The organism is Flammeovirga sp. SJP92, assembly GCF_001583495.1.
In the GTDB taxonomy this organism is placed as follows: domain Bacteria; phylum Bacteroidota; class Bacteroidia; order Cytophagales; family Flammeovirgaceae; genus Flammeovirga.
In genome coordinates this window covers 288,358-333,033 of the sequence record NZ_LQAQ01000111.1, presented here as the reverse complement: position 1 = coordinate 333,033, position 44,676 = coordinate 288,358, and the positions used below count along the sequence as shown (strand labels likewise).

The 44,676-nt window shown below is 35.0% G+C and carries 37 protein-coding genes (1 of these 37 only partly in view); 17 read left to right on the top strand and 20 right to left on the bottom strand.

Annotation, left to right across the window (positions count from 1 at the left end; genetic code table 11):
• The 3 genes from AVL50_RS29345 to AVL50_RS33580 all read left to right on the top strand — a co-directional run.
• A partial coding sequence (locus tag AVL50_RS29345; protein ID WP_172826948.1) for a FeoA family protein occupies positions 1-536 on the top strand: 536 nt, incomplete at its 5' end.
• Complete coding sequence (locus AVL50_RS33585) at positions 523-1,299, top strand: FeoB small GTPase domain-containing protein (protein WP_216639101.1); 777 nt, start codon at positions 523-525, stop codon at positions 1,297-1,299. The genes AVL50_RS29345 and AVL50_RS33585, both read left to right, overlap by 14 nt.
• A gap of 7 nt (positions 1,300-1,306) precedes the next feature.
• Positions 1,307-2,728, top strand: a complete 1,422-nt coding sequence (locus AVL50_RS33580; RefSeq protein WP_062621062.1) for a nucleoside recognition domain-containing protein — start codon at positions 1,307-1,309, stop codon at positions 2,726-2,728.
• A gap of 136 nt (positions 2,729-2,864) precedes the next feature.
• On the opposite strand, the gene floA is transcribed toward AVL50_RS33580, so the two are convergent.
• Positions 2,865-3,878, bottom strand: a complete 1,014-nt coding sequence (gene floA, locus AVL50_RS29330) for a flotillin-like protein FloA (RefSeq protein ID WP_062621060.1) — start codon at positions 3,876-3,878, stop codon at positions 2,865-2,867.
• 241 nt (positions 3,879-4,119) lie between these two features.
• Here floA and AVL50_RS29325 point away from each other — a divergent pair, with 241 nt between their 5' ends.
• Positions 4,120-5,634: a peptide MFS transporter gene (locus AVL50_RS29325; protein ID WP_062621058.1), complete on the top strand. Its 1,515-nt coding sequence runs from the start codon at positions 4,120-4,122 to the stop codon at positions 5,632-5,634.
• Between the two features lie 74 nt (positions 5,635-5,708).
• Here the strand turns inward: AVL50_RS29325 and AVL50_RS29320 are convergent, their stop codons facing one another.
• The 5 genes from AVL50_RS29320 to AVL50_RS33575 form a co-directional block, all read right to left on the bottom strand.
• Positions 5,709-6,452 carry a hypothetical protein gene (locus tag AVL50_RS29320; RefSeq protein WP_062621056.1) on the bottom strand — a complete coding sequence of 248 codons (744 nt, stop codon included), beginning with the start codon at positions 6,450-6,452 and terminating at the stop codon, positions 5,709-5,711.
• A gap of 201 nt (positions 6,453-6,653) precedes the next feature.
• The gene (locus AVL50_RS29315) at positions 6,654-7,403 is read right to left on the bottom strand and encodes a hypothetical protein (protein ID WP_062621055.1); all 750 of its coding nucleotides are present in this window, start codon (positions 7,401-7,403) and stop codon (positions 6,654-6,656) included.
• A 175-nt stretch (positions 7,404-7,578) separates the two neighbouring features.
• Positions 7,579-8,631 (bottom strand): o-succinylbenzoate synthase, encoded by a 1,053-nt coding sequence (locus AVL50_RS29310; RefSeq protein ID WP_062621053.1) that lies wholly within the window; start codon positions 8,629-8,631, stop codon positions 7,579-7,581.
• 2 nt (positions 8,632-8,633) lie between these two features.
• A complete protein-coding gene (locus tag AVL50_RS29305; RefSeq protein WP_157491666.1) occupies positions 8,634-10,049 on the bottom strand; it encodes an SPOR domain-containing protein in 1,416 nt (471 codons plus the stop codon).
• Positions 10,050-10,112: 63 nt separating this feature from the next.
• Positions 10,113-12,107, bottom strand: a complete 1,995-nt coding sequence (locus AVL50_RS33575; RefSeq protein WP_216639100.1) for a peptidylprolyl isomerase — start codon at positions 12,105-12,107, stop codon at positions 10,113-10,115.
• 68 nt (positions 12,108-12,175) lie between these two features.
• Between AVL50_RS33575 and AVL50_RS29295 the strand changes: the two genes are divergently transcribed.
• The 4 genes from AVL50_RS29295 to deoD all read left to right on the top strand — a co-directional run bounded on the left by AVL50_RS29295 (position 12,176) and on the right by deoD (position 16,196).
• The gene (locus AVL50_RS29295; RefSeq protein WP_062621049.1) at positions 12,176-13,480 is read left to right on the top strand and encodes a thymidine phosphorylase; all 1,305 of its coding nucleotides are present in this window, start codon (positions 12,176-12,178) and stop codon (positions 13,478-13,480) included.
• A gap of 156 nt (positions 13,481-13,636) precedes the next feature.
• Entirely contained in the window at positions 13,637-14,302 is a 666-nt protein-coding gene (gene deoC / locus AVL50_RS29290; RefSeq protein ID WP_062621046.1) for a deoxyribose-phosphate aldolase, read from the top strand.
• A gap of 18 nt (positions 14,303-14,320) precedes the next feature.
• The gene (locus AVL50_RS29285) at positions 14,321-15,466 is read left to right on the top strand and encodes a phosphopentomutase (protein WP_062621045.1); all 1,146 of its coding nucleotides are present in this window, start codon (positions 14,321-14,323) and stop codon (positions 15,464-15,466) included.
• A gap of 19 nt (positions 15,467-15,485) precedes the next feature.
• Positions 15,486-16,196 carry a purine-nucleoside phosphorylase gene (gene deoD / locus AVL50_RS29280; RefSeq protein ID WP_062621043.1) on the top strand — a complete coding sequence of 237 codons (711 nt, stop codon included), beginning with the start codon at positions 15,486-15,488 and terminating at the stop codon, positions 16,194-16,196.
• Between the two features lie 113 nt (positions 16,197-16,309).
• Here deoD and AVL50_RS29275 read toward each other — a convergent pair whose 3' ends face one another.
• Together AVL50_RS29275 and AVL50_RS29270 are read right to left on the bottom strand one after the other, a co-directional pair.
• Entirely contained in the window at positions 16,310-17,689 is a 1,380-nt protein-coding gene (locus tag AVL50_RS29275) for a leucine-rich repeat domain-containing protein (RefSeq protein ID WP_062621041.1), read from the bottom strand.
• Between the two features lie 144 nt (positions 17,690-17,833).
• On the bottom strand, positions 17,834-19,480 hold the full coding sequence (locus AVL50_RS29270) for a GMC oxidoreductase (protein ID WP_062621039.1): 1,647 nt from the start codon (positions 19,478-19,480) through the stop codon (positions 17,834-17,836).
• Positions 19,481-19,714: 234 nt separating this feature from the next.
• Between AVL50_RS29270 and AVL50_RS29265 the strand changes: the two genes are divergently transcribed.
• Positions 19,715-20,935, top strand: coding sequence for a DUF445 domain-containing protein (locus AVL50_RS29265; RefSeq protein ID WP_062621037.1), 1,221 nt, complete (start codon positions 19,715-19,717; stop codon positions 20,933-20,935).
• 93 nt (positions 20,936-21,028) lie between these two features.
• Positions 21,029-21,727 (top strand): MORN repeat-containing protein, encoded by a 699-nt coding sequence (locus AVL50_RS29260; protein WP_062621036.1) that lies wholly within the window; start codon positions 21,029-21,031, stop codon positions 21,725-21,727.
• 126 nt (positions 21,728-21,853) lie between these two features.
• On the opposite strand, the gene AVL50_RS29255 is transcribed toward AVL50_RS29260, so the two are convergent.
• The 4 genes from AVL50_RS29255 to AVL50_RS29240 form a co-directional block, all read right to left on the bottom strand.
• Complete coding sequence (locus AVL50_RS29255) at positions 21,854-22,381, bottom strand: hypothetical protein (RefSeq protein WP_062621035.1); 528 nt, start codon at positions 22,379-22,381, stop codon at positions 21,854-21,856.
• A gap of 59 nt (positions 22,382-22,440) precedes the next feature.
• Positions 22,441-23,520: a glycosyl hydrolase 53 family protein gene (locus AVL50_RS29250; RefSeq protein ID WP_062621097.1), complete on the bottom strand. Its 1,080-nt coding sequence runs from the start codon at positions 23,518-23,520 to the stop codon at positions 22,441-22,443.
• Between the two features lie 139 nt (positions 23,521-23,659).
• Positions 23,660-24,508, bottom strand: a complete 849-nt coding sequence (locus AVL50_RS29245) for a bifunctional methionine sulfoxide reductase B/A protein (protein WP_062621034.1) — start codon at positions 24,506-24,508, stop codon at positions 23,660-23,662.
• Positions 24,509-24,563: 55 nt separating this feature from the next.
• The gene (locus AVL50_RS29240; RefSeq protein WP_062621033.1) at positions 24,564-25,226 is read right to left on the bottom strand and encodes a hypothetical protein; all 663 of its coding nucleotides are present in this window, start codon (positions 25,224-25,226) and stop codon (positions 24,564-24,566) included.
• A 156-nt stretch (positions 25,227-25,382) separates the two neighbouring features.
• Between AVL50_RS29240 and dapA the strand changes: the two genes are divergently transcribed.
• Positions 25,383-26,306, top strand: a complete 924-nt coding sequence (gene dapA / locus AVL50_RS29235; RefSeq protein WP_063850982.1) for a 4-hydroxy-tetrahydrodipicolinate synthase — start codon at positions 25,383-25,385, stop codon at positions 26,304-26,306.
• Positions 26,307-26,469: 163 nt separating this feature from the next.
• On the opposite strand, the gene AVL50_RS29230 is transcribed toward dapA, so the two are convergent.
• The 3 genes from AVL50_RS29230 to rpe form a co-directional block, all read right to left on the bottom strand.
• Complete coding sequence (locus tag AVL50_RS29230; protein ID WP_062621032.1) at positions 26,470-26,889, bottom strand: hypothetical protein; 420 nt, start codon at positions 26,887-26,889, stop codon at positions 26,470-26,472.
• A 191-nt stretch (positions 26,890-27,080) separates the two neighbouring features.
• Positions 27,081-28,355 (bottom strand): aspartate kinase, encoded by a 1,275-nt coding sequence (locus AVL50_RS29225; protein ID WP_062621031.1) that lies wholly within the window; start codon positions 28,353-28,355, stop codon positions 27,081-27,083.
• A gap of 74 nt (positions 28,356-28,429) precedes the next feature.
• Entirely contained in the window at positions 28,430-29,077 is a 648-nt protein-coding gene (gene rpe, locus AVL50_RS29220; protein ID WP_062621030.1) for a ribulose-phosphate 3-epimerase, read from the bottom strand.
• Between the two features lie 245 nt (positions 29,078-29,322).
• On the opposite strand from rpe, the gene AVL50_RS29215 reads away from it, so the two are divergent.
• Positions 29,323-31,350, top strand: coding sequence for an alpha-amylase family glycosyl hydrolase (locus AVL50_RS29215; protein ID WP_062621028.1), 2,028 nt, complete (start codon positions 29,323-29,325; stop codon positions 31,348-31,350).
• Between the two features lie 179 nt (positions 31,351-31,529).
• Here AVL50_RS29215 and AVL50_RS29210 read toward each other — a convergent pair whose 3' ends face one another.
• From AVL50_RS29210 to AVL50_RS29190, 5 genes are all read right to left on the bottom strand, one after another.
• Positions 31,530-32,123, bottom strand: a complete 594-nt coding sequence (locus AVL50_RS29210; protein ID WP_062621026.1) for a hypothetical protein — start codon at positions 32,121-32,123, stop codon at positions 31,530-31,532.
• A 437-nt stretch (positions 32,124-32,560) separates the two neighbouring features.
• Positions 32,561-33,859 (bottom strand): phosphopyruvate hydratase, encoded by a 1,299-nt coding sequence (eno, locus tag AVL50_RS29205; protein WP_062621024.1) that lies wholly within the window; start codon positions 33,857-33,859, stop codon positions 32,561-32,563.
• A gap of 268 nt (positions 33,860-34,127) precedes the next feature.
• Positions 34,128-34,715 carry an HAD family phosphatase gene (locus AVL50_RS29200; protein ID WP_062621022.1) on the bottom strand — a complete coding sequence of 196 codons (588 nt, stop codon included), beginning with the start codon at positions 34,713-34,715 and terminating at the stop codon, positions 34,128-34,130.
• A gap of 201 nt (positions 34,716-34,916) precedes the next feature.
• Positions 34,917-35,849 carry a T9SS type A sorting domain-containing protein gene (locus AVL50_RS29195; protein ID WP_157491664.1) on the bottom strand — a complete coding sequence of 311 codons (933 nt, stop codon included), beginning with the start codon at positions 35,847-35,849 and terminating at the stop codon, positions 34,917-34,919.
• Between the two features lie 138 nt (positions 35,850-35,987).
• A complete protein-coding gene (locus AVL50_RS29190) occupies positions 35,988-37,547 on the bottom strand; it encodes a glycerol-3-phosphate dehydrogenase/oxidase (protein WP_062621018.1) in 1,560 nt (519 codons plus the stop codon).
• Positions 37,548-37,704: 157 nt separating this feature from the next.
• Here AVL50_RS29190 and AVL50_RS29185 point away from each other — a divergent pair, with 157 nt between their 5' ends.
• The 5 genes from AVL50_RS29185 to AVL50_RS29165 form a co-directional block, all read left to right on the top strand.
• Positions 37,705-40,095 carry a TonB-dependent receptor gene (locus AVL50_RS29185; protein ID WP_082796062.1) on the top strand — a complete coding sequence of 797 codons (2,391 nt, stop codon included), beginning with the start codon at positions 37,705-37,707 and terminating at the stop codon, positions 40,093-40,095.
• A 3-nt stretch (positions 40,096-40,098) separates the two neighbouring features.
• On the top strand, positions 40,099-41,088 hold the full coding sequence (locus AVL50_RS29180; RefSeq protein WP_062621016.1) for a DUF4249 family protein: 990 nt from the start codon (positions 40,099-40,101) through the stop codon (positions 41,086-41,088).
• A 36-nt stretch (positions 41,089-41,124) separates the two neighbouring features.
• A complete protein-coding gene (locus tag AVL50_RS29175; RefSeq protein WP_062621014.1) occupies positions 41,125-43,011 on the top strand; it encodes a GAF domain-containing protein in 1,887 nt (628 codons plus the stop codon).
• 15 nt (positions 43,012-43,026) lie between these two features.
• Positions 43,027-43,512: a flavin reductase family protein gene (locus AVL50_RS29170; RefSeq protein ID WP_062621012.1), complete on the top strand. Its 486-nt coding sequence runs from the start codon at positions 43,027-43,029 to the stop codon at positions 43,510-43,512.
• 427 nt (positions 43,513-43,939) lie between these two features.
• Positions 43,940-44,676, top strand: the 5' portion of a protein-coding gene (locus AVL50_RS29165) for an AraC family transcriptional regulator (RefSeq protein WP_062621094.1). Its footprint extends 184 nt past the window's final position; the window shows 737 of its 921 coding nt (coding positions 1-737); the start codon lies at positions 43,940-43,942; its stop codon lies beyond the right edge, outside the window.

The window sequence follows — 44,676 nt, the reverse complement described above, 5'->3', positions numbered from 1 at the left end:
GATCCCATCCCATCCCAACAAAAGACGGAAAACTACCTCGTTTAAAAGGAATAAGCCTTTCAAAAATAGAACATAATTGCACTGTAAAAGTTTTACATATAGAAGATGAACCAAAAGAAGTTTATAAATCTATATTAAAACAAGGTCTGCACATTGGATCAATCATGACCATCAATTTCACATCTTCTATGTACGCTACTGAAGGTCACGCATTGCATTTCAACAGAAAAGACCTTGAAAACATAACAGTGCAGGTGTTGGAGGAAGAAGAAGAAATACCAAAAGGAATTGTAAGGCTTTCTCACCTCAAAAAAGGAGAGCAAGCAATAATCACTGGATTATCTTCTGAGTGCAGAGGCATTAACAGAAGAAGGTTGCTGGATTTGGGTTTTGTAAAAGGCTCTAAAATCATGATCAATATGGTAAGCCCTTTGTCTGACCCTACCGCATTTTTGATCAGAGATACACTGATTGCTTTAAGAAAAGAACAAACGGACATGATATTAATTAAAAAGATTAATAATGATGCAGAATAATACACCAAGTGCCTGCGATTCATGTGCTCATAACCCCAATACAAGTTTAAAAAAATTGGGTGTTGATGTTGAAAATACAGATTTTGTAATTGCTCTCGCAGGAAATCCTAATACAGGAAAAAGTACTGTTTTTAATAATTTGACAGGGTTAAAACAGCACACAGGCAACTGGCCCGGTAAAACAGTAGGCAGAGCTGAAGGCGGTTTTATGTACAATGAAAATAGCTATAAGATCATTGACCTTCCAGGAACTTATTCTTTAATGTCTACTTCGGAAGATGAGGAGATAGCGAGAAATTTTATTTTATTCGGTAAGCCTGACGTGACCATTATTGTTGTTGATGCTGGGCGTTTAGAAAGAAACCTGAATCTCGTACTTCAAATTCTTGAAATCACAGACAAGGCCGTTTTATGTCTCAATTTAATTGATGAGGCAAAGCGTCATAACATCACTGTTGATGAGCGAACATTGTCAAAAGATCTTGGAATTCCAGTAGTGGCTACTTCCGCCATCAGAAACGTGGGGATTCAAGAGCTATTAAAAACAGTGGATGAAGTCGCTAAAGGAAAAATCAAATGTACTCCACACAGAATTAAAAATGTTCCTAAGGAGATTGATAAAAAAGTATCAAAGATTCAAGCTTCTATTGAAAGTGTGTACCCTGGACTTCCAAATGCTAGGTGGATTGCTTTCAGATTGCTGGATGGTGATGAAGATATTATTAAGGCAATTGAAGACGGAGAATTTATAAACGACAAATAAAGCTACAATGGACAAGCAAAATGCCATTAAAAATCTTTTAGAGCAAGCCGCCGATACAAGGTGGGAAATTGGGCAGGAATTCCATGACAAGCTCTCTGAAAGTATCTATCAAAATGCTGCGCAGATTGCAGATAGAACAGTAATTAAAGAAGGACAAAAAGGAAATTTTAATATAGATAGAGCCATTGACAGAGTGGTAACAAGTCCGATTTGGGGCTTTCCAATTATGTTTTGTGTGTTGGCCATTGTTTTATGGCTGACAATTATTGGTTCAAATTATCCCTCTCAGTTTTTAGCATTTTTACTTTTAGACAATGCTTATGAGTGGCTCAGAGCTTTTGCGATTGATATTGGAACACCTTCATGGTTAAGTGGTTTTTTTATTGATGGTGTTTTTCTATCTCTGGCTTGGGTAATTTCAGTAATGCTCCCTCCTATGGCTATCTTTTTTCCATTATTTACCATTTTGGAAGATCTAGGATACTTGCCAAGGATTGCATTTAACTTAGATGCTCTTTTTAGAAAGTCTGGCGCACATGGTAAACAAGCTTTAACCATGAGTATGGGCTTTGGCTGTAATGCTGCCGGAGTGATTGCAACAAGAATCATTGACAGTCCTAGAGAAAGATTAATTGCTATTATCACCAATAATTTTTCACTTTGTAATGGCCGTTGGCCAACGCAAATTCTTTTGGGGACAATTTTCGTAGGACAAATGGTACCAGAATCCTACAGAAGTTTAGTTTCTACAGCCAGTGTAATTGGAGTTGCACTTTTAGGGATTGGATTGACTTTCTTAACCTCTTGGGCACTTTCAAGAACTTTCTTAAAAGGTGAAGTATCTTCTTTTACATTAGAGTTACCTCCTTATAGAAAACCAAGAATTTTACAAACCATCTATACTTCACTAATCGATAGAACGCTGATTGTACTTTGGAGAGCCTGTTTATTTGCTGCTCCTGCAGGTGCTGTAATTTGGCTAGTGTGTAACATTAATATTGGAGGAGAATCAATTGCAAATCACCTAATCTATATCTTGGATAATTTTGGATTATTGATTGGATTGAACGGTGTCATTCTTTTAGCCTATGTTTTGGCCATTCCAGCCAATGAGATTGTTATTCCAACCATTTTAATGCTTACTGTAATGACTTCTTCTATCACAGGCTACGGTGCTGGTGATGGCGTAATGTTTGAATTAGATTCATTAGGCAATACTCATGATGTTTTAGTGGCTGGAGGATGGACACTACTGACTGCTATCAACGTGATGCTTTTCTCTCTAATTCACAATCCTTGCAGTACTACAATATACACCATTTACAAGGAGACGAACAGTATCCGATGGACTACTCTTGCTTCTATTGGGCCAGTCATTTTAGGTTTCATAGTTTGCTTTATAGTAGCACAGGTGTATTATTTGGTCTAACTGAAAACTTAATTATATATCATTCCAAAAAGCTCAGAACTGTGGTTCTGGGCTTTTTTTGTTTGACTATTGCTTATAAAAAAAGGACGTAAACCATTTAGCTTAGCGTCCTTTTTATCAATGATAATTTTAAAGATTAATATTCATCTTCATCTTCATCATCAGATCGTTTATCTTGTGTTTGATCGTCTCTGCTTGCTTCAGCAATAGAATCTCTCATTGTAGTGTCTGCTTGAAGGTTTTTCAACTTATAGTAATCCATGATACCAAGATTACCACTTCTGAATGCCTCTGCAATTGCCAATGGCACTTCTGCTTCTGCTTCAATTACCTTCGCTCTTGACTGTTGTGTTTTCGCTTTCATTTCTTGCTCAATCGCAACGGCCATTGCTCTTCTTTCCTCTGCCTTTGCTTCTGCTACTTTTAAATCTGCATCTGCTTGGTCAATCTGAAGTTTAGCACCAATATTGTCCCCAACATCAACATCAGCAATATCAATAGAAAGAATTTCGAAGGCAGTACCAGAATCCAATCCTTTTTCCAACACTAACCTTGAAATTTTGTCAGGGTTTTCTAATACCTCTTTGTGTGATAATGACGAGCCAATTGAAGTTACAATACCCTCACCAACTCTGGCTAAGATAGTTTCTTCACCGGCACCACCTACCAATTGAGCGATATTGGCTCTAACTGTTACTCTAGCTTTGGCAACCAATTGAATACCATCTTGTGCTACAGCTGACACATTTGGTGTATTGATCACTTGAGGGTTTACTGAAATTTGAACTGCTTCAAATACATCTCTACCTGCTAAATCTACAGCTGCTGCTTGTTTGAATGATAATGGAATATTGGCTTTGTCTGCTGAAATTAATGCTTTGATCACTGATGGTACATGACCACCTGCTAAGTAGTGCGTTTCTAAATCTGTGGTATTTAAATCTAAACCCGCTTTGGTTGCAGTAATTAATGAGTTGACGATAACTTTTGGAGGTACTTTTCTAATTCTCATTGTCACAAGGCTAATTAAGCTAATTCTAACACCTGAGAATATGGCTGTAATCCAAAGGTTTACAGGTACAAAATATAATAATGTAAAGAAACCTGCTATGCCCAAGACCAAAAATCCAGCGATAATAGTTATGTTCATTAAATTATTTAATGTTTATATAAATGAAAAAATTAATACTTATTGGAAAGATAATACAAAAAAATGAGTGTTTTAATGCTAAATATCAACTTTTTCTTTCTAGAATATTTTGCATATTTGTGGATTAAACATTTAAACGTAAAAATAAGAGACTTAATGATTAATATGTTTTTAAACTTCGACTTCCATTGAAGATTTTTTACGTCTAAAATAAATTTATTACTAACCAAAATTTAAAATTGTGAATAAGGCAACTTCAACAGGCCACCCTAAAGGGCTTTACACTTTGTTCGCCACAGAATTCTGGGAGCGTTTCAGCTACTACGGAATGCGTGGTTTCTTCGTCCTTTACCTAACTGCAACATTAATGGATGGCGGTTTCGGGCTTGAAAAAACTGGAGCTTACGAAATCTACGGTATTTTCACTGCCCTTGTATACGTAACTCCTATCTTAGGTGGTATTCTTGCAGACAAACTTATTGGTCAAAGAAAATCAATCTACATCGGTGCACTTCTCATGGCACTTGGTCAATTTACTATGGCCGCTTCAGTTCGCTACGGATTGGGTGAATTAGTAACTGCCAGACAACTTTCTCTTTACTTAGGCCTTGGTTTACTTATTATTGGTAATGGTTTCTTCAAACCAAACATTTCTACAATGGTTGGTGGTTTATATAGTTCAGATGACCCTAATAAAGATGGTGGTTTCACGATCTTCTATATGGGTATCAACTTAGGTGCATTCGTAACAAACTTTGTAGGTGGTTCATTAGCTGAAAAAGTAGGTTGGGAATATGGATTCATTGCTGCAGGTATCGGTATGGTTGCTTCAACAATCTGGTTCTTCTTTAGAGAAACTTCTGTTGTGAGTGGTGAAACAGGTCATGCTGTTGGTATGGCTCCAAAAGACGATGCGTCTACAAAATTCAAATTGAATCAAAAAGATTGGATGCAAATCCTTGCTTACGTTGTAGGTCTTGCTGCTATCACTTATGGTACAGTATGGTCATTAGTAAACATTGATGCTGATATTATCAATACAGTAGTTCAAATCATTGCTATTGGTGGTATTGGTTACCTTGCTTTCACTATCTTCCAAAATACTTCAGGTGGTACTGAATGGAGCCGTGTTGGAGTAATCTTAGCTCTTGCTGTTTTCAATGTCATTTTCTGGTCAGGTTTTGAACAAGCAGGTACTTCATTCAACACTTTCGCCAATGAATATACAAACCGTGATGTGTTTGGGTTTGAGGTTCCAGCCTCTTGGTTCCAATCTATCAACGCTGTATTTATCATTATCTTGGCTCCAATTTTCACAATCATGTGGACTAAGCTTTCTGAAGCTAAATTGAACCCAAGAACACCAGTTAAATTTGCGTTATCATTAGTATTCCTAGGTGTAGGTTTTGGTATTATGGCATTAGCAAATGACACTTACACTGAGTCAAACATGCTAATCTCTCCATTGTGGTTAGTGATGGTATACCTTTTCCACACTGTTGGTGAATTATTCATGTCTCCAATTGGATTATCAATGATTACAAAATTATCTCCAGCCAAAATCGTTTCAGTTATGATGGGTCTTTGGATGGGTTCTATTGCTTTGGGTAACTACTTAGCGGCACAAATGACTGCAATCTCACAAAGCTATGGTTTTGATACATTCTACTTCATTACGGTTTACGCTTTAATTGCTGCAGCTGTAGCATTTGCTGTATCACCAATCTTAAATAAGATGATGAAAGGTATTCACTAAGAGTGTACTACATAAATCAACCCCTTATGGTTCTTTAATAAAGTCCATAAGGGGTTTCTTTTTTCTAATGTATTTTACTTTTTAGCTACAATTTCCTGTACTTTTTCTGCTTCCTCCTCTATCATCACATTATAAGTATTAACAGGCATATGACGGTTGAATTGGATCTTATTTTGCACAGCAAGCATTTCATAATTTCCTGACTTTATATAAAAGTGCAGACCATTCTCTTCGTTACACTCTTTTACCTCACTGCATTTCTTGTTTAAATAACCCATGAAGTCATACATGTCTGTATTTTCATTTTTTACAAAAACGAAAAACCCCTGCTTTTCAACTTTCTTTGCCGCACTGAAAAAAGTCATTTCTCCTATATGTTTTTGATTCACAAAAGGAGAAGGAGATTCATGGTCTTCTTTCTTAAAAATAACCGTATGATTGTATGCTGTAAATACCTCCGTAAGGTTATTATTAATGTTTAGGAATACATTTTGATAAGAAGCTTTTCCATTTTTTATCGTACCTGAAGCATAAACCGTTTGAGCATATTTATAATCATGATACAAAACTTTAAGTACCTCTCCATTTTTCACTAAAACGCTAGCATCAACAACTTCCTCTTTTAAATCAGTAATATAGTCAGATTCCGAAGGCATAATAACCCAGACCTCATGCCAACCTTCTTGTGGACTAGGTAACTGCTTACTATTTTCTTTGTAATAATTTTTCAGATCTTTTTTTGAAGTGAAATCTTGAGCATTTAATTGAACAGCCCCAATAATAGAGGCAATGAGTAATAAAATTCGTGAGTAATACATATGAGTCAAATTAGGTTTTTACAAATATCATTATTTAAAGATTTGTAGAATAATGAATTAGAGAGACTATATTACCTTTGTAAGGTCTGTTCTGATTATGCAAAAAATCATTTTCAAAGCAAATGTATACATAGAATATAATAAGAAACCTCATGACAATATTATATTATCATGAGGTCTTCTGTTCTGCTAAAAGTTTCTTTAATTCTCTGTTCCAGTAAATAACTCGATGGGCCTTGATGCATCACCTTTCACCTCAATGGAGTATTTACGAGTAGGCATTTTCCTGTTGATTTGAATTTTATCTTTTACCGTATAAAATTCATATTTTCCATTCTTCAATACAACCTTTAAACTGTTGTCAGAAGTACATTTTTCTGCATCACTACATTTCTTATTGATAAACCCTACAAAGTCATAATCCTTTGATTTTGTATTTTGAATAAAGACATAAAAACCATGCTTCTCAAGTTTATTTTCATTAGAATAAAAAGTGACATTACCAATTTCATCGGCTGTATTTAATAGAGGTTCTGTTGGTGTTTTTTGAGGTTTGAAAATAACGGTATGGTCATATGCTACATACACTTCCGTCAATTCATTACTAATATCTAAGATTACTTTTTGAAATGCCCCCTTTCCCTTTTTTATCGTACCTAAAGGATAAACTTCTTGATGGTAACCATATCCTTTATAATGAATCCACTTCATCTCACCATTCTCAATATATATTTTAGCTTCTACAACTTCTTCCGTCAAGTCAATCATAAAATCAGCTTCTTCAGGTAAGATAATCCACGCTTCATTCCATCCCTCTTTCGGATTCTGAAACTGGTTACAATTTTCTTTGTAATATTTTTTCAGTTCTTTTCCTGTAGAAAAATTTTGTGCAGTAAGTTGATTTGACCCAAGAACAATAGCTATGATCAGAATCAGTTTCGAGTAATACATCTAAATTCAAGGTTAATTGGTCTACTACTTCCAAATAGAAAATGAAAGAAGCAGGGCGAAAGCAAATTAAATTATAGATGCAAGGTAAAGATTCAGTGCTAAAATCAGGTTCGCAGTTTCTTATGTGTAATAAAATGTCATTCAGGAATTACAAAATCTAAAAAACATGCAACATTTATTCAATTTCCCACCCTCTGTTTTTATCGTAAAAAATTGTCCCGTCATTTACTGTAAGCGGTGAAGGGTAGTTATTGTGATAGAGCTGTCCTGTTCCTAAGCCATGTGGCTTGTCTATTGTATAGTTGGCTGTAAACTGAGCAATAGCATTCAAACCAATATTAGATTCTAATGCAGAAGTCATCCACCATGGAATGTTCAATTGTTCCGCATAAGTAATCCATTGCTTTGATGCTTCCAAACCACCCACCAAAGCAGGTTTTAAAATGATATATTGAGGCTGTATCGTTTCTAGAAGCTTCAACTGATCTTCACTTTTAACACCAATCAACTCTTCGTCCAGTGCTATTGGTATTGGCGTCTTTTCACAAAGTGATGCCATTTCATCAATTTGCCCCGCCCATATTGGTTGTTCAATAGAATGCAAATCAAAGGCCGACAATTGATTTAATTTCTCTAATGCTTCCTCCACTTTAAAAGCTCCATTAGCATCTACTCTTAAAGTGATTTTATCTGCGGTAAACTCTTTTCTTATGTATTTCAGCAGGTCTAATTCATCTTGGAAGTTAAGCGCCCCTACTTTTATCTTTATACAGTCAAAACCTAATTGTAATTTCTTATCAATCTGTTCCTTCATGAAAGCCTTATCTCCCATCCAAACCAATCCATTAATTGGAATAGGTGTACCTTCAATAAAACTATTTTGATAGATTATCTTTTGTCCTCCATGCTGAAGATCAAGCAAGGCTGTTTCCAATCCGAAATAAATACTGGGGTATTTTTCCTTGTCAACAAATTCATTCAAGTTTTCTAAGGTTACCAAGGAAGTATTGCATAAATTTAAAATCGATTGCAAACGACCTTCATAATCAGAAAACGCATCGACACTCAATCCTTTTAGAATGTTACACTCCCCCCATCCAGTTACTTCAGGTGACTCTTTGTGATACACTTTAATCAAGAAGCAATCTTTAGTAGAAATAGAACCTCTTGAGGTTTTAGCGGGAAAATTAAATCTCAACTCCCTTTTTACATATTCGAATTTCAACATTCTTAAAGAACATTATTAGGTTCACTCAATTGAAAATTTTCACCCAAACGTAATGACGAAAGTTTATGGATCAATTCTGCATCTGAATACAAACCATCTCTATAATTAGACACTTTTCCAATCAATCTATCATTTTGGAAAATAATTGACTCAGCCATATAGGCGATTCTTCTTGTTTCAGGATTACGTCTTCTGATTTTATAAATAAAAGCATCACGACTTCCAACAAGTAGCTTTTCTACCTTACTATCATTGATGTAAGTAGAATATCTTTTCTTGAAAATTCGATCAGTTATTGCTTGATCATTGATATTTTCAAACTGATAGACAATTGTACCTTTTGCTGAATCATTAAATAGAAAATCAGCATTTGTTTCTTTTACCTCCAAAAGTGCCGTTTTTCCTCTTAAACTTTTCTTCGTCTCAAAATTAAAAGCCACCAAACGTTCTGTAGATCCTACATTATCAGGCAAAGCTCCAAGTATTCTTCCTAAACTATGGTAATCTTCAATGGACTTATCTTCTCCAATTTTTGATGCAAATCCCTTCAAAAGGTTAATGTCATTATTGGTGGACTGAAACAAGGCAATCAGCAATCCTGAGGCACTTTCCTGTACTAAATAAGACTTCAGTTCCCTTGGGTTGATCGTAACGGTATATCCTTTCATTCCCCAATTATTATTACTGTCATGAAAGTCCATTTTCTTGACGTTGTATTTCTTGGAATTCAAAATCTTCTCCGCTATCATTTTAGATACCTCTTCACCAAGTTCATGTTTTTCATGAAGCTTGATAACATGTACAACTACTTCATCTTTATAAATTGGATCAAAATAACGAGCTTCTGCTATTTCCTCTACGTTTTTATCAAACATTCGACTAGATAAACCACGAGGCCAATCAAAGTCAATGTTCTTGCTGATTTTATTACTTCTATGGCTAATATCTTTGTAATAGTGAAGCGATTTTACATCAGTAAGAACATGATTGGTTGAAAAAGGCAACTGTGCGATTAAATCAAGGCTAGGCCATGTCACAGGATAATTTTCAATATCGTCATCATCATCGACTGGATATAACTCCTTTGCTATTTTATTATAATTCTGGATTTCAAGACCTGTCAATCTTAAGTCGTCCTCAATATTCATTTTCAATGATAATATATCCTCTAACGACTTTTCAGTACCCGCCATGATATGGAACCATTTCCCATTTTCTGATGAAGTCTGTGAAATCATATAAGGTTTAACCCCAAGATCCTTGATTCTATCAAAAGCCCTCTCTGCATCATCATATTCTCTAAAAGAGGATATTTTGATTGAAAAAGGTTTCTCTTCATCAAATTGCTCTACACTGCAACTGAAAAACACAAAACTGTAGGCAAGCAGAATAAAAAAATAGTTAAACCTAAATATCATTTGTCTGTAAATTATCTCCTGGAATTATATACACATTGGTAAATTTATCATTTTTCGCGGATATTATTGTACCTCTGCGATATTATCTTTTTGTAAATTGACCTTAATAATCTGATCACCATACTCTAAAGATTTCATTACTGCAACGCCATTTACAATTTCTGCAAAAATGGTATATCGTCCATCTAAATGATGCGTAGCCACTTCTGTCATAAAGAACTGACATGATTCTGTATCCTTACCGGCTGATGCAATACCCAATGATCCAACCTTATATTTCAGGTAAGAAAATTCAGAAGGAATTGTTGTTTCTAAACCTCCAAACCCATCTCCTCTAGGATCTCCTCCTTGGACCACAAAGTTTGGAACGACTCTGTGGAAATAAAGGCTGTCGTAAAATTTCTTTTCAATTAAATCAACAAACATTGCAACAGTTGCAGGTGCTTCTTCCACTTTTAATTGGATTGTGATATCCCCTTTTGAAGTTGAAATTACTACTTCTTGGTCTTGTTTAATGTTTTGGATGCTCTCCCAATTTATGCTCACATTCTTTTTTGGAATACTTGAAGGTTGGTAATCATAGCCTTGAATTTTTGCGATTGTTTTCTCTAATTCAATATAACCTTCTACTTGCAAAGGAAGAGATAAACTATTTTTCACACTATCAATTAATGCCACCGGAGGAAATGCATCACCAAACTTCTCGTTATTTTTCTGCATAAATGCACCTATAGTATAAAGTTGTCCAACATCCTTAGTTCTTAAAGCATCCGATAAAATTCCTTTCAATTGAGCTTCGTCAGATTTCTTCAAATGTTTTTTACCATCATAATTATTCATCACTAGCTCAATCGCTTTTGTCTGCAAGACTTTTTCATTTGAATTTATCCAAACATCAAGTACAAAAGATTTTCCTAGAGACGATTCGTTCATGGCCTCTAACAAAAGCGACTGTTCATACACAGAACTGCTATTTTCATAAAGCTCTTTCGTGTATTCATAAATATTCTTCTGCTTGTTTCTCTCATTCATTACTGCTTTCAAAGTCAGAGCTCTAGTGTTTTTATTTTGGATAGTTTGAGCTACTTTATAAACATCATTTGAAGTTTTCCAACCCAATTTACCATATAATACCTTTGCTGCACTTATAGAAACTCTAGCATTTTCATGATTTAAAAATGGAACAGTTTCTTCTACAACACCATTGTATTTAACTTTCTTTGTAGCCAAAATTGCATTGACTAGTACTGATGGATCTTTTTCATCCTGAAGGATTTTTTTAAGAGCAGTTGAACTTCCATTACTTTTTGAAAAAACACCAATGGCTTGTGTAAAGTTAGCTCTTACTAAAGCTGACGTATCTCTTCTTGCTTGGTTGAAGATGTTAGAATTAAAAGTCTCCACCATTTGCTTGGAGTCCATTCTTGTAAAATAAGCACTGCACCATTCCCTAGTTTCTGTGTCTTTTGTGGAAGTGAAAATTCTCATCACTTGTTCTGCCGCATCATAAGACTGAATTCCTTTTCTGGTTAATGCTCTATAAAGACCTTTCACAATACCTCTTTTCACTAATTCATCTTTGGTATTGAAATGTGACATTACAATCACCGCTCTTTCATCGGCACATTCTCCTAAAGTTTCAAAGAGAACTTCCAAGCCTTTACTTTTGTCTTGATAGTTGATGATTAGATCAATCAACAAATCATTTAACCTAGGATCTCCAATTTGTCCAATTGCAAAATCAGCCGCTAGTTTTACATCCAACGGATACTCTCCCATCAAGATTTCTTTGCAAGACGCTAATGCTAATGTATCTTGAACAGACCCTAAAGCGGTTAGAATTTCAATTTTATATGAATTATCTAATTGAGGAAGTAATTTTACCAATTCGGAGGCATTTCTTTGATCTCTCAAATCATAAATCGCCCGAATTTGCTTATCTTCAAACTTATTATCAAAGTGAATTATTTTTTCTTCCTGAAGGTTCTCATTTTGTGTACAACTTAAAATTGTAAGATTAATTACAATTAAGTGAAAAAGTAATATTTGCTTTGTCATATACGCTGAATCAATTTATTACTGATAAAAATAACCAAAATAAAGTTTGATATCAAAATAAGATTTACATGAGAGCAGTAGATATCATCACAAAGAAGAGAGATGGAATTCTCTTATCTGATCAAGAGCTACAAGAGTTTCTATCTAACTATCTGGAAGGAAAAGTAACTGACTATCAAATGTCCGCTTTTTTAATGGCAGTCTATCTGAATGGCCTTTCTGAAGGGGAATTAAAAACCCTGACAAAAACTATGAGAGATTCAGGTCAACTGATAGAATTAGAAGGAGTTACACGATTCCTAATTGATAAACACAGTACTGGCGGTGTTGGAGATAAAACTTCTATAGCCTTGGCTCCTCTTTTAGCTACTTTCGGAATTGGAACTGCAAAAATGTCTGGTAAAGGTTTAGGACATACAGGTGGTACATTGGACAAATTTGACGCCATCCCTGGATTCACATTTCCTGACTCTGAACAAGCTATGGTCAAAACCATTGAACACACAGGTGTTGGAATTATGGGACAGACGGATAACATTGTGCCTTTAGATAAAAAACTGTATGCATTGCGTGATGTTACAGGTACAGTGAGTAGTTATCCTCTAATTGCATCAAGTATTATGAGTAAAAAACTTGCAGTACGTAGTGATGGAATTATCCTTGATGTAAAAGTAGGTGACGGTGCCTTTATGAAAACACTTGAAGATGCTCAAAAATTAGCGAATATTATGAAAAATATTGGCGAAATGTTTGGTAGAACAGTAAAAGTGGTACTCAGTGGCATGGAACAACCTTTAGGGAATGCTGTTGGAAACGGATTGGAAGTTTATGAAGCCATTCAATCACTGAAAGGTGAAGGGCCAAAAGATTTTGAAGAACTGATCACTACGATTACTGGAATTGCCTTGGTACAGAAAGGTGATGTTAAAACAGTTGAAGAAGGTATTGCTCTAGCAACTGCTAAATTAAAAACTGGAGAAGCCGTAAATGTTTTAAGAGATTTTGTGGCTGACTGCGGTGGCGATGCATCCTACATCGAAAACCCTGAGAAATTCCTTTCAGCTCCTCATCAAGTTGAATTAAAAGCAAAAGAATCTGGATGTATTTCAGCTCTAATGGCCGAAAAAGTAGGAATTGCAGCTATGATGCTTGGTGCTGGAAGAGAAACGAAAGAGGATAAAATTGACCACGCTGTAGGTATAGTGCTCAACAAAAAAATTGGCGATCAAATCAGCAAAGGAGATACGCTTGCTACACTTTACTATAGAGAGGAAAATCAAAAATTGTCGGAAGCAAAAGAATTATTAGAAAGTGCTTATGAATTCTCTACAGAATCCATTGGAACTCCTAATATCATTCTTGATATTCAATAATTTTTGACTTTTGTATACATCGAATTGTATTATATTAATTAAGATTCTTAATAAGTATAAAACAATAACAATTAATAAGTACTACAGCCATAAATAATAAAACCGTATTATTAATTTGCGAAGCTTAATTTGCATATAAACACTAAAAATTTCCTTATGAGTATTGCAAAATATATTGACCACACATTATTAGCAGCTAATGCTACAAATGCCCAAATTGTTCAACTTTGTAAAGAAGCAAAGGAACATCACTTTTTCTCTGTTTGTGTTAATTCGGGTTATGTACCGTTAGCTAAGAAAGAAACTGAGGGTTCTGATGTGGCGGTATGTTCTGTTGTTGGTTTTCCATTAGGTCAAATGGATACTGCATCTAAAATTTTTGAAACAAAAACAGCCATCGAAAACGGTGCTGACGAAATAGATATGGTCATCAACGTTGGTAGAATGTTGGACGGTGATCATGCGTATGTTCAAAATGAAATTAGCGAATTAAAGAAAGTGGTTGGTGATAGAGTTCTTAAAGTAATCATTGAGACTTGTTACTTATCAAAAGAGCAAATTGCTGAAGCTTCTAAGCTTTCTATCAATGCTAACGCTGACTTCGTGAAAACTTCTACTGGCTTTGGAACAGGTGGAGCAACTTACGAAGACATTCAAATCATGAAAGACGCTGTAGCTGGTAAAGCTCAATTGAAAGCTTCTGGTGGTGTTCGTGATTATGAAACTGCTCAAAAATACATCGACATGGGTGTAACTCGTTTGGGTACATCTAGCGGAATTAAAATTATCTCAGGTGGTACTGCCGACGAAGGCAGCTACTAGAAAATAACTACTATTACTATGGTAAAAAGAGTTGCCTTAATCGTTTTAGATAGTGTAGGTATTGGTTTCAGTGCCGATGCCGACGAATACGGTGATAGAGGTGCAAACACGTTAGGTCACATTGCTGACAGTGCTGGTTTGGATATTCCAAATATGCATGAAATGGGACTTGGTAACATTGCTCCTTTGTATGGTCTTCCTCCAATGGGTACAACTTCTGCTGCTTATGGAAAAGCCAAGGAAGTTTCTCATGGAAAAGACACTACTACAGGTCACTGGGAAATTGCAGGACAGATTTTAACAGAGCCTTTCCCTACTTATCCCAATGGTTTCCCTGCTGATATCATGGAAGCATTTGAAAAAGCAACGGGTAAAGGGACTATCGGAAATAAAGTGGCTTCAGGAACTGCCATCATCAATGAATTAGGTGATGAGCATGTAGCTACAGGAAAACTGATTATTTATACATCAGCAGATTCTGTATTCCAAATTGCCGCACATGAAGAGGTTGTTCCTTTGGAAGACCTTTATAAATATTGTGAGATTGCTCGTGAGCAATTGGGCGTAGGGCGTGTCATTGCTAGACCTTTTGTGGGAAGCAACGGAGATTACCAACGTACTTCTAACCGTCACGATTATTCTTTGGAGCCTGCTGATAACATGCTTACAAGAATTAAAGCAGCCGGAAAAGATAGTATTGGTGTGGGTAAAATCTTTGATATCTATGCAGGTAAAGGTTTTACAGAACACACTTACACAAAAAGTAATGCAGAAGGAATTGATAAAACAATCGAATTCCTTAAGCAAGACAATGAAGGTTTAATCTTCACTAACCTTGTAGATTTCGATATGCTTTTCGGCCATAGAAGAGATCTGATTGGCTATAGAGACGCCTTGGAATACTTTGATCAGCGATTACCTGAAATCACTGCAGCAATGAATGATGACGACTTATTGATCATCACTGCAGATCATGGTAACGATCCTATTTTCAAAGGAACAGATCATACGAGAGAACATATTCCAATTCTTATCTATGGTAAAAAAGTAAAACCTGTCAATATTGGTTTCCGCTCTACTTTCGCAGATATCGGAACTACAATTGAGGATGTTTTACTAGGAGAAACTACAGCTAACGGTAGTTTCGCTTCAATGATTTTATAATCGAAAAAATTAGAAAAAAATGAGTATTCATATTGGTGCAAAACCTGGAGATATAGCAGAAGTAGTTTTAATGCCTGGCGATCCGCTTCGTGCAAAATTCATCGCTGAAAACTACTTAGAAAACCCTGTACAATACAACAACGTTCGTGGAATGTTGGGTTACACTGGTACTTACAAAGGTCATAAAATTTCAGTTCAAGGTTCAGGTATGGGTATCCCTTCTATCGGTATCTACGCTCACGAATTGGTGACTGAATTTGGTGTTAGAAAATTAATCCGTGTAGGTAGCTGTGGTTCTATGCAACCGCACATCAAGCCAAGAGATTTAGTTTTTGCGATGTCTGCTTCTACTGATTCTTCTTTCAACCAAAACCGTTTCGGTGGTAAAGACTACTCTCCTGCCGCTGACTTCGAAATGATTGCAAAAGCCAATCAAATCGCGAAAGAAAAAGGTATCAAGCCTTTCAACGGTAACGTTTTATCATCAGACACTTTCTATGGTGATGATGCTGACGAGTGGAAAAAATGGGCTAAATACGGTGTTTTAGCCGTTGAAATGGAAACAACTGCACTTTACACTATCGCTGCTCAATTCAACGCTCACGCTTTAACTATCCTTACTGTAAGTGATAGTTTAGTGACAGGTGAAGAATTAAGTTCTGAAGATCGCCAAAATACGTTCACAGATATGATGGAGATCGCTTTAGAAACTGCAATTGATGGTTTATAAGAAGCATTTTTATAAAACTAAAAAGAGGTAAAAGTTGAATGACTTTTACCTCTTTTTTTTATTGATATTGATTCAAAAAGAGAATGAACACAACTCTATTGCTTCTATATTAATCACAAACTGGTGGTAAAATTCATTTTATTACCGTCTCTAAAATCTTTAACAGTATCGCATATTTCAGAGGGGAGGCTTTCCCATGGATTTCCCATCCAGTAAATATTTAAATCATGAAGATTACCAATAGATTTTGGTAGAGTTTTTAGGCGGTTATATTCTACTTTCAATATCCGTAGCTTGGAACATTTCCCTATATCTTTGGGTAAAGTAGGGATCACATTATCGGAGAGATCCAAATAGTCTAAATGTTTCCATGTTTCAATATTTTCAGGACCTCGAAACTCTGTGATTCTATTTTTAGAAATATCTAACCTCTTCATTTTTTTAAAATTATTAATAAATTCAGGAGTTTTTGTAAGATGTAAATTATTTAAATACAAATACTCTATTGGTAATGAAGACAGTTCAATAGGAAAATCTATTTCCTGTGCTGAATTGGTTATTGCAAATGTTCTCAGTTTTGTTTTTGACAATTCTTTTGAAATACTTTTTAAACTATCCGCCTCTAAAGATAAATATCGTAAATTAGTCAGCTCTCCTATAAAATCAGGTACTGATGTAATGGTAGGTATTTTATTATTTTTGATAATTAACCCGCTTAAACTTTCCATACCTGCTATACATTCAGGAAGTTCTGGTAGTGAACAAAATAGCTTAAACTCTTCTAGCTTCTTTAATTGACTTAATGAACTAGGTAACGATTTTAATTTAGGACTCCCAATATGTAATTTTTCTAATTTACTGAGTTGAGCTACTTCTGGACAAATATACTCCAGACTGTCAGAACGAATTTCTAGCTTCTTTAAATTCTTAAGGGATACTATTTCGGGTGGTACTTCCCTTAGAGACTTTTGACTGATATCAATAATCTCAAGATTTTCCAATGTGTAAACATAAGTAGGAAAATTAACTGTTGCTTCTGGACGAATAACTAAAAGATCTTTCAAACCTTTCAGCTCTTCTAAACCTGTGTAAGAAACTAAACTATCTTCCTTATTATAAAGAACCAGACTTTCTACTTCTATTGTTTTAAAAATATCAGGGATATAAGAAAAGTTTCTTAGTTTTAATTTATTTAATGTTTTGATTTTTCTTAATCTTGACAAAGATTCATCTAATTGATCTACTCTCTCCGCATCTGAGAAATAAAAAAGACTTAAATAAACTATTTTTGAATTTTCTATTTTAGTATACATATTTATATACTTATCCAAAGTATATTTTTTTAATAGTCTATCTGGAGTAAGTTTATAAAAAACATCTCTTAAAATTTCTTGATCTTCATTTGAAAGATCTGATAAGTCTTGCTCTTCATATTTATTAGATTTACACCCTACTAATAAAGAAAGGAGTATCAGTAAAAAAAGTTGTTTCATTAAAAAGTTTGCTCTGATATTTATTCTTTTTTTTCAATTGACATTTAAATATAACATTTTTATTAACAAAAAGAGAGAAAGGTTTTAGCGATGGTTTACTACTTTTCTCAACCAATAACCTCTCTTCTAGTATTTCATAAAGTATCACTTCAAAATTTGTGACTTTTCACTACTCTCAGATTTACCAATCACTCTCATCTGCTCCTCCAAAGAAACATTTCTATTCCCCTCTTTCTCCGGAATATGCGACATCGCATACTCGCTTAAAGATGTAATGGTCAAACTTGGGTTCACTCCCAAATTACAAGGAATAATAGAGCCATCAAGAACATAAAGGTTAGGATAATTGTGTACCTCAAACTTTTCATTGACTACTCCTTCTTCTGCATCTTTTCCCATATTACAACCACCTAATATATGAGCAGTCATGGGTGTGTTCAATAAAATTTCAGAACCTGCATTTAATGGTATACCACTTACCTTTTCCGCATAACGGTGCATCACTTTTTGTCCAACATCAATATAGGCAGGAACGGCAAAACTGTTTTTGGGGTCAAATTTTAGTTTTCCTCCAAACAGCCCTTTCGACCATTTCAAGGTCATACTTTCTTCCAAAGACTGCATCACAAGTAAAATCAAAGAGCTTCGCCCCCATTTTCTGATCTTAAAAGTACTTTTCAAAAACTGAATGGGTTTTGTAGCAATATTCCCGATCAGCTTCGCAAACCTTACACCTGTTCTGGCAGGGCCTGTTGCTAAAGCGGACATACGGCCCATTGCACCTGAATCCGTATTGTATTTCACTACTTCGATATGTGTGTTCTCATCAGGATTAAAGTAAGAACTAATGGCGATACTGTTATTGAGTTTTCTATCCGCATTAGAAATACCACAAAGCATCTCTGAGTTTGTTCTTATATTAAAACCTAATCGATTGGAGATATTTTTGAGCTTGCCGGTTTCGTACTTTTCTTTTAAAAGTAATTTCATGGTACCAATAACCCCCGCACTTACCACTACTCCTTTTGCTTTGAGTGTCCTTTTATTTTTTGTGAAAATGGATGTACTGTTCTCAACGCTTACTAAATACTCTTCATTGATCTTCTCAATACCTGTTACTTTTGTTTCTGGAAGTATTTCAGCACCAAATTTCTCTGCAAAGAATAAATAATTTTTCTCTAATGTGTTTTTAGAATTGAATTGACAGCCCAGCATACAACCGGCACATTTCTGACAAGCATCACGCTTTGGTCCCAACCCTTTAAAATAGGGATCTACTCCATTTTCTCCTTCATAATATACCCCAACATTCACGCCTCCAAATGAAGCTTCTTGCCCCATATCTTGGGCGATTTCCTTCAAAATAAAATCTTCTTCATGCAGGTCTTTAAAAGGAATAGTCCCCAACATAAATTTTGCTTTATCATAATAGGGTTTCAATGTCGCTTTCCAATCCTTATCTAGATGACTCCACGCTTTATTTTGAAAAAAGTGATCTTGAGGGTACATATGGGTATTACCATAAACATTGCTTCCGCCGCCAACACCAACTCCTCCAAGGATAAAAACTTCTTTAAAGAAAGTAAGGCTTTGAGGTCCAAAACACTTAATAATGGGTGCCCACAAAAAACGTCTGATATTCCAATCGGTTTTGGGTAACTTCTTTACTTCAAGCCTCTTCCCTTTTTCAATCACTAATACACTATATCCCTTCTCTGCCAAACGCATGGCTGAGACACTTCCCCCGAAGCCGGAACCTATTACTATATAATCATATATTTTATTTTCCATAGTGTTTTATTGGTACTTTTATGTGTTTGGTCTCTTAGAATAATTCAAAGTAACTATCTGATAAACTGTCTGTTTTCTACTTTGTTTATTCAATTTCACAGTCAGAATTGGATTTTAATCATTAATGACTGAATAATTCTTCATTTGAATTATTGAATATATTTAATTTTGTTCACTTATAGAAATCCGACTTTATAAAAATCTATCTTTCAAAGATTTTTTTATTTTTGTGGTATGGATCTAACACTAAACGACTTTTTTCTATATATCTCCATCCCTTTTATTAGTGGCTTTGTAGGTTGGTTTACAAACTGGGCGGCAATCAAAATGATGTTCTACCCCATTAAGTTTATGGGGGTCAAACCTTTTGGCTGGCAAGGTATTATCCCTGCCAAATCCACCAAAATTGCTTCTAAATCAGTGGATCTATTGACCGCAAAATTGATTAAAATTGAGGAACAATTTGCAATGCTGGATCCTGATATAGTTAATATTGAAATGAAAGATTCAATTAATGCTGTATCAAAGAAAACGGTTGATTTGGTGATGCAGTCAGAGATTCCTTATATATGGGAAAAAGTACCTGATGTGATCAAAGGAAAAATCTATGAAAATATTGAACAAAGAATTCCTAAAGCTACTGAAAATGTGCTTATTGATATGGGAGCCAACATCAGAGAGATGCTTGACCTCAAAAAACTAACATTGGACACGGTTGCTTCTCGCCCTGCTTTGTTGAACACCATTTTTATGAAGTGTGGTAAAGATGAATTCAAGTTTATTGAAAGGTCAGGCCTTTACTTCGGGTTTCTGTTTGGCTTGGTACAGATGGTTGTCGCTTACTTTTATAATCCTTGGTGGCTACTCCCTTGTTTTGGACTTCTAGTTGGTTATGCTACAAACTGGCTTGCTCTTAAATTAATATTTGAACCAAAAGAGCCTATTTATTTTCTAGGCATGCGATTTCAAGGACTTTTTCTTAAAAGACAAGTCACCGTGGCTGAAGAATATGCTACATTGATCACTTCTGAAATCTTAACCACCGAAAGACTCTTCAGGTATACACTTCAAAATACAGGTAAGAAAATTCTTTCTGACATTTTCAAAAACAGAATCGGACAAGTGGTAGATGAAGCTTATGAAGAAGTCCATGAGTTTGTTTCCAAATTTGCTGATAGAGAGATCACTGACAAACACCTTAACATCATTAAAAACATAGCTCATTTTACTTTTATGGCAGAATTTCATATTTGCCTGAGAGATGCATTCCCCTATGCCGATCGTGTTTTTGACCTTAAAAACAATATTCAGAAAAAAATTGAAGAACTTCCTTATGATGATTTTGAAGGACTTTTACGCCCTGCCTTCCAGGAAGATGAATGGATTCTGATTGTTGTTGGTGCCATTTTGGGTGGTTGTGCTGGAATTTCTCAATATATCCTTCTTTTTCAGTAATTCTTTGAAAATCATTACATTATATTCATTAATTACAATTATTATATTGAGATATTGTAAAATATGGCTATAATTGTGCATTATAAATAGGATATGAAGAGATATTTACGAACATTATTCGTTTTAAATGCACTGCTTTCCATCTCATTAAATCTAAATGCCCAATGTATCACAGGTAACTGTGAAAACGGAGATGGAAAAATGATTTACAAAAATCAAGATACGTATGAAGGCCACTGGACCAATGGCTACCCAAATGGAAAAGGCACTTTTGCTTTTGGCCAAAGTGTATACGTCGGTGAATTTCTAAACGGAAACTTTGACGGAAAAGGAAAACTAACTTGGGCTGACGGAACAATTTATTTTGGCGACTTCCAATCCAATGCTTTACATGGTGAAGGCGTAATGCTGTGGGCCAATGGCAACCGCTATGAAGGACGCTTTCATCAAGATGCTATTCTAGGTAAAGGACAATTTGACTTTGCCAACGGCGATCACTACCAAGGTGAGTTTAACGATGGCAAAGCAGAAGGAAACGGTGTTTATACCTATAAAAATGGTGATATCTACACTGGAGAATTCAAAAAAGGCAAGAAGAGAGGATTAGGTACTATACATTACGTCAATGGTGATGTATTTAATGGCTCCTTCAAAAAAGACCTTCGAAATGGCAAGGGTACACTGACTACTGCTGATACGGTGGTTGTTGGGTATTGGGTCAATGGAGAATTGAATAAAGTTTTTGAAAAGAAGAAAATCAAAACCTCACAAAGTACAGGTGAGGCATTGTAATTCACATGAAATGTTATTAATGAAAAAGACTGATGATTAAGCCATCAGTCTTATTCTTTTATCTACCCTCATAACATTGATTATCAACAAGTCACTATATAGCTTTATATTATAACCTGGATTATTTTAGTCATCACTCATATAATTTAAGGTCATTTCTTTAAAACACTCCGACCTATGAAAAGTATCATGATAGAATTTAGTATTAACATTCCTAATATTGATACTATAGACACCAGAAGGTTCATTAGTATGTTTATCAATTACATCATAGCATTGTATATAAATAGGGCTATGATTCTTAAAATAAACTGTTACATAAATCACCCATTTAGATGATAATTCATATGCTCTACCTGTATAACCTATTGGTTCTATCACATTCTCTAAACAAGATATAAATTTCGAATAATCATCAATTTTTAATTTATGGTTTATGTTATTCTTCAATATAGGTGAATGTAAATTTTCCACTTCAAAAACGACACTATCTATATTGTACTGATTATTTATTATTTCCAGTTTAGAATAATTTCTACTTCCATCTCCAAAAAGTAATTCAGCAATAATTAATAAAGCTGTTGGAAGAACAACCAAGGGTATAATTAATATAAATTCCTTTAATGGATTGTTGTTTATTATTTTCTTAATCATAGTTCTCAAAAACACATCAAAATAATCTGTCTGTAATATCCTTAAACAAAACTCTCTTCTTATTGTGTATCAAAAACATCCAAAGCAGGCAATGCCTTATTCCCAAAATCAAACAACGCCTGATTTTCCCATGAGGAAGCATCTCTAGCTTCAGGACCTTTCCAAGCGATCAGTTCTCCTCCCCAATAGCAGAATCCTTTAGTGATTCCCTTTTGTTCTGAAATTGATTTGATTTGAGATAAGAATTCCTTTTGACCTTCTTCTGTAGCTGGATAGTCTGATGGAATAATTTGTTCATCCGAACTAATTATATTATTCGTCCAATCATTCCAACCTAATGTAAAAGGATAAGCCGTTTCGGCAATTAATACTTCTTTATTGTATTTATTTGACAAACTTTTAATAGACACATCTAAATCAGATAATGATTTGCCATGCCAATTTGTATAGTAAGACAAACCAATATAATCAAAGTCCAAAGCTTTCATTTTATCAAAAAAACAATCAGCACCTTCATATCCTGCAAAGTGCAACATAATCTTTGCATCACTTTTAATTTCTCTTGTTGCCTTTATTCCTGACTGCAACAACGTAAGACATTGTGCTTCATTAGAATGTAAATTTCCTTCAGGATGAAGCAGTCCATTATTGATTTCATTACCAATTTGAATATAGTCTGGCTGGATTTTCTGAACGATATCTTTCGTGTATTGGTATACAGTAGTATTTAATTCCTCAAAAGACAAATTCGACCAAGCTTGAGGTTTTTTTTGTTGCCCTGGATCAGCCCAAGTATCAGAATAATGCACCGTTAACCAAATTTTTAAACCAACGCTTTTTAACTCATTTGAAAAAGTCGTCACTTCCTCCAAGCCAGAATGTTCATTTTCAGGATCAACCCATAACCTCAAACGAATTGTATTTACACCTTTCTCTTTCAAGTGCTGTACAAAGTCAACCTCTGCCCCTTCTTGACTATAAAATTGATGATTGTAAGTTTTAATTTCAGGATACCTTGAGATATCAACACCTTTGATAAAAGTATCTTTATCATCTATGGGAGTTTGTTCTTCACTAGAGGATTTACAGGAAAAAATACTAACTAATAATAGCAGGGTAATAATAGAATTTTTAATCATAAACATGGATTAATGAGCACCTTCTTAACTCTTAACTCTTAACTCTTAACTCTTAACTCAATTTCATCATACTTCGGGAAAAAATAAACCCAAGTAGTTCTTTATCTCGAATACTTGGGTCTAAAATTACAGATTTAATTTAAAACTTTTTCTTGTAAATATGACAATACGGTAAGCCTGCTGTTTTCTCGTAATAATCTTGATGATAATCTTCGGCTTTCCAGAAAGTTAAATCTTCTGCTGGTGTAAGTTTTGTCACAACTTCATAACCTTTTGCTTTTAACTGAGCAATCAACAGTATGGCTTCTTCCCTTTGTTTCTCGTCCATATAAAAAATTTCTGAGCGGTATTGTGTTCCAATATCCGGTCCTTGTCGGTCTACTTGAGAAGGATCATGCGTTTCAAAGAAGAGTTTGGTCAGTGACTCAAAACTAACTCTATCTGAATCATACACTACTTTTACAGCTTCTGCATGTCCTGTCTGCCCTGTACAAACTTCTTTGTAAGTAGGATTATCAACGGTTCCCCCTATGTAGCCCACATCACATGAAATCACTCCTTTCCATCTTAAGAAATAAAATTGAGTACCCCAGAAACAACCTGAAGCAAAAATGGCTGTTTTGGGATTCTTGACTTCATTTCCTTCAAAGTTCATAGACACTGAATTCACACAATGTCTAACATTTTTGGGCGTTAGCTGTTCCCCTTCAAAAACATGCCCTAAATGACCTCCACAATTGGAACAAAGAATTTCTACTCTCTGCCCATCAGCATCAGGAACTCTTTCTACTGCACCGGGTATCTCATCATCAAAGCTTGGCCATCCACAAGAAGACTCAAACTTATGATCTGATTTGTACAAAGGAGCATCGCATCTTTTACAAGTATAAGTTCCCGGTTCTGAATGTAAATTATATTTTCCTGTATTGGGTCTTTCTGTCCCTTTATTGACAATAACCCATTCTTCAAAGGGTGTTAATTTTTTCATAGCTTGATGCTCTAGTTTTGGTGTAAAATCGTATTAATTGATAGTTATATAACAATTAATCATTCACAAGGTTATGAAGAAGACTAAAAGTTCTATTCACATCACGTTTTGCAAGAATCAATGTAAACTCATTGGTCGTAGAAATTACCTCTACAATGTTGATTCCTTCCCAAGCAATTTTTTTCAATAAATAATAATAGATACCCGGAACGGAAGTATTGTCCTGTGGCAATCTCATCGTTAAAGATGCTAGATTTTCTTTTCTACTGATGATCTCCTCTCCTTCAAAAATTGATAATAATTGATCCAGCATTTTTTTACTGGTTACAATGTTGGTTTCATACACCCCTTTTGAAGATGCCTGAAAAACATCTTTTTCGCCTTGGATGGATCTCAATAATTCCTGTTGCTTTCCGATCAAGCTTGGTGAATTTTTAAAAGTGTAATCGACTAAATCAGATCTGACAATAATTTCACCCATTTTCTTTAGGTAATTGAGCACTTCATGTTCAATATCTAACTTTGATAATTTGGGTCTCAAACGCTGAATCGCCATCACTACACCACCGATTTGAACATCTTTCATCAACTTGTCTTCCACCTCTGGCATAATCTGTCTTGCCAATCCTGTGTAGTTAACAATACCGTCTACGATCGCCTCTTCTAGGAACGGAGATTTACGTACAATCTCTTCTACAGCCTCTGCAATTGTTATCATTTTCTAATATTTAAATTCTTGAAGTTATAAATATAACAACTTGTTACGAAAAGGTTTTCTTTTTATTGTAAATTTGAGCAATTAATAGATCTATTTATTTTTGTTCTCGTAAAATATAAAGAGAAACACCATCAAAATTCATATAAATTTATAATCATGGAAACGTTTATTGGACAAGGTATTGCATTAGTGACACCATTCACATCAGAAAACACGATAGATTTTCCTGCTTTAAAGAAACTTTTAGAGCACACAAAGGATGCTGACTATTGGGTAGTAAATGGAACAACAGCTGAAAGTGCAAATTTATCCAAATCCGAAAAACGTGCGGTTTTAAATTTTGTAAAGTCAAACAATCCTACTGAAAAGCCAATCATGTTTGGTATTGGCAGTAACAACACTGCTGAAGTAGTTGAACAACTAACTACTTGGGATCTTTCTGGGGTAGATGCTATCCTTTCTGTTTGTCCTTACTATGTGAAGCCTACACAAGCGGGTATTGTAGCACACTACACTGCCATAGCTGACGCTTCTCCTCTGCCTGTTTTATTATATAATGTTCCTGGTAGAACGGGTGTAAACATGAGCGTTGAAACGATTGTTACACTTTCTCAGCACAAAAACATCTTTGGTGTTAAAGATGCTGGTGGAGACCTTGCTCAAGCAATGCGTGTGATCAGCAGTACTCCTGATGATTTCCTTTACATTTCTGGAGACGATGCACTAACAGTGCCTATTCTTGGTGTTGGCGGTAATGGTGTTATTACTGTATTGGGTAATGTTTTACCTCAAGAATTTGGTTCAACTGTGAAAAACGCTTTAAACGGTGATGTTAAATTAGCAACAAAGCAAATGTCTGAGATGCTAGATTTCACTGATGCTTTATTTGAAGAAGGTAACCCTGTCGGAATCAAATTAGCATTAGATATTGCAGGTATCTGTGGCAAGAGAGTTAGACTTCCATTGGTGGAAGGTTCTGAGGAATTGGAACAAAAACTTTCTTCTATGTATGAAGCAATTAAAATTTCAAGTAGAAAATCAATTTTTGTATCGAACTTCGATGCAAAATACGCGATATAAAAGACTCACAATCACATCTATAAGCACCTCTAACGTTATGTTGAGGTGTTTTTTTATGCTCAAATTTTCAGGCACAAAAAAATCCCATAAGTAAAAACCTATGGGACTTATAAGCACTAGCTAAAATATTATTTTTAACAGTACTAAATATCTTGAAATAAGTTTAGCTGTTTTGCCAAACGATCTTTCTATTCTTGCTATCCACGTTAAGAATAATTCTCAATGGATTAGGAATAATCACCAATTTTGTTGGTTTTCTCTCCAAGTCATCCACCTCTACAGGAACTCCTTGACCGTGATCACAGTCAAACTGAGCACCTACTTCATTGTCTCCTGTCTTCGTATAACTTTGAGCGATATAACTTAACGGAGATAATACGTCTGTATCTACAGAAAAATCTTCATGGACGTCACCAATAATGTCTTCTAATGTCTCTCCATGTTCATCAATAAAGTCATCCTCTAAATCATGAAGTTCATCCTCGATATCATCATAAGACTCATCTTCATAAGATAATGCGTTTAATTGATTACGCTTCTCAATAATTTCAATTAGTGCTTTATCAATTGCAGTTGTATCCATGTATCTGATTAAATATAAATATGTAAAAGTATTTTTTATTCGGGGTTAAAGATAAAAGAATAATTTCTTCTATGAATTAAAAATAGGTAATTGTTTTTGTTAATACAAAGTAATATTTATGATAAAAAACTCTTTTTCAAAGACTTTAAAAAGGGATCGATTACAGGATATATTTAAAACCCAAAATGTTATTAAAGATCTAAATCCTCTTTCTTCAGTACGATTTGTAGTGTATCAAAAGAAATTTGTCTCATATATACTTTTGATAGATCAATTCCAAGTTGTTGAATGATGTCCTCCTTGTAGTTTTTAACCGTCACCAACTCCATTTGATTCACAATCTCAATATTGAATTTATCTTGGAACAATTCTTCTAGTTTCTGAAGTTTCTTTGGCTCATTGTTCGTACAAATAGAAAGTGAAAGTGCACTATTTTTTATCAAATTCACTTTCATATTCATCTTTGAAAATTCACTGAATACTAAGCCTAAATCACCTTTACTTACATTCAAAAAGTCTTTCTCTTCAAATCTGATAATTGTCTGATCGGTTTTGAAGATAATTGAAGGCAAGGTAGGTGAAGTCTCAAAATCACCAATCACTGTCCCATTTTCCTCTGGATTTAAGAAACTATTGACATGCAATGGTATGTTCTTTAATGCCAAAGGTCTAATAGTCTTAGGATGAATCACAGAAGCCCCATAATACGTTAATTCAGCCGCATATTTATAAGGCAACTCATGAAAAAGCGTAACATCTTCTACCCTTCGAGGATCACTGCTCATAATGCCCGGAACATCTTTCCAAATACAAACGCTTTCCGCATTTAAACAATAGGCAAAAATGGCAGCAGTAAAGTCAGATCCTTCCCTCCCGAGTGTGGTGGTTTTATTGTTGATCGTCCCACCAATAAAACCTTGTGTAACTACTACATTTTCTTCAATTAATTTCGGTACATCCGCATTCATCATACGTTCTGTCCAAGTCCAATCTACATTACCTTCTCTCCAATTATCATCGGTTTGAATGTAGATTCTCGCATCCAGAAAGTGAGTCGGTATTTGTTCTTGATTTAGATAAGCTGAAACGATATGAGTGGACAATAATTCACCGTAGCAAACCGTTTGATCATACAGTTCTTCCTCCGAAAAATAACGGAGATTCAACTTCCCCTCTAAATCAATAATTAATTTTTCTATTTGCTGAAAGATACTAGCTTTAGGATTTTGAAATAGTTCTTTCGCAATGGTGAGGTGAAAAGATTTCAGTTCGTCGATATGATGTTCAAAAGGTTCTCCTTTAATGACATCCAACACAACCCTTTCGATCAAGTTGGTTGTTTTACCCATAGCAGAAACTACCACAACTAAATCTTTCTGTTCAGAATATTGTCCAATAATCTTTTGAACATTTCTTACAGCTTCGGCACTTTTTACGGATGCTCCTCCAAATTTGAATACACGCATGGGTTATTTATTGGTAATAGTGATAAAACAAGAGTAATGAATGTTACATTCATTACTCTTGCCTCCTTTCTGTTTTACAGTTTTATTTTTTCAATAGCTGCTTTTGGATCTTCCGCTCCAAAAACATAGCTACCTGCCACTAAAACAGAAGCACCTGCTTCTTTCAATTTAGCAGCATTTGATGCATCAACTCCTCCATCAATCTGGATCAAAACTTCTGCACCCGCTTCATCGATCATATCTTTTAAATCTCTTACTTTTTGATAAGTAGTCGGAATAAATTTTTGACCTCCAAAACCAGGGTTTACAGACATGATACATACGTAATCAATCTCATGCAATAAGTATCTCAAGCAATCAATTGAAGTATGTGGATTCAAAGCTACACCAGCTCTTAAGCCTAATTCCTTGATTTTTTGAATTGTACGGTGTAAATGAGGACAAGCTTCAGCATGTACTGAAATCATATCTGCACCTGCTTTCTTAAAATCTTCAAGATAACGGTCAGGTTGTTCAATCATCAAGTGAACATCCATAGGTTTCTTAGCGTGCTTGCTAATGGCTGCACATACTGGCAATCCAAAAGAAATGTTAGGAACAAACATCCCGTCCATAATGTCAATGTGAAACCAATCTGCTTGGCTTTCATTAAGCATTTCAGCATCTCTCTGCAAATTTGCAAAGTCTGCTGCCAATACTGAAGGTGCAATTAGTGTTTTCATAAGCGCAAAAAAAATAAACTTCCTCCGTGTAACAAAAAAAGATTTGGTATTTCTTTATTGTAAAATAAAATATTTTTCGTTTTCTGAATTGTTAACCCACAGAGAAAAACAAAGAAATGCATTGATTAACAATATTTTATAACTTATTATTAGTATGTAATTTATACACTTAAATTGAGAAGTCCGAAACATTGACTATGTTAGTACTTTCGTTCGTGTTATTTGTTTATCACATCTAAAAAATAATGAGTACAAAATTACCAAAACTAGTTAAGGACGACCCATGGTTGGAACCACAAACTGAAGAGATTAATGCTAGAATAAACAGCTTCGAGCAACTTAAAAATGACCTGAATGATAAATATGGTAGTATATATGAATTCGCCGGTGCTCATAAGTTTCTAGGCTTTAACTACGACGCAACAAACAACGGTTGGTGGTATAGAGAGTGGGCTCCTGCTGCACATGCTTTATATCTGACTGGAGACTTTAACAACTGGAATAGAGATAGTCATCCTTTGAGAAAAATTGAAGGATCACTGCATTGGGATGGTGTTTGGGAGATTTTCCTTCCAAAAGATGAATACAAAGACACGTTTGTGCACGGAAGTTTTGTAAAAGTAAGAGTGTTATCACAGATAGGTGATCATGATAGAATTCCTGCTTACATTACTAGAGTAGTGCAAGAACCTAATTCTCCTAACTTCAAAGGACAGTTATGGTTCACAGAAGAGACTAACTTTGATTGGTCGGGGGATAACTTCGAAACTGCATCAATCAAGAATCCAATCATATACGAGGCTCACGTTGGAATGTCCCAGGAAGAAGAAAAAATGGGTACTTATGTTGAGTTCACAGAAAATGTTCTTCCAAGAGTCAGAGATTTAGGGTACAATTGTATTCAATTAATGGCTGTTCAGGAGCATCCTTATTATGGATCATTCGGATATCACGTTAGTAATTTCTATGCAGCAACTTCCAAATTTGGTACACCTGAGGAATTAAAACAATTGATCAAAACAGCACACTCTATGGGTATTGCTGTGATCATGGATATCGTTCACTCACATGCTGTAAAAAACCACAACGAAGGTATCAATGAGTTTGACGGTACGGTATACCAATACTTCCATACTGGTGGAAAAGGAGATCATCCGGATTGGGATTCTAAGTTATTTGATTATGCTAAATGGGAAGTAATTCAATTCCTTGCTTCTAATGTTAGATACTGGTTAGAGGAGTATCACTTCGACGGTTTCCGTTTTGATGGGGTTACTTCTATGATGTATCACCATCATGGTCACGCTGGCTTTGGTAGTTATGATGACTACTTCAATATGGGCGTTGATGTAGATGCTGTACGTTACCTACAATTAGCTAACGACGTAGCCCATCAGATCAAGCCTGACGTTATTTCTATCGCTGAGGATGTATCAGGTATGCCAGGTCTAAGTAGAGCGTCTGAGGAAGGCGGAGTAGGCTTTGATTATCGTTTGAGCATGGGTATTCCAGATTTCTGGGTAAAGATTCTTGAAGAGCAACAAGATGAAAACTGGAATGTATGGGATCTTTGGAGCGTAATGCTGAACAGAAGAGCAAATGAGAAAGCCATTGCATATGCTGAGTCTCATGACCAAGCACTTGTAGGTGATAAAACAATTGCCATGTGGTTAATGGATGCAGAAATGTATACAGGCATGGACAATGAAAGTGGAAGTCTTGTTGTAGACAGAGGTATTGCACTTCACAAAATTATCCGTTTCTTAACTTGTGTTCTTGGTGGTGAAGGTTACCTTAACTTTATGGGTAATGAATTTGGCCATCCTGAGTGGATTGATTTCCCAAGAGAAGGAAATGGCTGGAGCTACCAATACGCTAGACGTCAATGGTCATTAGTTGAAAATGGTTTTCTACGCTATGAAAAGTTAAATAACTTTGATGGTGCAATGGTTCACTTGGTAAGAGACCACAACCTGCTTCAAGAACACACTGCTGTCAACTTATTGAATATGGATACTGAAAATAAAACCATCTGCTTCAAGAAAGGCGACCTTGTTTTTGTTTTCAACTTCTCTCCTACAAATTCACTACCTGATTACAAATTCTATGTTGGTGATGAAGGAACGTATGAGATTGTATTGTGTTCAGATGACAAACAATATGGCGGACATAACCGTGTAGATACTTCAAGTAAGTTCTTCACTGATGAAGACAAAAATATATCAATATACAATGTCAATAGAACAGCAGTTGTATTAAAGAAAGTAGATTAATAAATTCTACCTGTAATATGAAAATATATAAGGCTGATTTGTACTGTAATGGTGCAAATCAGCTTTTTTTGTACATTATTCGGTAAGTTGTTCACTGTGAAGGTATCTCTTAACGGTACTAACTATGAGAAATACATGAGTATTAAGTGAAATACTATTTATTGTAGAAAATTTTTGATTTAATCGTTAAAATTATGAAACAACCTTTTATAATCTGGAAATGAAGACGGGTATTCATCTTCTTCGAAAAAATCACAAAAAATTCTAATGAGGTTAATACTAATTATCGTTTTTAAATTTTCATTATATTGTTTATTATCCTTTTTTGATAAATCTTCATATAAATAAAACAAGCCTTCAATATGTCCTGGAAAATCACCCACACTTTCTATGTATTCAAAATATTCACTTACTGTGCTATTTTGTTTTCCTAACTCTTCAATTAACTTTAAATATGTTCCATTAAAATTTGGAATTAACACATAAAGGCTATCTTTTGTTACAGTATTATATCCTCTACCAATATTCCAAACCGATTTAAAAGATTTTATATTTATGTCGTTTAGTATTTTATAACCGTTTGTCTTATAAATAGCGAGAACATCATTACCATTATTAATTGACACTAATAATGTTTTGTAATCATTTAGATTTTTTAAATTAAAATTCTTTTCAAAAACTTTTACAATTTTCTTCTGTTCTTCAAAATTAACCTGTGAATATATCTTTGTACTACACAGTGTAATAAATAAAATTATTGGAATTAATCTCATACTATTGTTTGATATGATTCTGAATTCACCTTTTTAGCCTAAATCGTCTTTCAATTTATCGATATTACCAGTTTACTTGATTTATCCCTAACTTAATTGGTTTTATCTTCAATCACATATTAATCGAGACTTAAAGTTATCTTTTTTACTTCTAAATACAAGAGTGTTGAAATGGTAATGTTGTTATTATTATTTGTAGTACTACTTTTGGTGATAATGAATAAATTGCTTTGATAAAACACTATTTAATCTTGCATCATAGTATGGTCAAATGCCATACACACATAACGGGGATACACTACTACAGACGAAAATTGATTAGTATTGAAATTTAAGAACAGTCATATTGCATAGATAAAAAAAAGAGGCTACCCAAAAGGATAGCCTCCAACTCGACTGCAACCTAGTTACAGTACGAAAATATGATTAACTTCTAATTAGAAGTTGAAGTCTTGCTTGAATGCTTTCAAACCTAAGTATTTAGCAGTAGAACCTAATTTTTCTTCGATACGAAGTAATTGGTTGTACTTAGCCATACGGTCTGAACGAGAAGCAGAACCAGTCTTGATTTGACCACAGTTCAATGCTACTGCTAAGTCAGCAATAGTGTTGTCCTCAGTCTCACCAGAACGGTGTGACATTACTGAAGTGTAACCAGCTCTGTGAGCCATCTCAACTGCAGCAATTGTTTCAGTTAATGAACCGATTTGGTTTACTTTGATAAGGATAGAGTTAGCAATACCTTCGTTGATACCACGCTCTAATTTCTCAACGTTAGTCACAAATAAATCGTCACCTACTAATTGTACTTTATCACCGCAAAGATCAGTTAATACTTTGAAACCTTCCCAGTCATTTTCGTCCATACCATCCTCGATAGAAGTGATACAGTATTTCTCAGCTAATGCTGCTAAGTATTCAGCTTGCTCTTGAGAAGTTTTGATACCACCTTTCATGTCACCAAATTTCTCATAGTTGTACTTACCGTCTACGAAGAACTCAGAAGCAGCACAGTCTAAAGCGATAGTGATGTCTTTACCGAACTCGTAACCAGCGTTTGCAACTGCAATTTTCACTGAATCTAAAGCATCCTCAGTTGAATCAAAAGCTGGAGCGAAACCACCTTCGTCACCTACTGCAGTAGAAAGACCACGATCATGGATAACTTTCTTTAATGCGTGGAATACTTCACAACCGATACGGATAGCATCAGTAAAGTTTGTTGCAGATACAGGTTGGATCATGAACTCTTGGAATGCGATAGGAGCATCAGAGTGAGAACCACCATTGATGATGTTCATCATTGGAACAGGCATTGTGTTTGCTGAAACACCACCTACATATCTATATAAAGGAAGACCTAACTCAGCTGCTGCTGCGTGAGCTACTGCAAGTGAAACACCTAAGATAGCGTTAGCACCTAATTTTGCTTTATTTGGAGTACCGTCTAAAGCGATCATTGCTTGGTCGATAGCGTTTTGCTCAAATACAGAAGCACCGATTAATTCCTCAGCAATAATTTCATTAACGTTTTCAACAGCTTTTAAAACTCCTTTTCCAAGATAATCTTTACCACCGTCACGTAATTCAACTGCTTCGTACTCACCAGTTGAAGCTCCTGAAGGAACAGCAGCACGGCCAATAGTACCAGTCTCAGTTGTTACGTCAACTTCTACAGTAGGATTACCTCTTGAATCAAGAATTTGTCTTGCGTGAACGTCTACGATTAAACTCATGTCTTCGTAATTTTTTTATTATTGATTTTTAAAACGATACAATACTAGGGAATGGAAACGGTTTAAAACATGACTATTGTCAGTCTAGCTTAAAGACATCAATATGTTTCAATTAGATCATTAAATAATCCTTTGTTTTTGACCCATTTACAAACTTTACACAAGATTGATAAAGATTAAACAAATACAATTATTTAACATTTATTTAATATAAAAATCAATTAAGTGTAACTTTAACCTATTTAAAATCAATGAAATAGAAAGTCTTTTACAGATACTCTCTCACATCTATCACTTTCATCCCTGCCGCTCTTGCCGCCTGAATACCAGGATCACCATCTTCAAATACTAAACAAAAACGAGGCTCCACTCCCATACGGATGGCACATTGTAAAAACGTTTCAGGATCCGGCTTAGGGTTTTCCACCTGATCTGCCCCTACTTTTACATCAAACCAATGATAAACGCCCAAACTTGTGAGTGTATGTTCTATTAACTCATCAATATTTCCTGTCCCAATAGCCATTGGCATTTTACCATAATTCGCTTCCGCTATTTTAAATACAGGTTCAATAGGTTTAACATCATCAATCAACTGTAAGTATTCCTTTTCTTTGAGGTCGGCAAGTTTAGGCACATCCATTTCAATATTATGTTCCTTTCCGATTTTCTCAAGGATTCTTTCTGTTGACATACCTGCCAAGCTGTAAAACTCCTCTTCTGTAAAATCATATCCAACGGATGCCAATGTCTTTTTCCATGCTAAATAGTGCGTTGGCATTGTATCTGCCAATGTTCCATCCATATCAAAGATCAGGCCTTGAATACCTTGTGGGATTTTGATTGTTTTGCTCATTGCTGTCAAATTTAATTTTCAACAAAACTAAAGAAAAAAGAGAAGATCTTTTATGAAAAATGCAGATGTAGCAACGTTAATTATTACTTTGTATACTATCAGTAGAAATTTCTGTTAGCTTTCTATACACTCCTTCCAAATCTCTTGGTTTTGCATCTTTTCATTGCTAAAAAACGAAGCATTATTTTAGTTTGTAATGATTTACCGAACAATCACTTTTTCTGTCTTTAAATTTCCAGAAAATGATTTCACCTCAACAATGAAAAGTCCCGTTCCATACACCATTGGTACTTCCATATAATTTCCTTCTGTAGAAAATTGACCATACCATTTTCCCACTGAATCATATATGTTGACATTAAAACCATCGGAATTTGATAATATGTTGAGCTTTTCATTATAGTCTATTGGGTTAGGGTAAATGTTCAATTCTGGAGCAGTTGATGAATTTGATACCGCATTGGGTCCATAAATAGATGCGGCCCCATCAAAGTCTATCTGTTTTAGCCTGTAATATATAATGCTTGAATTGGGAACCTCTGTATCTAGGTACTCATATTTTAATGGGACATTAGAGTTTCCAGCTCCTTGAATTGTGGTGATTTCATACCAGGCTTTCTTATCTATACTTCTTTCTACAATAAATTTCTCATTATTGATTTCTGAAGCAGTAGACCATTCCACCAGAACGCCCTCTTCTTTTTTAGTTGTATTAAAATAAAGCAATTCAACAGGCAAGTCATCTCCTGAATCAAAACAACCTCCTTCCTCAGGCATAATATACTCTAGGCCATCAATATCAATTCTCACTCCTTCTTTACCACAAATAGAATATTTATTTTCAGATTCAAATGTAATATCTGTAAGATGTGCGCTTCCGTGAATCATGATTTCAGCCCCCTCTTTCATAAAAAGACCTGAAGAAGTCAATTGCACTGTCACCACATCTACCCTAACGTTTTCATGAATTGTCACATTTGACCATATAAGATTGACGGCATTAATAGTAGTGTCATTTTTAATGTGAATTTCAGTGGTTTCAAAACTAGGTTTAATTCCCACCGGTACTTCCTCAAGATTAGAACATGAAAAGAGCACCATTAAAGACAGTTGTAATATGTAAAATCGTTTCATAATAAAACAAGTTAGCTGATCAATATACTTTGATGTTTTAGTTCATTCAATTGTATATTATCTAACTAACTTGCTCATGCTTCGTTTACCTCAAAAGGCTCACTCAATTCCTTAATAAGACCATCTTTATTGTCTTTGCTATGTCAAAAGATATCCTTTGGCTAGTTTCTTGTATTTTTTGATTTGATCGATCTCCCATTCCTCATCATACTCCAAAATACCTGACATCAATTTAGCCACCTTGGGAGCAACCTTTATACTTGCTTTTGCATTTAAAAGTAAACAGCGTGTTCTCCTTGCCAATACATCTTCTAAAGTCATGGCCATTTCAAACTGAGTTCCCCAATAAATATCAGCAAAAGTATAAGGTAAATCCTTGTGCAATCTTTTCTTGAGGGAAGGGACATTTTCTGTCAATTGATCTATTTTATCAAGATCATTACCATAAACACTTCTTACATCAGATTTATCCAATCCTTTTTTGTAACCATGAAGCAAAACCTCCTTTGTAATGCATTTTACTGGAGGCCACTTTCCTACTCTTTCTATGGTATTTACAGCATCTTCAGCCATTTGTCTGTAAGTGGTCCATTTTCCTCCAACAATTGTAATCAAGCTGGAATCACTTACTACAATTTTATGCGACCTTGAAATATTTTTCGTTTCTGCTTTCTGTTTTTTCACCAAGGGGCGAAGACCTGCATAGACACTTTTCACATCTTCCCTTTGAGGCGTTTTATTTAGGTATTTCGCTGCCGTTTTTAATATAAAATCAATTTCTTCCTCCAATGCTCTTGGCTCATGTGATACTTTTTTTAATGGTGTATCAGTGGTCCCGACCACAATCTTATCATACCACGGCACGGCAAACAGTACTCTCCCGTCACTTGTTCGAGGCACCATAATTGATGAAGCACCCTGAAGAAATTCTTTATCTAAAATAACATGTACTCCTTGGCTAGGGCTTACCATTCTTTTATGATCATCCTTATCCATTTTAAGGATTTTATCTACAAAAACACCTGTTGCGTTTACGATGACTTTGGCTTGAACTTCAAAAACCTCCTCATTAATTGTATCCTTCACTTGCACACCACAGACCTTTTCATTTTCATCTTTGATAAGACCCGTTACTTTGGTGTGATTTAGAATAGTTCCGCCATAATCATTGATGGTCAAGGCCAAAGTCATAGCATACCTTGCATCATCAAATTGTCCATCATAATACCTAACTCCGCCTAAAAGGCCTTCTTGGTTGAGATTAGGAATGTGATTTAATGTCGTTTCTTTTGAAATCATCTCGGATGGACCAAGCCCTAAATTACCGGACATAACATCATAAACTTTCAAACCTGTGGTATACAAAGGAGCATCCCACCAATCATATACAGGAACAATAAACTTTTGATCATGAACCAGATGAGGTGCATTTTCTTTCATCAAACCACGTTCTCTCAAGGCTTCACGTACCATCGCCACATCACCTTGCTTCAAGTAGCGCACACCTCCATGTGCCAATTTTGTACTTCTGCTAGATGTTCCTTTGGCAAAATCATGCTGTTCTAATAGCAATGTTTTATACCCTCTTAAACAACTATCCAATGCTGTACCTAAACCTGAAGCTCCACCTCCAATAACAATTACGTCATATCTCTCAGATGCTTTAGTATCTTCCAGCATCTTATTCCTGTTCATCATATCTTAGTATTAAAGTGTCTATTTTATGGTAATTTGTAAAAGTAATTTAATAAGATTCTCTTCTTTTTGATTTATTTTTCTAATTTTAATAAACAAATTAACTCTTAATTAGTAATTGTAATATTACATTAACTTAATCACCCTTTTAGTAAACTACATGTCAAAAGTTAGACGAGTTGCTCTCATTATCTATAGTTTGTTTTTCTCCTCTTTTCTCTATGGCCAAACAAAAAATTTCACATTAAGTGGCTATATAAAAGATAAAACTACAGGCGAAACACTCATTGGCGCTACTGTTTATGCCAATGAAATCAAAGCAGGTGTTGTCACGAATGCTTATGGTTTTTATTCGTTGACACTACCAGAAGGAGAATATACCATTATCTCTACTTTCGTTGGTTTTCAAAGTTTCTCCAAAAAAGTAAAACTCAACGACAATAAAAAATTAAGCATTGAACTTTCAGGCACAGACACAGAACTTGATGAAGTATTAATCACTGGTGAACGGGAAGATGCTAATGTTTCTGATATTCAAATGAGTACTCAGAAAATGGACATCGAAACCATGCTGAAAATACCTGCTCTTTTGGGTGAAGTTGATATCATCAAATCAATACAACTGCTTCCTGGTGTAAGTTCTGTTGGAGAAGGTGCCACAGGGTTTAATGTAAGAGGTGGCGGAATTGGGCAAAACCTAGTATTGCTTGATGAAGCTCCAGTATTTAATTCTTCCCATCTTTTTGGCTTTTTCTCTGTCTTCAATCCAGACGCTGTAAAAGAAGTGAAACTGATTAAAGGTGGTATTCCTGCACAGTACGGTGGACGAATTTCTTCAATTCTAGATGTCCGTATGAAAGAGGGAAATGCAAAAGAACTTACTGTTCAAGGTGGAATTGGCGTCATATTCAGTAGACTTACCGTTGAGGCACCTATTATTAAGGATAAAATGTCATTCCTTGTAGCTGCCAGGAGATCCTATATTGATATTCTTGCGAAGCCATTTCTAGAAGAGGATCTTAGAGATTCAAAATTCAACTTCTGGGATTTGACTGCAAAAGTAAATTATGACATTAATGACAATAATAAAATATACCTTTCAGCTTATTGGGGACGTGATAATTTTGGTGCTGCAGGAACTTTTAATTCCGGATGGGGAAATGTAACAGGGACATTCAGATGGAACCATTTATTTAATGACAAATTATTCCTTAATACTACGGCTTACATTTCTGACTATGACTATGATTTAAGTTTTAGTCAAGATGGCACAGACGCTTTCAATTGGAAGTCGAGAGTTAAAACCTATTCAGTCAAACCAGAATTCACTTGGTACTTGGGCAGCCATAGTACGGTCACATTCGGTGCTCAATCTATTTATTATGATTTTGCCCCAGGAACAACAACGGCTAAAAGTGGAGGACAAGAATTACCTCCTTTTGCTTTGCAAAATCAATATGCTTTAGAAAATGCTATTTATATTGGTAACGATCATAAAATTTCCAATTCCATTTCTCTTCAATATGGTATTCGAGGGAGTTCATTTACTTATTTAGGACCGGTTACAACTTACGAATACGAAGAAGCTGTTCTTCCAAACACAAGAAGAGATCCGATAGAAGAATCTGAAACAGTGTATGGTGATTGGGATCCAGTAGAAACGTACTTCAGCTTAGAGCCAAGGCTTGCTATTAAGTATCAATTCAATGAGAAAAGCTCTATCAAGGCAAGTTATACGCATATGGCCCAGTATATACACTTGATCTCAAATACTTCAGCCGCTTCACCACTCGACGTTTGGTCTCCTAGTACCAATAATATTGTTCCGCAACGTGGTGATCAGTATGCATTGGGTTATTTTAGAAATATAAAAAATAATACTTTTGAATTCTCAACAGAGGTTTACTACAAACCAATGAGGAATTTGATTGATTATATCAATGGAGCCGATTTATTACTCAACCCTTATCTTGAAGGAGATTTACTAAACTCAACCGGCAGAGCATACGGTATAGAGTTTTATTTAAGAAAGAAAAAAGGGAAATATACAGGGTGGCTAAGCTATACTTTAGCTAGATCTGAACAACAAACGGAGGGAATTAATCAAAGCCAGTATTACCCAAGAAGGTTTGATCAAGCTCACAACTTAACACTGAGTAATTTTTACACATTAAATAAGAGATGGTCTTTTGCTGCAAACTTCTCTTTAATAAGTGGAACTCCTACAACATTCCCTACAAACCAACTTCAAATACAAGGTTATGGAATACCACATAATGTAGATGGTGTTAGAAACAATCAAAGGATACCTTACTATCACAGATTAGATGTTTCAGCTACATTGCAAGGCAGAAAAAAACCTAATCGAAGATGGGAGCATTATTGGGTATTTGGTTTTTATAATACTTATGCTCGTAAAAATCCTTATTCTATTTACTTCTTGCCTTCAGAAGAACGACCTGAACAAGGTGAACCTGCTCCAAATCAAGCAATACAGTTCTCTGTTTTGGCAAATATCATCCCTTCTGTTTCATTCAATTTCAAATGGTAAATAATGAAAAACTATAAGATATATTTATTCGTATTCCTCGCTTTTCTTTCCTACTCCTGCGAAGATATCATTGATGTTGACCTCGCACAGGGAAGAGCCCAGATTGTTGTTGACGGTTTCCTCAATAACAAATTTGAAAAACAACGCATTAGACTTATTTCAACAAATGGTTATTTTGATCCGACTACTCCACCTCTTATTGAGAATGCTGACGTTAAAGTGACTGATCTGGTCAATAACAAGACAATGATATTTTCATACGAAAGTAATGGATATTATACATGGACGCCACAAACATTAGCAGATACGTTAATTGTTAGACAACGTCCTGCTGATTTTGACAGAGATGGCGATGGCCGATACGACAACTATTATAAGCTTGATGTAACCGTTAATTTCTTAGATAAAAACCTTGCTTTTGAAGCGTATACTTCTTTAGAAAGAGTACCACCTATTGATTCACTGATATTTAAAACATCAAGAGAATCTAATGTTGAAGAAGAGCTTATTTTTGGTGAAATTTGGGCCAAAGATTTTGCAGGACCTGCAGATTGCTATTGGATCAAAACTTATAAAAATGGTGACTTCCTAAATAAAAGCAATGAACTTTCTATCGCTTTTGACATCACTCCTGGCCGTAGTGAATTTGGTGATATCATTACAGAAGACACTTACTTTATTCCTCCTATCCGTAACAGTATCAATCCTAGCCGTACTGAAGAAGAAATAGAAAACAATGCTCCTTTATATGAAATAGGAGATTCTATCTATTGTGAAATCCACTCAATCACTGAAAATACATTTGATTTTTTAAGCCAATCAAGGCAACAGATGTCAAATGGAGGACTTTTTGCTAGACCTTTAGCAAATGTTCCAACCAATATTATCCCTCTGAACGAAGAAAGTGAGGGACAAGCTGTTGGTATTTTTTGTGGTTCAGCAATATCTTCCAAAGGATATCGTATTACTACACAACCTCCTTATGATGATTAATAAAAAGGTGGAGGTTTTTCGTTAAATTTTTTTGATATGTCAATAGAGCAAGAAGTAGATAAATTCACTCCTACCCGGGAAAGAGTTGAAAGTTATTATTACGAAAACTTTAAAAGATTAGACAGAGCGATGCAATACACCCTGATTGGGTCATTTATACTTGCAATAGGACTGTCATTTGAGTCGGGAAACTGGATTTTAGCGTTAGGACTAGCTACACTGAGCTCTATCGCTTACTTTTTATTACTGTATAGCTCTACAAATACATCATCAACAAGGTACATTTTAGCATTTACTTTCTTTTTATACCAAGTGCAATACCTTATGGTGTCACCTCAGACGCCTTATGGGCAGTTTGCCTTTTTTGGCATACTCGCACTGCTGGCACTCTATCAAAACGCCAATTTGCTTACCGTATATTTCATGCTGACAGTATTAATGTACGTTTCATTAGTGCTTTTGGGGTCAGACATGTGGCTCACGCATGTTTATCAAGAAAGTTTAACGACTAAATCTTTTAAAGGTATAGTCTCTATCCCGCTTGTTGCATTGAGTTTTTACATGGCTTGTGTATTTATTGCCAATCAATTAAAAAAGCAGAGTTTTAGAAATGCCCGTTATGCTATTTTCCTTGAAGATCAAATGCATATTGACGAAAACACTAAACTTGCACAAGACATTGAAAATGGCAAATTATATGAAGAATACAACATTCATGAGAATGATATTCTTGGAAACCTCTTGATCTCAATGCGTGACCAGGTCCGTATTCAAAAAGAAAATGTAGAAAATCAAGGTTGGATCGCTTCAGGTCTTTCTTCAATAAGTGAATTATTATTATCTGTAAAAGATATAAAAAGGCTGTCTACCAAAACACTCCGTGAGATTACTGAATATACACAATCCACTTTGGGTGCTTTTTACCTTTACAATGATGAAAAAGATTATCTAGAAATCACTGCCTGCTACAGTCAACATAGAAGGAAAAAAGTGGGTGATGTTTACCAAAAAGGCGAAGGTCAAGTTGGAGAGGTTTTCTTGAAAAATACACCTACGTTAATTTCTGATATTCCTAGCGACTACACTCCTATTCAGTCTGGATTAGGAGAAGCAATACCTAAAAATATCTTCCTCGTTCCTCTTGCGATTAAAAATGATGTAGTGGGTGTAATTGAACTGGGTTCTATAAGAGAATATAATGAACAAGAGAAAGCACTTCTCACGGAGATTGCTCCTTCTATTGCACTTACTATACGTACTATTCAATCTACTCTGAGAACAAATCAGCTATTGGATGAAGCACAAAAAACCAACGAAGAACTCAAGGAGAAAGAAGAAACACTCAAGGAGAATATGATGCTTCTGGAAGAGACCAAAAAGGAAATGGAGGTCAAGCAAGTGCAGTTAGAGGCACAGGAGGAAGAAAGTCTTCTTTTCTTTGAAAGAGCCATGGACGCTATGATTGCCTTTAATGAAGATGGAGAAATCTTAAAGCTCAATCCTGCCGCTTCTCATATCTTCCAGATTGGAATTGTTTCGGACGGACAGAATATCACTGAGTTATTAGGCAAAAGCTATGACAGAGCAATTAATAATAGAAGAACAATGAAACTGAAGCGTTCTTCTGGCGATGTCTTTACTGCTTTGATTTTTATTACTGAAATTAAAAATAACGAAGGTGTAAGGAGGATTGCTTATATACAGGATATTTCTGAACAAGATAAAAAAGAGAAAGAACTTCGAATTTTATTGGATAAAGCACAACTAAAGAACGAGCAATTAGTTATACAAGAGAAGACTATGAAAGAAAGCTTGAGTCTTATGATCAGCACAAAGGAAGAGCTTAACAATGCAAGGAAGAAAGTGGTTGAGCTTGAACTTGAAATTGGCCGTCTTCACCAACAAATAAAAAAGAATTCTTAGTATATATCTACTTACATGGACAAACAACTTTTTAAAGAGGCAATGCGACATCTAGCCGCTACTGTAAATGTCATTTCAACAGATGGGGAAGCAGGGAGAAATGGAATTACAGCAACAGCAGTCACATCTCTTTCAGACACCCCACCCAGCTTATTAGTATCTGTGAATAAAAATGGAGAATTCCATGATCAGGTCTTGAAAAACAAAAAATTCTCAGTACACATTCTCAGAGAAGACATGTCAGAAATTTCGAATTGTTTTGCCGGTTACAAAGGCTTGCAAGGTGAAGAAAAGTTTCAATTAGGTTCATGGGAATTTTCTGAAGAAAATAGAATTTTAGAGAACGCTTTGACCAACATAGAATGCGAACTTCAGGAAGCTTATGACGGCTTTACTCATAGCATTTTCATTGGGAGTATCACAAGCATAAAAAACACTGAAAATCAAAATGATAAGCCGTTATTATACAGTCAAGGGCAGTATACAACTATTCAAACTTAAATTTTGATTGTAAAAATATTGAGGTTGAATTAATGTTCTGCTCAAAAAATAATTAAAGCTCAATAATAATTGGGCTTTTTTTATACCCTCATTTTTATGCCCAAATAGGCAATATTAGATAAATATAATTTTAAGTATTTCTTTCAAAAAAGATAATTTTTATACAAATTTGCACAATATCAAGATTGATCTTAATTCATTAATTAAAAAAAAGATAAAAAAATGCTTGATTTTAAGATCCATTATTACTTTATTTAAGTATTGGAACTATATTATAACTATAAACTACATGGTTATCCTCCTATTATTACACAGAAAGTTGATTATAAGTAATAGAAAAAAATTGCACATTTTGTATAACTGATGTCGAAACCCATATGCCTAGGTAGGTAGTAGTTATTTCTCCTTTTTAATTACAATGACTATGATAGAAGATTACAACAAAATCATTGAATCGTTAAACATCAAGTTTATCCGTTCAAACAGTTTAAACGTTATCCGTTCTGTAAAAGTCTCTAACTTTTATGATGTTCAAAACACCCTTATCCAAGTTAAATCTGGTGATATCACTATCAACGAGAATGAAGTAGCTCATGCGGGTGACCTAGTTTTTATACCTGGAGGTAAATCGATTGAGATTGCTTTCGGTAACTCAAACACAACGGAAGTAACGAATGAGAGCTTTATCAACGATAGAGACTCCTACTTAAGAAAAATCAATGACGATGTCTCATTGCATACCATCCACACAAGCTTTACGTCAGTAACTTTTGATGCAAAGGCTTTTGATTCGGTAAATTTCTTCAATTCACTTGATATCCCTCCTTTTATCATTCCAAAACATGAGGAAATCAGTGAAGCGATTGAAAAAGTTTATAAAGAATCTTTAGGCGATAAGCCAGGTAGAGACAGAATCGCTACTAATATTACAGAATATGCTGTAATAGAAGTATTCAGACATGTGTTAGAAAAGAAATTGTTTGTGGAGCAGATTGCTACTAACAGCAATTACTTTAAAGATCCTCGATTGATTGATATTTTCAATTTCATCAAGGATAATATTTCAAGTGACCTTTCGAATAAAATCCTTGCGAACGTTGCGAATGTATCTGAGGATTACGTAGGGCAATACTTTAAAATGCTGACGGGTATCAACCCTCAAGA

Bases quoted from the DNA above. Each gene is read 5' to 3' on its own strand.
- AVL50_RS33585 (WP_216639101.1), top strand. From the start codon at position 523: ATGATGCAGAATAATACACCAAGTGCCTGCGATTCATGTGCTCATAAC.
- AVL50_RS33580 (WP_062621062.1), top strand. From the start codon at position 1,307: ATGGACAAGCAAAATGCCATTAAAAATCTTTTAGAGCAAGCCGCCGAT.
- floA (WP_062621060.1), bottom strand. From the start codon at position 3,878: ATGAACATAACTATTATCGCTGGATTTTTGGTCTTGGGCATAGCAGGT.
- AVL50_RS29320 (WP_062621056.1), bottom strand. From the start codon at position 6,452: ATGTATTACTCACGAATTTTATTACTCATTGCCTCTATTATTGGGGCT.
- AVL50_RS29315 (WP_062621055.1), bottom strand. From the start codon at position 7,403: ATGTATTACTCGAAACTGATTCTGATCATAGCTATTGTTCTTGGGTCA.
- AVL50_RS29310 (WP_062621053.1), bottom strand. From the start codon at position 8,631: ATGTTGAAATTCGAATATGTAAAAAGGGAGTTGAGATTTAATTTTCCC.
- AVL50_RS29305 (WP_157491666.1), bottom strand. From the start codon at position 10,049: ATGATATTTAGGTTTAACTATTTTTTTATTCTGCTTGCCTACAGTTTT.
- AVL50_RS33575 (WP_216639100.1), bottom strand. From the start codon at position 12,107: ATGACAAAGCAAATATTACTTTTTCACTTAATTGTAATTAATCTTACA.
- AVL50_RS29295 (WP_062621049.1), top strand. From the start codon at position 12,176: ATGAGAGCAGTAGATATCATCACAAAGAAGAGAGATGGAATTCTCTTA.
- deoC (WP_062621046.1), top strand. From the start codon at position 13,637: ATGAGTATTGCAAAATATATTGACCACACATTATTAGCAGCTAATGCT.
- AVL50_RS29285 (WP_062621045.1), top strand. From the start codon at position 14,321: ATGGTAAAAAGAGTTGCCTTAATCGTTTTAGATAGTGTAGGTATTGGT.
- deoD (WP_062621043.1), top strand. From the start codon at position 15,486: ATGAGTATTCATATTGGTGCAAAACCTGGAGATATAGCAGAAGTAGTT.
- AVL50_RS29275 (WP_062621041.1), bottom strand. From the start codon at position 17,689: ATGAAACAACTTTTTTTACTGATACTCCTTTCTTTATTAGTAGGGTGT.
- AVL50_RS29270 (WP_062621039.1), bottom strand. From the start codon at position 19,480: ATGGAAAATAAAATATATGATTATATAGTAATAGGTTCCGGCTTCGGG.
- AVL50_RS29265 (WP_062621037.1), top strand. From the start codon at position 19,715: ATGGATCTAACACTAAACGACTTTTTTCTATATATCTCCATCCCTTTT.
- AVL50_RS29260 (WP_062621036.1), top strand. From the start codon at position 21,029: ATGAAGAGATATTTACGAACATTATTCGTTTTAAATGCACTGCTTTCC.
- AVL50_RS29255 (WP_062621035.1), bottom strand. From the start codon at position 22,381: ATGATTAAGAAAATAATAAACAACAATCCATTAAAGGAATTTATATTA.
- AVL50_RS29250 (WP_062621097.1), bottom strand. From the start codon at position 23,520: ATGATTAAAAATTCTATTATTACCCTGCTATTATTAGTTAGTATTTTT.
- AVL50_RS29245 (WP_062621034.1), bottom strand. From the start codon at position 24,508: ATGAAAAAATTAACACCCTTTGAAGAATGGGTTATTGTCAATAAAGGG.
- AVL50_RS29240 (WP_062621033.1), bottom strand. From the start codon at position 25,226: ATGATAACAATTGCAGAGGCTGTAGAAGAGATTGTACGTAAATCTCCG.
- dapA (WP_063850982.1), top strand. From the start codon at position 25,383: ATGGAAACGTTTATTGGACAAGGTATTGCATTAGTGACACCATTCACA.
- AVL50_RS29230 (WP_062621032.1), bottom strand. From the start codon at position 26,889: ATGGATACAACTGCAATTGATAAAGCACTAATTGAAATTATTGAGAAG.
- AVL50_RS29225 (WP_062621031.1), bottom strand. From the start codon at position 28,355: ATGCGTGTATTCAAATTTGGAGGAGCATCCGTAAAAAGTGCCGAAGCT.
- rpe (WP_062621030.1), bottom strand. From the start codon at position 29,077: ATGAAAACACTAATTGCACCTTCAGTATTGGCAGCAGACTTTGCAAAT.
- AVL50_RS29215 (WP_062621028.1), top strand. From the start codon at position 29,323: ATGAGTACAAAATTACCAAAACTAGTTAAGGACGACCCATGGTTGGAA.
- AVL50_RS29210 (WP_062621026.1), bottom strand. From the start codon at position 32,123: ATGAGATTAATTCCAATAATTTTATTTATTACACTGTGTAGTACAAAG.
- eno (WP_062621024.1), bottom strand. From the start codon at position 33,859: ATGAGTTTAATCGTAGACGTTCACGCAAGACAAATTCTTGATTCAAGA.
- AVL50_RS29200 (WP_062621022.1), bottom strand. From the start codon at position 34,715: ATGAGCAAAACAATCAAAATCCCACAAGGTATTCAAGGCCTGATCTTT.
- AVL50_RS29195 (WP_157491664.1), bottom strand. From the start codon at position 35,849: ATGAAACGATTTTACATATTACAACTGTCTTTAATGGTGCTCTTTTCA.
- AVL50_RS29190 (WP_062621018.1), bottom strand. From the start codon at position 37,547: ATGATGAACAGGAATAAGATGCTGGAAGATACTAAAGCATCTGAGAGA.
- AVL50_RS29185 (WP_082796062.1), top strand. From the start codon at position 37,705: ATGTCAAAAGTTAGACGAGTTGCTCTCATTATCTATAGTTTGTTTTTC.
- AVL50_RS29180 (WP_062621016.1), top strand. From the start codon at position 40,099: ATGAAAAACTATAAGATATATTTATTCGTATTCCTCGCTTTTCTTTCC.
- AVL50_RS29175 (WP_062621014.1), top strand. From the start codon at position 41,125: ATGTCAATAGAGCAAGAAGTAGATAAATTCACTCCTACCCGGGAAAGA.
- AVL50_RS29170 (WP_062621012.1), top strand. From the start codon at position 43,027: ATGGACAAACAACTTTTTAAAGAGGCAATGCGACATCTAGCCGCTACT.